This is a genomic window from Pseudomonas sp. P4_B3 (genome assembly GCF_056402295.1).
This window is the reverse complement of record NZ_JBFUHR010000007.1, coordinates 238,639-295,448: the sequence shown is the minus strand read 5'-3', so window position 1 is coordinate 295,448 and position 56,810 is coordinate 238,639. Positions and strand designations below refer to the sequence as shown.

Genomic DNA, 56,810 nt, shown 5'->3' with positions numbered 1-56,810 from the left:
CGACTTACAAGGATCGCCAATGGGTATTCGATGCCCAGGCTGACAAGTCCTTTGCCATCGCCGACACCGATCACTTTGTCACCTATGGCACCACCATCAAACAGGACAAAGTCACCGGCCTGCGTACCGGCACTGGCACTTGCCTGACCGCGGCCGGCGCCTGCCGGGTCATCGGTGCCCCTAGCGCCACCGACACGCTGAAACCCGCCAGTGACTTCCCGGACCCGACCATCAATAGCTACAGCCTGTTCGCCCAGGATCAGATCAGTTGGGGCAACTGGACTTTCCTGCCGGGTGCACGCTACGACTACACCGAACTCAAGCCGCACATCACCGAAGAGTTCCTGGCCACCGCCGACCAGAGCGGCAACGGCGTGGTGAGCGACGAGACCAAGACCTGGCATCGCCTGTCGCCGAAGTTCGGCACCACCTACAGCTTCAACGACCACTACACCTGGTTCGGCCAATACGCCGAAGGCTTCCGCACCCCGACCGCCAAGGCGTTGTATGGTCGCTTCGAAAACATCGCCGGCGGCTATCGGGTCGCGCCTAATCCGGACCTCGAACCGGAAAAGAGCAAAAGCTACGAGACGGGTTTGCGCGGCAACTTCGAGCAGGGCTCGTTTGACGTGGCGGTGTTCTACAACAAGTACCGCGACTTCATCAACGAGAACGCCATCACGCCCGGCTATAGCGAAACCATTTTCAAGAGCAACAACATCAAGCACGCCACCATCAAGGGTGCCGAGATCAAGGGCCGCCTGAACCTGGACGCCTTTGGCGCGTCGCATGGCCTCTACACCCAAGGCTCGGTTGCCTATGCCTACGGGCGCAACGACGACAACGGCGAGCCGCTCAACAGCGTCAACCCGCTGACCGGCGTATTCGGCCTGGGCTACGACCGGGACACCTACGGCGGCGTGCTCAACTGGACGCTGGTGAAGAAGAAGGACCGCGTCGACAGCAGCAGTTTCAAAACTCCGGACGGCACCAGCACCCAGTTCAAGACCCCGGGCTTCGGCATTCTGGACCTGAGCGCGTTCTACAAGGTGACCGACGACGTGACCGTCAGCGGCGGCGTCTACAACCTCACCGACAAGAAGTACTGGCTGTGGGATGACGTGCGCGGCTACGACAGCGTCGGCGAAGCCTCGGTGACCCAACCGGCCAACCTCGATCGCCTGACCCAGCCGGGTCGCAACTTTGCGGTCAACCTGATCTGGGATATCTGATCCGCTCATCTCGCCGGGCGGTTTCATCACGCCGCCCGGCGAGGATTTTTTACTGTCAGGCGCTTTCCTGTTCGTCTCGTTACCAAGCGCCTCTTCTTTCTCCAAGGAATTGCCATGACTACCCAGGCCACCGAACAACGCCCCAACCTGCGTTCGCAGCGTTTGAACCAGATCACCAACGAGCCACACACCAAGCTCGATGCCCTGGTCAAGGCCCACGCCCCGTTTGAAACCCAGGCCAGTTTCGCCCGCTTCGTGGTAGCGCAGTACCTGTTCCAGTCGGAACTGGCGTCGCTGTACAACGATGCCGAACTGACCGCCATCGTCCCGGACCTGCCAGCCCGCTGCCGCGCCGATGCGGCCAAAGCCGACCTGGCGGACCTGGACACCGACGTGCCGGCACCTGTCGCCGGTGCCCTGAAGAACCCGACCAAGACCGAAGCCCTGGGCTGGATCTTCGTCTCCGAAGGTTCAAAGCTCGGCGCGGCGTTCCTGATCAAGCGTGCCGTAGGCCTTGGCCTGAGCGAAACCTTCGGCGCCCGCCACCTCGGCGAACCGGCAGGTGGTCGCGCCGAAGGCTGGAAGAGCTTCGTCAAAACCCTGGACGGCCTGGCATTCAGCGCCCAGGAAGAGGCCGAAGTGGAAAAAGGCGCCATCGACGCGTTCAACCGTTTTACCGTGTTGCTGGAGCAGGCTTACGCCAGCGCACTGGAAGTCGCCTGACACACCAGCGCCCCTGTGGGAGCGAGCAGGCTCGCTCCCACATTGGACGAAGCAAGTCTTCAGGATTTCGATTCGCCTCACGTGTTGCCTTGAGCCCATGCCCACCTCTTCAAAACTCTCCCGCCTCCTCTTCGGCCTGCTCGCCTATGTCAGCCTGGGCATCGGCCTGATCGCCATCGTCATACCCGGCCTGCCAACCACCGAGTTCATCCTGCTGGCCGCCTGGGCCGCGACCCGCAGTTCACCGCGCCTGAGTGCCTGGCTGGAAAACCATCGGCTGTTCGGCCCCATCCTCCATAACTGGCGCAACGGCAAGATCATCGCGCGCCGGGCAAAAATCAGCGCCACGGTCAGCATGTTGTTATGTGCCGGTCTGATGTTGGTGATGCTCGAGCACGGCTGGCCGATTTACCTGGCGATTGCCGGGATGGGGCTGGGCAACCTGTGGATCTGGTCGCGACCGGAACCACTGCCGCAAGTCACCTGAAACCTCTTCAAAACGCCCTGTATCAGCCGGCAACGGCACACTTGAAAGTACCTACTTCCTGTTCGGATTTCTCCTACGCGCTTATCAGGTCATCCATGACCGGGTTTGGCCGTTAAGCACCATGAACCCCCACAACGAGAAGCTGACATGAATGTAAGTGCCGCTGCATCTTTTCAAGTTCCGTATCCGCAAACAGTGAAGGCGAACACGGAAAAAGCCCAGCCTGAGAAAGTCGACATTCCGGTAATGAATGACAGGTTAAGGTTGACCATCGAGAAACTCCGAGCTCCTCAAAGTGAAGCTAGAAATCTCAGCAGCGAAAAACTGAATGAGGTGGATGAGTTTTTGAATGCGCTCGAACCACATAACGAGTTCACTGACCTACCCCCTCGGATAAAAAGCTACAGACATTCAATGATTAGGCATCATGAATTCTACGCAAATTTGACGCTCAAAAAAATGGAAGGGGTTTACTCCGACTTCAAAAAAGACCTGCAAAGCAAATGGTCTGGCTTGGCCAATAACGTAATGGGCTTCACCGTGGCCGAAGACGGTCAGTTGAAAGTCACTTCGCCCCCCGACACACTGACTGCCAGGGATGAGGAGATATTGAATACCCTGTTGAACGAGACCAAAGGTTTGCAAACCCTGACACTCAAGCATGCCAAGTTCGTGATCGAACTGGTCCAGATGGATAAACCACAGTTCGAAGGCAAGGTGAATCTTGACCTGCGAAACTTCCATAAGATGATTGACTATGGATTATTGCTGAACGAAGGCGCGCTGGACCTGAGAAATTCAAACTCCTGGCTGGATCAATTGCATAAAAACGCTGAAAAGTATCCGTTTGAAAAAAGGCAGGGGCTACACATCGAAGCCTGATCGTTTGATAAAACCCGGTAACGCGGGTGTGCACTACCGCGTTGCCGGGAATATAACAGGCCTAGTTACGCAACATATTTTGATAGCATATCTGAGCAAATGAAACGTTCCGCACGTTGTAACCTCCCACCCCCGAATCCTCTTTGCGTTGAACCTGGATCAACCAATACCCCAGGTTGTATTCAACTTCCCACTTATAGCGATACTTGCCACTGCTGGTCCAGAAAGGATCAGACTTCAACTGGCCATAACACCTGCCCAACTCAAGGGCTTGCGCAGCGCTACCAGTGCTGTCCGTTATAAGGTCGAACCTTTCATCATCCGCCCCCGCCCCCTTGTTCAATATCAAGGTAGCGGTAGCACCTTCGAGCGGTTGCCCGGTCGAATCCCTCAATCGGACCGACCAATTCAAGACTCGGTAGGCTTGCGTAGTCGCCCAGTAGTGCCGCAGATCACCGGTATCGCCCTGGACACGACTGTCGGCGTAGTAAGGTGCTGAACCAAACTCAAGGTCGTAGATATCACCCGCCACGAACGGGGCAGACGGCATCTTTGAAATGCGTACCTGAACTACCTGATTCGGCTCCAGGCCAGACACCGTAAAGGATGCCCCCCAAGGGATAACCATCCAGCTGCCATTGCGATTGTATTCCAGCGTCAATGGCCCGCCTTTCGTTACACCCGCGTGGATCAACACGTCCTGTCCCCGCACTGCCATGAAGCTGTATTGCTTCACATCCGTTTCGTCAGCCAGACTTTCCTCGAGGGTGTTCAGTTTGTCCGGCAGTACCGTGGCCGCAGAGGGTATTTGAGAGGCGATACCCGAAACAGCTGCCGAGCTCAGAAAAGACATCGCAGGTGCCGCACCTGCCGCCAATAACATCCCCCAAAACAACAACACCGAGCGCAACCCGGCCCTTTTAATGTAAGCAATACACATGATGGCTTTCTCATTATTTATTGTCAGTTGCCAGAAGCCAAAACTTCCGCAAGCGTTCCACCGAGGTGGCATCTGCATTTAAGCGGCCTGCCCTTAATGAGAAGCGGTACATATGTATTTCGTGAATTTCATTTAAAGCGCAAAAAGCACCCTGGACGTCGATGCCAGATTGATCACCGTCCATCCGTGATTTTTCCTCTTTTTACCCTCATTTTCGGCACATTTTTCTGCGCAAACGTTCAACCACTACCGTTCGTCGAGTTGCCCCTCATGTAACCTCAGCGCCACGCCGATGTGCATTGATCGGCGCTAAATGGATTTAGCGAGTGAGCCGCAACGGCCCACAGCCAACACTTCATCCATTCGCGAGTTCGCCTCATGTTCGACTCACTGTCCATTCGCCTGAAAATCGTCCTGCTGTCCGGTCTGTGCCTGCTGGGTGTAGTCGCCTTGATAGTGGGCATGAACATTTACCAGACCAATCAGAACGATGACCTGGTCAACGATTCCAGCAGCAGAATGCTTACCGCCAGTGTGCAGGACCTGCTTCAGGCCAAAGCCGCCGAGCAAGCGGTGCGGGTGCAGAAGACATTCGGTGAAACCCTGACGGTGGTGACCGCCCTCGCGGACCAGATCAAGGACATGCGCACCCTGGCCGCCAAGCGCGAGCTTGCGCCCGGCGCCCTGCGTGAAGAGTTGAACCAGAGCCTGAAAACCGCCTTTGAGCGCAACGGCAAAGTGCTGGGCATCTGGCTGGCGTTCGAACCCAACGGCCTGGACGGCAAGGACAGCGAGTTCGCCAACGACGCCGCCCGCCAATCTAACGAGATCGGCCGTTTCGCCACCTACTGGAGCCGTGCCGGTGGTGAGTCGCTGAACACCATCATGGTCGAAGAGGACATGACCAAGACCACCCTGAACCTCAGCAGCACGCCGTACAACGTCTGGTACACCTGCCCGCGGGACAGCCAGCGCACCTGCCTGCTCGACCCCTACGCCGATACTGTCGGCGGCAAGGAAGTGTTGATGACCACCATCTCCGTACCGCTGCTGGTGGATGGCAAGTCCATCGGCGTGGTCGGTATCGACATCGCCCTCGATGCCCTGCAAGCGGCGGCGGTCGATTCCCAGCGCGTCCTGTTCAACAGCGCCGGACACATGCTGATCGTTTCCGGCACTGGCGTGCTGGCTGCCTACAGTGTCGATGCCGGTAAAGTCGGCAAGAACATCGGCGACACCCTGGGCGCGGATGGCAAGGACATCCTGCAATTGCTCGGCAGCGGTGCACCGAAGATTCTCCAGCAAGGCGACCTGATCCGCGCGGTATACCCGGTCAGCCCGATTGCCGATGCCAAGGCCTGGGCCGTGGTTATCGACCTGCCCAGGCAAGTGCTGCTGGCCGATTCGGTGAAGCTGCAGGCCGTGCTCGACGATGCCCAGCAAAGCGGCACGATCAAGGCACTATCGGTGGCGGTGATCGCCGGCCTGCTCGGGCTGTTGCTGATGTGGCTCACCGCGTCGGGCGTGACCCGGCCGATCAATAGCGTGGCACAAATGCTCAAGGCGATTGCCAGTGGCGACGGCGACCTGACCCAGCGCCTGCACTACAGCAAGCACGACGAACTGGGCGAACTGGTGAGCTGGTTCAACCGCTTCCTCGACAAGCTGCAACCGACCATCGCGCAGATCAAGCAAAGCATCACCGATGCCCGTGGCACCGCCGACCAGTCTTCAGAAATCGCCCGCCAGACCAGCGAAGGCATGCAGGTGCAATTCCGCGAAATCGACCAGGTCGCCACCGCGTCCAACGAGATGAGCGCCACCGCCCACGATGTCGCCAACAGCGCCTCGAACGCGGCCAACGCCGCCAAGGGTGCCGACCAGTCGGCCCGCGACGGCATGTCGATCATCGAGCGCAGCACCCGCGACATCAATCAACTGGCCAACGAAGTCAGCAAGGCCGTGACCGAAGTCGAAGCCCTCGCGGTCAACAGCGAGCAGATCGGCTCGGTGCTAGAGGTGATTCGCAGCATCGCCGAACAAACCAACCTGCTGGCCCTCAACGCGGCGATTGAAGCCGCCCGTGCCGGCGAGAGCGGTCGCGGCTTTGCGGTGGTCGCCGATGAAGTGCGTAACCTGGCCAAGCGCACCCAGGATTCGGTGGAAGAAATTCGCCTGGTGATCGAATGCATCCAGTCCGGCACCCGCGGCGTGGTCGCGACCATGCATTCAAGCCAGACCCAGGCCCACAACAACGCCGGGCAGATTCAGCAGGCGGTCCAGGCCTTGAGCAAGATCAGTGACGCGGTCACCGTGATCAGCGACATGAACCTGCAAATCGCCAGCGCCGCCGAGCAGCAAAGCGCCGTGGCCGAAGAGGTCAACCGCAACGTCTCGGCGATCCGCACCGTCACCGAAACCCTGACCGGCCAGGCCACCGAATCGGCACAGATCAGCAGCCAGCTCAACGCCCTGACCACCCAGCAGATGAAGTTGATGGATCAGTTCCGCGCTTAAACAATCGCCACAGGGATTTCATCTGATCTGGATTTTTTCAACTAAGATCGGGCTCTCGTTCCGGAGGGCCCTTCGATGACTGATCTGCTGACGTCCATTCAAGCCGCACTCGGTTTGCCTCACACCCCGATTCCATTCACGTCCAGCGGCGCCCTGCCCTCGGCGTTTGCCGTCACGGATCTGGCCTGCGCCAGCATGGCCACCGCCGGCCAGGCCGTCAGTGAACTGCTGCACCAACAAACCGGACGCCTGCCCGATCTTGAAGTTGACCGGCGTTTGGCATCCTTCTGGTTCTCAACCTCGATTCGCCCGATCGGCTGGAGCGTTCCGCCGCTGTGGGATGCGGTGGCCGGTGACTACGCCACCCGCGATGGCTGGATTCGCCTGCACACCAACGCGCCCCACCACCGCGCCGCCGCCGAAAGCGTGCTCGGTGCCTGTACCGACCGTGCAGCGATGGCTTGCCAAGTGGCGCAATGGGCGAAAAGCGAGCTGGAGCAGGCGGTAGTCGATGCCGGTGGCTGTGCCGCCGAAATGCGCACCTGGGATCAATGGCAGACCCATCCTCAAGGCCAGGCGGTAAATGCCGAACCCTTGATTCATTTCACCAACCACCCTGGCCAGAGCGACAAACCGTGGGCGGGTTCAGTGGCCCGGCCACTGTCGGGCATCAAGGTGCTGGACTTGACCCGGGTACTGGCAGGCCCCATCGCCAGCCGCTTTCTGGCAGGCCTGGGCGCTGATGTCTTGCGCATCGATCCGCCGACCTGGAACGAGCCGGGGGTGGTGCCGGAAGTCACGTTGGGAAAACGCTGCGCGCGTCTTGATCTGAATGACAGGTCCGACCGCGGCATATTCGAATGCCTGCTCAAGGATGCCGACATTCTGCTCCACGGTTATCGCGCCGATGCACTGGAGCGACTTGGCCTGGGCATGAATGAGCGCCGGCAACTGAACCCAGGCCTGATCGATGTTTGCCTCAACGCCTATGGCTGGAGCGGCCCCTGGCAAAACCGCCGGGGCTTCGACAGCCTGGTGCAGATGAGCAGCGGCATTGCCGAAGCGGGCATGCGCTGGAAACAGGCGGACAAGCCGACACCGTTGCCGGTGCAGGGCCTCGATCACGCCACCGGGTATTTGATGGCGGCCAGTGCGATCAGGTTGTTGGCAGGACATTTGAGCAGCGGGATGGGGGGATCGGCCCGGTTGTCGTTGGCGCGTACGGCGAAGTTGTTGATCGAACAGGGTGCCGGCCCGAGTGAACCGTTGCGTGGCGAAGATCAAAACGATCAGGGGATACAAGTTGAGCAAACACCGTGGGGACCGGCGCATCGGTTGCACGCTCCGCTGAGGATCATGGGAACGCCTTTGCAATGGGCCTTGCCTGCTACTGAATTGGGTTCCCATCGCGCGCAGTGGTGGTGACGGTGAGATAGCCTTCGCTGGCAAGTCGGATCGCCGCAACGCAGCTCCTACAGGTATTCGCGGAGCACGGACGAATACGATCTACTGTAGGAGCTGGCTTGCCAGCGAAGGCGCCAGACCATTCAGCACAGAATCCGGATCAGCTCAGTCCGCCCGACTCAACGAAGTCCACAGCACCTGCGCCGCATACCCTCGATAAGGCCGCCAGCTTTCGGCTCGCGCCAAAAGCTGCCGCGCCGTCACCGGCCCACCCTCCAGCGCCGCCAATGCATTGATCAACCCCACGTCGCCATTGGGAAATCCATCCATCTCCCGCAACTGTCGCAACGCAATGTATTGCGCCGTCCAGTCGCCAATCCCGTGCAAGGCCAATAACCGCGCTACGCCTCCCTCCCGACCGGGCTCGAACAACCGTGGATCATCGAGTAATGCCTGGGCCACCCCCGACAACGTCCGGCCTCGGCTTTTCGGCATGCCCAGCGCGGCCAGATCTGCGCCTGCCAAAACGCTGGCCTCGGGAAACACATGGGTCAACCCCGGCAACTGTGAATGGAATGGCGTGCCGTACTGCGCCACCAGTTTCCCCGCCAATTTGATCGCCGCCACCACTGTGATCTGCTGCCCCAGTACCGCGCGGATCGCCAACTCCAGGCCATCCCACGCCCCCGGCACACGCAGCCCGGGGTGCTCGGCAATCAGCCGCGCCAGCAGCGGATCAACTGCCAGGTGCCGGTGAATCGTGGACAGGTCGGCGTCCAGATCAAACATCCGCCGCACGCTTGCGACGATTGCAGGGGCGGCGCCCGGATCAGGAAAATCCAGGGTCAACTCAAGGGCATCCAAGGTGCCAGGCTGGATCGAGAACATACCGCAAGCACCGTTCAAACCGATGCTGCGCGAATACACACCGTCGACCACCGTTTCCAACCCGACAATCGCCCGCGCCGACAAAAACCCGAGCAGCGCCGGCCAGTCATAGGGTGGCTGGTACGCCAGCAACAGCTTCACAGACTCAACAAGCCGCTGTACACGCCATAGGCCGCCAGCCCCGCATAACCCAGAGCGATGCCAGCAATCATCGAACCCACCACCAACGCGATCAACGCGCTCAGGCGAAGCTTGTTCGGTGATTGCGACATCGTTGCATCTCCATTTTTGGGGGCGGCAACTGCCGCGAAGTCGTCACATAACGGGCGGCAACTAAACTGATGAAGAGTAATAACGTTTATTGGATAACGCCAACAAGCTTCTTTTTTACTTGCACAAAATGGCTATTTTTACACCGATATAATCATTTGTTTTATACGTCTTTTTAATACATCAATTCAGTACAAAAAATGCATGAATAAAATTTGCAGATTTTGAAAAACCAACTAGCGTCATAATTCGAAACAAATGCTAAAAAGTTCTTGAATAATCTGCAGAAGCCTCTAGAACAGGCATTACAGGCAGCAACATTGTAAATGATGGCACTCCGCCAACAAACTGGGAACGCTCTCATTTAGTGATCTAAGTCAGCTGATTGAGCAGTCAACGGAATTAGTCTGTTGCCTCTCTTCTCCTGCATTGGAGTCATGCAATGTCTGAAGCTCCCGGAAAACTGAAACTCGGCGCGCTGGTTGCGTTAGTCGTGGGTTCGATGATTGGTGGCGGGATCTTTTCCTTGCCACAAAACATGGCCGCCAGTGCCGATGTCGGCGCCATTCTGATTGGTTGGGCGATCACCGCCGTCGGCATGCTCACCCTGGCGTTTGTGTTCCAGACCCTGGCCAACCGCAAACCCGACCTTGATGGCGGGGTTTACGCCTACGCCAAGGCCGGTTTCGGCGACTACATGGGCTTCTCGTCCGCTTGGGGGTACTGGATCAGTGCCTGGCTGGGCAACGTTGGCTACTTCGTCTTGCTGTTCAGCACGCTCGGCTACTTCTTTCCGCTATTTGGGGAGGGGAATACCCCTGCCGCCGTGATCGGCGCCTCGGTGCTGCTCTGGGCCGTACATTTCCTCGTACTGCGAGGAATAAAGGAAGCAGCGTTCATCAACCTGGTGACCACCGTCGCCAAGATCGTGCCGCTGCTGCTGTTCATGTTGATTGCATTGTTCGCCTTCAAACTGGACATCTTCACCGCCGACATCTGGGGCCTGAAGAACCCGGACCTGGGCAGCGTGATGGACCAGGTACGCAAAATGATGCTGGTCACCGTGTGGGTGTTCATCGGCATCGAAGGCGCGAGCATCTTTTCGGCCCGGGCGGAAAAGCGCAGCGATGTGGGTAAGGCCACTGTGATCGGCTTCGTCACCGTGCTGCTGTTTTTAGTGCTGGTCAACGTGCTGTCGCTGGGGATCATGACCCAGCCGGAACTGGCCAAACTGCAGAACCCCTCAATGGCCGCCGTGCTGGAACACGTGGTCGGTCACTGGGGTGCGGTGCTGATCAGCGTCGGTTTGATCATCTCGTTGCTGGGGGCGTTGCTGTCGTGGGTGCTGCTGTGCGCGGAGATCATGTTCGCCGCCGCCAGGGACCACACCATGCCGGCGTTTTTGCGCAAGGAAAACGCCAACCATGTACCGGTCAACGCCCTGTGGCTGACCAACGCCATGGTGCAGATTTTCCTGATCATCACGCTGTTCTCCGCCAGCACTTACCTGTCGCTGATCTACCTCGCCACCTCGATGATCCTGGTGCCGTACCTGTGGTCGGCGGCCTACGCGTTGCTGTTGGCGGTGCGTGGCGAAAGCTACGAAGGCGCGGCGGGCGAACGGCAGAAGGATCTCATCATCGGCGCCGTGGCCCTGGTCTACGCGATCTGGCTGCTGTACGCCGGCGGCATCAAGTACCTGCTGCTGTCCGCCCTGCTCTACGCCCCCGGCGTGATCCTGTTCGCCAAGGCCAAGCTGGAAATCAACAAACCGGTTTTCACCAACGTCGAGAAGCTRGTTTTCGCTGCGGTGGTCGTCGGCGCCGTGGTGGCGGCCTACGGTCTCTATGACGGCTTCCTGACTCTGTAACTCCCTTGTTTTGTCATCTGGAGGATCACTGTAATGACCACGGAAAAAGTTAAGTACGGCGTCCATTCCGAAGCCGGCAAACTGCGCAAAGTCATGGTTTGCTCCCCAGGCCTGGCCCATCAGCGGCTGACCCCGAACAACTGCGATGAACTGCTGTTCGATGATGTGCTGTGGGTGGCCCAGGCCAAGCGCGACCACTTCGACTTCGTCACCAAGATGCGCGAACGCAACATCGATGTGCTGGAAATGCACAACCTGCTGACCGACATCGTCGCCATCCCCGAAGCCCTGGACTGGATTCTGGAACGCAAGATCACCGCCAACTCGGTGGGTCTGGGCCTGATCAACGAAACCGCCTCGTGGCTGCGCAGCCTGGAGCCGCGCAAGATCGCCGAGTTCCTGATCGGCGGCGTATCGGGCGATGATCTGCCGACCAGTTTCGGTGGCAAGGCCATCGAGATGTTCCGCGACTTCCTCGGCAACTCCAGCTTCATCCTGCCGCCGCTGCCCAACACCCAGTTCACCCGCGATACCACCTGCTGGATCTACGGTGGCGTCACCCTCAACCCGATGTACTGGCCGGCGCGCCGTCAGGAAACCCTGCTGACCACCGCCATCTACAAATTCCACCCCGCGTTCACCAACGCCGACTTCCAGATCTGGTACGGCGACCCGGACAAAGACCATGGCAACGCCACCCTTGAGGGCGGTGATGTGATGCCGATCGGCAACGGCGTGGTGTTGATCGGTATGGGCGAACGCTCGTCGCGCCAGGCCATTGCGCAACTGGCGGTGAACCTGTTCAAAAACAAGGCCGTCGAGAAAGTGATCGTCGCCGGCCTGCCGAAATCCCGCGCGGCGATGCACCTGGACACCGTGTTCAGCTTCTGCGATCGCGACCTCGTCACGATCTTCCCGGAAGTGGTGAACCAGATTGTCGCCTTCACCCTGCGCCCCGATGAAAGCAAGGCCGGTGGCATCGACATCCGTCGCGAAGAAACCAACTTCCTCGATACCGTGGCCCAGGCCCTGAACCTCAAAGCTTTGCGCGTGGTGGAAACCGGCGGCAACAGCTTCGCCGCCGAACGCGAGCAATGGGACGACGGCAACAACGTAGTGGCCGTGGAACCGGGCGTGGTCATCGGCTATGACCGCAACACCTACACCAACACCCTGCTGCGCAAGGCCGGTGTGGAGGTCATCACCATCAGCGCCGGCGAACTCGGCCGGGGACGGGGCGGCGGCCATTGCATGACCTGCCCGATCATCCGCGACCCGATTGACTACTAACCTGTTCACCTTAGGAGATCCAAAATGGCGTTCAATATCCATAACCGCAATCTGCTGAGCCTGGAACACCACACCCCTCGCGAATTGCGCTACCTGCTCGACCTGTCCCGCGACCTCAAGCGTGCCAAGTACACCGGCACCGAACAGCAGCATCTCAAGGGCAACAACATCGCGCTGATCTTCGAAAAGACCTCGACCCGCACCCGCTGTGCGTTCGAAGTTGCAGCCTATGACCAGGGCGCCAACGTCACCTACATCGACCCGAACTCTTCGCAGATCGGCCACAAGGAAAGCATGAAGGACACCGCCCGTGTGCTCGGGCGCATGTACGATGCCATCGAGTACCGTGGCTTCAAGCAGGAAATCGTTGAGGAACTGGCCAAGTTCGCCGGTGTGCCGGTGTTCAACGGCCTGACCGACGAATACCACCCAACGCAAATGATCGCCGACGTGCTGACCATGCGCGAACACGCCGACAAGCCGATCCACGAGATCAGCTACGCCTATCTCGGCGATGCGCGTAACAACATGGGCAACTCGCTGCTGCTGATCGGCGCCAAGCTCGGCATGGACGTGCGCATCTGCGCGCCGAAGGCCCTGTGGCCGGCGGACGACCTGGTGGCTCGCTGCAAGCAATACGCAGAAGAAAGCGGCGCGCGCATCACCCTCTCCGAAGACCCGAAAGCCGCCGTCAAGGGCGTGGACTTCATCCATACCGATGTGTGGGTGTCGATGGGCGAGCCGGTCGAAGCCTGGGCCGAGCGCATCCAGCAACTGCTGCCGTATCAGGTCAACGCCGAACTGATGAAAGCCACCGGCAACCCACGCACCAAGTTCATGCACTGCCTGCCGGCGTTCCACAACAGTGATACCAAGATCGGCAAGCAGATTGCCGAACAGTACCCGCACCTGAAGAACGGCATCGAAGTGACCGATGACGTATTCGAGTCGCCAGCCTGCATCGCCTTCGAGCAAGCGGAAAACCGCATGCATACCATCAAGGCGATTCTGGTGTCGACGCTGGCGGATCTCTAACGGCTGATCATGTCCTCTTGATCGCTCACTGACCCGTAGGAGCTGTCGAAGGCTCCTACTCTAGAAGGACTAGCACCATGCGTATCGTCGTTGCTCTGGGCGGTAATGCCCTGCTCCGCCGCGGCGAACCGATGACCGCTGACAACCAGCGCGTCAACATCCGGATCGCCACCGAACAGATCGCCAAGATCCATCCCGGCAACCAACTGGTCATCGCCCACGGCAATGGCCCGCAAGTCGGCCTGCTGTCATTGCAAGCGGCGGCCTACACCTCCGTCACCCCTTACCCGCTGGACGTGCTCGGTGCCGAAACCGAAGGCATGATCGGCTACATCATCGAACAGGAACTGGGCAACCTGCTGGACTTCGAAGTGCCCTTTGCGACCTTGCTGACCCAGGTCGAAGTCGATGCCAATGACCCGGCCTTCAAGAACCCCACCAAGCCCATCGGCCCGGTCTACAGCAAGGCCGATGCGGAAAAACTCGCCGCCGAAAAAGGCTGGACAATTGCCCCGGACGGCGACAAATACCGTCGCGTGGTCGCCAGCCCGAAACCCAAGCGCATCTTCGAAATCCGTCCGATCAAATGGCTGCTGGAAAAAAGCAGCATCGTGATCTGCGCCGGTGGCGGCGGCATTCCGACCATGTATACCTCACCCGGCAAACTCGAAGGCGTCGAAGCGGTCATCGACAAAGACCTGTGCTCGGCGCTGCTGGCCGAACAGCTGGAAGCCGATCTGCTGGTGATCGCCACCGACGTCAACGCCGCCTTCATCGATTTTGGCAAACCCACGCAGAAAGCCATTGCCCAGGCACACCCCGACGAAATGGAAAAACTCGGCTTCGCCGCCGGCTCCATGGGACCGAAGGTGCAGGCAGCCTGCGAATTCGCGCGCCATACTGGAAAAGTGGCGGTGATCGGCTCGCTCGCGGACATCGAAGCGATCGTCCAGGGCAAGGCCGGCACACGCATCAGTACGGCGACAGCGGGCATCAGCTATCAGTAAACAAAACTGCGGGGCCGGCCTGAGGCCTGCCCTGATTCAAGACCTTTTGAAGGAGAGTCAACAATGGCAACGTTCGAGCCGGGTCACCTGCACATCGAGCGACACGCGCTGAACAAGGACGACGTCAGCTACAACATCTACCTCGACTATGAAGTCAGTCAGGACCCCAAGGAAGGCAAAGGGATGCTGTTCAAAATGCACGGCAGCATTCAGAACAAAGACATGAGCGAGTCGTTCTTCCTGCCCAAGGACATGGCCTACAACTTCGCCAGCAACGTCACCAAGATTGCCGAGAAGTACGGTGTCCCGAAAACCCATAGCAACATCGGTTCGGTGCACAAACATTACGACGCCATGTTCGAAGACGTGCGGGTGCAGCTGAACATGAAATCGGGCGACCCGGTCAAACCCGAGCACCTGGAATAACGTTTGGAAGATCAAAAGATCGCAGCCTTCGGCAGCTCCTACAGGGGAATGCGTTCAGCGTAGGAGCTGCCGAAGGCTGCGATCTTTTCAAGCCATCCCCCATCGCCGATTTCACCTCCCCCCTCCTCCAAGGCATACTTGCCTCCCTCCGCACTGCAGAACCCAAGACCGCCCCATGCGTATCCACGTCAGCTTCATCGACCGCGTCGGTATCACCCAGGAAGTCCTGGCCCTGCTCGGCGGGCGCAATCTGAACCTGGATGCGGTGGAAATGGTCCCGCCCAATGTTTATATCGACGCCCCGACCCTGAGCGCGCAAGTGCTCGAGGAACTGCGCGATGCCCTGTTCAGCGTGCGTGGCGTACAAGCGGTGACGGTGGTCGACATCCTGCCCGGCCAGCGTCGTCACTTACAGCTCGACGCGTTGCTCGCAGCCATGACCGACCCGGTGCTGGCACTGGACAGCGACGGCAAGGTGCTGCTGGCCAACCCGGCCCTGATCGCCCTGTACGGCCGCGAACCGGACGGTGAAAGCGTGGCCGAGCTGTTTGCCGACCCGGCCTTGCTCGACGCCCTGCTCGAACACGGCTTTCGCCTGCCGCTGCGGGAAATCACCGTCAACGGCCAGACCTTATTGCTCGACGCCACACCGATCACCGACGCCGGCGCCCTGCTGACCCTGTATCAACCGAACCGCATCGGCGAACGCCTTTCCGCGCTGCACCATGACCACGCCGAAGGTTTCGACGCACTGCTCGGCGAGTCCCCGGTGATCCGCACCCTCAAGGCGCGCGCCCAGCGGGTGGCGGCCCTCGATGCACCGCTGCTGATCCAGGGCGAAACCGGCACCGGCAAGGAACTGGTGGCCCGGGCCTGCCACGCCATCAGCGCCCGGCACAGTTCACCGTTTCTGGCGTTGAATTGCGCGGCATTGCCAGAGAACCTCGCCGAAAGCGAACTGTTCGGCTACGCCCCCGGCGCTTTCACCGGCGCGCAGCGAGGCGGTAAGCCAGGACTGATGGAACTGGCCAACCAGGGCACGGTGTTTCTCGATGAAATCGGCGAGATGTCGCCGTACTTGCAGGCCAAATTGCTGCGTTTCCTCAACGACGGCAGTTTTCGCCGGGTCGGCGGTGACCGTGAGGTCAAGGTCAACGTACGGATCCTCAGCGCGACCCACCGCGACCTGGAAAAAATGGTCAGCGAAGGCCTGTTCCGCGAAGACCTGTTCTATCGCCTCAACGTCCTCAACGTTGAAGTGCCACCCCTGCGCGAGCGCGGCCAGGACATCCTGCTGCTGGCCCGCTATTTCATGCAGCAGGCCTGCGCGCAGATCCAGCGCCCGATCTGTCGCCTGGCGCCGGGCACTTACCCGGCGCTACTGGGCAACCGCTGGCCGGGCAACGTGCGGCAATTGCAGAACGTGATCTTCCGCGCCGCGGCGATTTGCGAAAGCAGCCTGGTGGACATTGGCGACCTCGACATCGCCGGCACCTCGGTAGCGCGCCAGAGCGACAATGACGTCGACAGCCTGGAACAGGCCATGGACGAGTTCGAGAAAACCCTGCTGGAAAAGCTCTACATCAGCTATCCCTCGACCCGGCAACTGGCGACCCGCCTGCAAACCTCCCACACCGCGATTGCCCATCGGTTGCGCAAGTACGGCATTCCCAACAAGGCCTGAGGCCTTGAGTCCACAGATGGCGGGCTATGTACACCAACCCGTGTAGGAGCTGCCGCAGGCTGCGATCTTTTGACTTTGATCTTATGGTGCCTGCGACAAGATCGCAGCCTGCGGCAGCTCCTACGGAACGGATTGTCACTTCGAAAACTTCTTCACCTGTTTAAAAACGACCTCCATCTGTACTGAAAGCGCTACAGCGGAACGATATCGCTACACCCCTCTCCGGTCACGGCTGTGCAAGGCTTTGATCCACCTCGGCTTTCATCCTAGACATATGCCGTATCGATTTCGCTACAACGATTGAATTTCAACCTTTGTCTAAACAACCTAAGTTATTGATAAATAACAGTAAAAACAACGTTGGCCGTGTTCTTGCTATGTACTCCCCCATAACCCGGGCATCGCCCAAGCATTCAATCGCGTCCACCAGACGAGTCTGGCCCCTTAGGAGTTTCCATGAGCGAGTTGCGTTTTACTGAAGATCACGAATGGCTGCGCACCGAAGCTGACGGCAGCGTCACGGTCGGCATCACCGCTTTCGCACAGAACGCCCTGGGCGACGTGGTTTTCGTTCAACTGCCTGAGCTGCAGTCCTACGACAAAGGCGCCGAAGCCGCCACCGTGGAATCGGTAAAGGCTGCCAGCGGCGTGTACATGCCGCTGGACGGCGAAGTGCTGGAAGTGAACCCGGCGCTCGACAGCAGCCCTGAACTGGTCAACGAAGATCCGCTGGGCGAAGGCTGGTTCTTCCGCTTTAAACCTGCCGATGCCACCGCTGTCGGCCAACTGCTGGATCAGGACGCCTACGACCGCCTGATCAAAGCCCAAGCCGAAGCCTGAGGAGCACCGACATGACTCAAATAAATTTGACCACCGCCAACGAATTCATCGCCCGTCACATCGGCCCGCGCGCCGGTGACGAGCAAGCCATGCTCAACAGCCTCGGCTTCGACTCCCTGGAAGCCCTGAGCGCCAGCGTGATTCCCGACAGCATCAAGGGCACCAGCGTCCTCGGCCTGGAAGACGGTTTGAGCGAAGCCGATGCCCTGGCCTTGATCAAGTCCATCGCGACTAAAAACCAGCTGTTCAAGACCTTCATCGGCCAGGGCTACTACGGCACCCACACGCCGTCGCCGATCCTGCGCAACCTGCTCGAAAACCCGGCCTGGTACACCGCCTACACCCCGTACCAGCCAGAAATCTCCCAAGGCCGTCTCGAAGCGCTGCTGAACTTCCAGACCCTGATCAGCGACCTCACCGGCCTGCCGATCGCCAATGCCTCGCTGCTGGACGAAGCCACCGCCGCTGCCGAAGCCATGACCTTCTGCAAACGCCTGAGCAAGAACAAGGGCAGCCACGCCTTCTTCGCCTCCGTGCATTGCCACCCGCAGACCCTCGACGTACTGCGCACCCGTGCCGAGCCCCTGGGCATCGACGTGGTGGTTGGCGACGAGCGCGAACTGACTGACGTGACGCCGTTCTTCGGCGCACTGCTGCAATACCCGGCGAGCAACGGTGACGTGTTCGATTACCGCGAGCTGACCGAACGCTTCCACGCCGCCAATGCCCTCGTTGCCGTGGCTGCCGACCTGCTGGCCCTGACCGTGCTGACCGCGCCGGGCGAATTCGGCGCCGACGTGGCCATCGGCAGCGCACAGCGCTTCGGCGTGCCGTTGGGCTTCGGTGGCCCGCACGCGGCGTACTTCTCCACCAAGGACGCGTTCAAGCGTGACATGCCGGGCCGCCTGGTCGGTGTTTCCGTAGACCGTTTCGGCAACCCGGCCCTGCGCCTGGCCATGCAGACCCGCGAGCAACACATCCGTCGCGAGAAAGCCACCAGCAACATCTGCACCGCGCAAGTGCTGCTGGCCAACATCGCCAGCATGTACGCCGTGTACCACGGTCCAAAAGGCCTGACGCAAATCGCCAATCGCGTGCATCACCTGACTGCGATCCTGGCCAAAGGCTTGAGCACATTGGGCCTGAGCGTCGAGCAAGCGAGCTTCTTCGACACCCTGACCGTGAAGACCGGCGCGCAAACCGCCGCCCTGCACGACAAGGCGCACGCCCAGCGCATCAACCTGCGCGTGGTCGATGGTGAGCGCCTGGGCCTGTCCCTGGACGAAACCACCACTCAGGCCGACGTTGAAACCCTGTGGAGCCTTCTGTCCGACGGCAAGGCCCTGCCGGACTTCGCCGCCCTCGCCGCCTCGGTGCAGAGCGCCATCCCGGCCACGCTGGTACGTCAGTCGCCGATCCTCAGCCACCCGGTGTTCAACCGCTATCACTCGGAAACCGAGCTGATGCGTTACCTGCGCAAACTGGCGGACAAGGACCTGGCGCTGGACCGCACCATGATCCCGCTGGGTTCGTGCACCATGAAACTCAACGCCGCCAGCGAAATGATCCCGGTGACCTGGGCCGAGTTCGGTGCCCTGCACCCGTTCGCCCCGGCCGAGCAAAGCGCCGGCTACCAGCAATTGACCGACGAGCTGGAAGCGATGCTCTGCGCCGCCACCGGTTATGACTCGGTTTCGCTGCAACCGAACGCCGGCTCCCAGGGTGAATACGCAGGTCTGCTGGCGATCCGTGCCTACCACCAGAGTCGTGGCGAAGACCGTCGCGACATCTGCCTGATCCCGTCGTCGGCCCACGGTACCAACCCGGCCACCGCACAAATGGCCGGCATGCGCGTGGTCGTCACCGCCTGCGATGCCCGCGGCAACGTCGACATCGAAGACCTGCGCGCCAAGGCCATCGAGCACCGCGAACACCTCGCTGCGCTGATGATCACCTACCCGTCGACCCACGGTGTGTTCGAAGAAGGCATCCGCGAAATCTGCGGCATCATTCATGACAACGGCGGCCAGGTGTACATCGACGGCGCCAACATGAACGCCATGGTCGGCCTCTGCGCCCCGGGCAAGTTCGGCGGCGACGTTTCGCACCTGAACCTGCACAAAACCTTCTGCATCCCCCACGGCGGTGGCGGCCCGGGCGTCGGCCCGATCGGTGTGAAATCGCACTTGGCGCCATTCCTGCCGGGCCACGCACAGATGGAGCGCAAGGAAGGCGCCGTTTGCGCGGCACCGTTCGGCAGCGCGAGCATTCTGCCGATCACCTGGATGTACATTCGTATGATGGGTGGCGCGGGCCTCAAGCGTGCTTCGCAGCTGGCGATCCTCAATGCCAACTACATCTCCCGTCGCCTCGAAGAGCACTACCCGGTGCTGTACACCGGCAGCAACGGCCTGGTGGCGCATGAGTGCATCCTCGACCTGCGCCCACTGAAAGACAGCAGCGGCATCAGCGTCGATGACGTCGCCAAGCGCCTGATCGACTTCGGTTTCCACGCGCCGACCATGTCGTTCCCGGTGGCCGGCACGCTGATGATCGAGCCGACCGAAAGCGAATCCAAGGAAGAACTGGACCGCTTCTGCGACGCCATGATCCGCATCCGCGAAGAAATCCGCGCAGTGGAAAACGGCACCCTGGACAAGGACGACAACCCGCTGAAAAACGCGCCGCACACCGCCAAGGAACTGGTCGGCGAGTGGTCGCACCCGTACAGCCGTGAGCAGGCGGTGTACCCGGTTGCGTTGTTGATCGAAGGCAAGTACTGGCCGCCGGTCGGTCGCGTCGACAACGTGTTCGGCGACCGCAACCTGGTCTGCGCCTGCCCGTCGATCGAAAGCTACGCTTAAACCAATGAGTGGGGCGGAATCATCCGCCCCACTCAAGAACACCGCAAATCTCCTGTAGCACAGCATCTCCCGTGATACGCCTATAACAAGAAACCGGAGAACCACCATGTCGTTAAGCGTGTTCGACCTGTTCAAGATTGGCATCGGCCCCTCCAGCTCCCACACCGTCGGTCCGATGCGCGCCGCTGCGCGTTTCGTCGAAGGCCTGCGCCGTGAAGGGCTGCTGACGGCCACCACCTGCGTCAAGGTCGAGCTGTACGGCTCGCTCGGCGCCACCGGCAAAGGCCACGGCAGTGACAAGGCTGTGTTGCTGGGCCTGGAAGGTGAACACCCGGACACCGTGGATACGGAAACCGTCGCCGCGCGCCTGCAAGAAATCCGCAGCAACGGACGCTTGAACCTGCTCGGCGAACACAGCATTGCGTTCAACGAGAAAGAACACCTGGCGATGATTCGCAAACCGTTGGCGTATCACCCCAACGGCATGATTTTCCGCGCCTTCGACGCAGCGGGCCTGCAAGTCCGTAGCCGCGAGTACTACTCGGTCGGCGGCGGTTTTGTGGTCGATGAGGACGCCGCCGGCGCCGATCGCATCGTCGAAGACGCCACCCCCCTGACCTTTCCGTTCAAAAGTGCCAAGGATCTTCTCGGTCATTGCGTCAAATACGGGCTGTCGATCAGCCAGGTGATGCTGACCAACGAAAGCGCCTGGCGCCCGGAAGCGGAAACCCGCACCGGCCTGCTGAACATCTGGCAAGTGATGCAGGACTGTGTCGCCGCCGGATGCCGTAATGAAGGCATCCTGCCCGGCGGGCTGAAGGTCAAGCGCCGGGCCGCCGCGCTGCATCGGCAGTTGTGCAAGAACCCGGAATCGTCGTTGCGCGACCCGCTGTCAGTGCTCGACTGGGTCAACCTGTACGCCCTGGCGGTCAATGAAGAAAACGCCAATGGGGGGCGCGTGGTCACCGCCCCCACCAACGGCGCGGCCGGGATCATTCCAGCGGTGCTGCATTACTACATGCGCTTTATCCCGGGTTCCAATGACGACGGCGTGGTGCGTTTTCTGCTCACTGCCGCGGCCATCGGCATTCTGTACAAGGAAAACGCTTCGATCTCCGGCGCCGAAGTCGGCTGCCAGGGCGAAGTCGGCGTTGCCTGCTCGATGGCCGCCGGTGCCTTGTGCGAAGTGCTTGGCGGCACTGTGCAACAAGTGGAGAACGCCGCGGAAATCGGCATGGAACACAACCTCGGACTGACCTGCGACCCGATTGGCGGGCTGGTGCAAGTGCCTTGCATCGAGCGCAACGCCATGGGCTCGGTCAAGGCCATCAATGCCGTGCGCATGGCCCTGCGCGGCGACGGGCAACACTTCGTTTCCCTCGACAAGGTCATTCGCACCATGCGCCAGACCGGCGCCGACATGAAAAGCAAATACAAGGAAACCGCCCGTGGCGGTTTGGCGGTCAACATTATCGAGTGCTGATGTGCGCTCATCTGCACCCTTCTTCAGGAGCTGAATATGTCCACCGAACAACTGTTGAAAACCCCGTTGCACGCACTGCACATCGAACTCGGCGCGCGCATGGTGCCGTTCGCCGGCTACGACATGCCCGTCCAGTACCCGCTGGGCGTGATGAAGGAACACCAGCACACCCGCGACCAGGCCGGGCTGTTCGATGTCTCGCACATGGGCCAGATTCGCCTGACCGGCGCCAATGCCGCCAAAGCCCTGGAAACCCTGGTGCCGGTGGACATCATCGACCTGCCGGTGGGCATGCAGCGCTACGCCATGTTCACCAATGCGACGGGCGGCATCCTTGACGACCTGATGGTCGCCAACCTGGGCAACGACGAACTGTTCCTGGTGGTCAACGCCGCCTGCAAGGATCAGGACCTGGCACATCTGCGCAAGCACATTGGCGACCAGTGCACGATCGAGCCGCTGTTCGAAGAGCGCGCCCTGCTCGCCCTGCAAGGCCCGGCAGCCGTGACCGTGCTGGCACGCCTGGCCCCTACAGTTGCAAAGATGACCTTCATGCAGTTCGCCCGCGTGAAGCTGCTGGGCGTGGACTGCTTTGTCAGCCGTTCGGGTTACACCGGTGAAGACGGCTACGAAATTTCCGTACCCGCCGCCAACGCCGAAGCACTGGCTCGCGCACTGCTCGCTGAAGCCGAAGTGGCCGCCATCGGCCTTGGCGCTCGCGACTCCCTGCGCCTGGAAGCCGGCCTGTGCCTGTACGGCCACGACATGAACACCGACACCACCCCGATCGAAGCAAGCCTGCTGTGGGCGATCTCCAAGCCACGTCGCGCTGATGGCGCACGGGCCGGCGGCTTCCCTGGCGCCGAAAGCGTATTCGCCCAGCAACAGGCAGGCGTGAACCGCAAACGTGTAGGTTTGTTACCGCAGGAACGTACACCCGTGCGTGAAGGCGCCGAGATCGTCAACGAAGCCGGCGACATCATCGGTAGCGTCTGCAGCGGCGGTTTCGGGCCAACCCTGGGCGGGCCGCTGGCCATGGGTTATGTCGACAGCGCTTATATCGCACTGGACACACCGGTTTGGGCGATCGTTCGTGGGAAAAAGGTGCCTTTGCTTGTAAGCAAAATGCCATTTGTTCCACAACGCTACTATCGCGGCTGATTGACTGTTCCTATAAGTAACGCGGTTGCGTTAACGGTGTACTAATGTGTAACGCAACCGCCATATAACAGTGCATCGTTTGGCTATAAGCTTCGATTATGAACTTTGCTTATAACGATCGAAAACATTTGAACAGGGTTAGCGAATAAGGCCGCACTAGTGGACTTACTTTGCCATCAACCTGAGGAAATACGGGGCCCTCACAGGGCTTGTTTTTTCTCCCGTAGTTGGCGTAGAGTTTGTTCACTGTGTTTGCATGGGTCGCTTGGAATCGTGACCTGGGCAGTAGCCTACAAGTTAGCTACATCCCGTTCGACGTCTTCTTACTCTCCTGCAACCAGCCCCAGTACTCTTTCATGAGAAGGAGACTGTCATTAATTTTTTGCGTCAAAGGAAATAAGAAATGTCCCAACGTCAGAGCGGTACCGTCAAGTGGTTTAACGACGAGAAAGGTTTTGGTTTTATCACTCCTGAAAGCGGTCCGGATCTGTTCGTGCATTTCCGCGCTATCCAGGGCAACGGCTTCAAGAGCCTGAAAGAAGGCCAGAAAGTGACTTTCATCGCCGTGCAGGGCCAGAAAGGCATGCAGGCTGACGAAGTACAAGCGGAAGGTTAATCTTCTGTAACGAAAAAGCCCCTGATGCTGACATCAGGGGCTTTTTTGTGCGCGTAAATCCGTAAAATGGCTTCTTTTTTCGCCGAGAGCCTGCCATGTCGAAACACCTGCTTACTCCCCAGGGCGACTTTCCTGCCGCTGGCCTGGGTCGTCGCCTGGCAGCCATGTTCTATGATTTCCTGCTGTGTACCGCCCTGCTGATCGTCACCAGCGGCATCTACAAGATGATCCAGATGGCGATCATCGGCGAAGAAAGGATGCGCACCCTGACCGAAGCGGGTGCGCTGGACGGCGATCCCCTGCTCTCGACGGTGCTGTTGTTCGTACTGTTCGGCTTCTTCGCCAAATTCTGGACCTGGTCCGGTCAGACGCTGGGCATGCAGGTCTGGTGCATCCGCGTGCAGAACGCCGATGGCTCATCCATCAGCCTGTGGCAGGCGTTGCTGCGCTTTGTCGTGTCGCTTGCTTCGGTGCTGTGTGTTGGTCTGGGATTCTTCTGGTCGTTGTTCGACAAACAGAAACGCAGCTGGCATGACATGTATTCCAATACCGAACTGGTGCGGATTCCGAAGAAGACCAAGTAACGCCCACAAAAAAGATCGCAGCCTTCGGCAGCTCCTACAGGGTTTCATTTACACCTGTAGGAGCTGCCGAAGGCTGCGATCTTTTGCTTTCTGGCTTTTAAGCGTTACCGGCCAGCTTCATCCGCGCCGCCTGGGTGAAATCGAGCATGCGCTTGAGCGGGCGGATCGCCTGAGGGATCAGCGCCGGGTCGACAAAGATTTCGTTCGCCCCTTCCTTCAACGCCTTGAGCGTGCGCTCAAGGGTGTTCATGGCCATCCACGGGCAATGCGCACAACTGCGGCACGCCGCGCCGTTACCTGCCGTCGGGGCTTCGATAAAGACCTTGTCCGGGCACAGCTGCTGCATCTTGTAGAAGATGCCGCGGTCGGTCGCCACGATCAGCGTCTTGTTCGGCAGGCTCTGTGCCGCCGCGATCAACTGACTGGTGGAACCCACGGCATCGGCCAGTTCAATCACCGATGTCGGCGACTCCGGGTGCACCAGGATCGCAGCATCCGGGTACAGCGCCTTCATGTCTTCAAGCTGCTTGGACTTGAACTCTTCGTGAACGATGCAGGCACCGTCCCACAGCAGCATGTCAGCACCGGTCTGGCGCTGGATGTAGGTCCCCAGGTGCTTGTCCGGGCCCCAGATGATGGTCTCGCCGTTGTCCATCAGGCTTTCGACGATTTCCAGCGCACAGCTTGAGGTCACCACCCAATCCGCTCGGGCCTTTACCGCAGCCGAAGTGTTGGCGTACACCACCACCGTGCGTTCCGGGTGTTGATCGCAGAACGCGGAAAATTCGTCCACCGGGCAACCCAGGTCGAGCGAACAGGTCGCTTCGAGCGTCGGCATCAGCACGCGTTTTTCGGGGTTGAGGATCTTGGCGGTCTCACCCATGAACTTCACGCCGGCGACGACCACGGTCTTGGCCGGATGGGCGTTGCCGAAACGGGCCATCTCCAGCGAGTCGGAGACACAGCCGCCCGTCTCTTCGGCCAGCGCCTGAATGACAGGGTCACAATAGAAGTGGGCCACCAGCACCGCGTCCTGAGCCTTGAGCTCGGCAGCGATGGCGGCACGGTAATAAGCCTCTTCATCGGCGGTCAGCGGCTTGGGCTGCTTGGCGTCGAGGTGGGCTTGAACCAGAAGGCGTTCGGAAATTTGCGTCATGTTCGCAAGACCTGCAGGCGCATTCGCGCGAAAGTCGAGTATACACCCGGCTCCGGACCCTACAGGGTACCGCCGGGAAAGTGAGTATTCATCAGGCACGGACAGCGTTGAAGCTGCGCAAGGCTACAGAATATCCGACGGATGCAAAAGATGATTCTGACCTGCGCAGCCTGGCGCATCGCTGAATTAAATCGCAGGCAGAAAAAAATCCGGAAATCCTCACATACGTGGGCCCTCCAGATCTTTAAAACTGCTTGAAAATGGTGGGTCATGTGGAATTCGGGATCACTTTGCACCTGTACTGATCGGACATCGACATGACAGTCGATGCACACATGATCGAAAAACCGGAAGAATCCTACAAAACCAATGACCCATCTCCTACAAAAATAGGAATGACACACTGTTTGGGGCTGGATAGCCTCTGTCGAGCAGAAAGAAACTTATTTGCACTAAAACCCTGCAATGGTTTGTCCCGCTATGCCTTCATCAATATCGATACCGAACCCAAACCGCTGTTCCTCGACGTCGATAACCCGTTGTCCTTAGACGGCATCAGCAACGCCCTGAGGAACGCTGTCCACGTAAAGTTCTCAGAAATGAGACCGTGCCCTGATGGGCTTTGGCTTGAAGAAGAGCGGGGGCGTTTCTGCTGTGAAATACGCACGACATTTTCCACATGCGAGGCTCTTGCGACATGAGTAACGAGAATTCAGGCTCTTGCGCAAAAGCCGACCAGGAAACCAGACACTCGTTTTTGTACTTGTTTTTGACCATATTCATCCCCTTTGGCCTCGGGCATTTTGTGTCCTACCTGTTTCGCACGGTCAACGCCTTGATCTATGTGGATCTGGAGCGGGAACTGCACCTGCCCGCCAGCAGCCTGGGCCTGCTTACCGGTGTGTACTTTCTGACTTTCGCCGCAGCGCAGATTCCGCTGGGGGTCATGCTCGACCGCTACGGTCCGCGTAGCGTGCAGGCACCCATGCTGCTGTTCGCTGTGTTGGGCTCGCTGATTTTCAGCTTCTCCCATACGGAACTGGGCTTGATCATTGGTCGCGGCCTGATCGGCCTAGGTGTTGCTGGCTCGCTGATGAGTGCGATCAAAGCGTGTGCCATCTGGCTGCCTGCCGAACGCCTGCCGCTGAGTACAGCATGCCTGTTATCTGTGGGCGGCTTGGGCGCAATGGCGTCCACCACGCCGTTGCATGAACTGCTCAAGTGGATCTCATGGCGTGAAGCATTCTTGATTCTGGCGCTGCTGACTTTGTTCGTCTGCGTAGTCATTCATCGGAGCGTGCCGCGCACCTACAACCCCAAACACACCACTCTTGCCGAAATGTCCAAGGCAGTGGGAAGGCTTTACTCCTCCAGGGTATTTTGGCGACTGGCGTTGTACTCGGTGTTTGCCCATGCGATCTACATGTCGGTGCTGTCGCTATGGATGGGGCCGTGGCTACGCGATGTCGCACATTTGAACGAGTCCAGTATGGCCAACACCTTGCTCTGGGGCACCGTGGCGATGGTGGCAGGCTCGCTGGCCTTCGGCTCGTTCACCGACTACCTGCGGCGCTTTGGTGTGCAGCCGATCATGGTGTGCGGCGCCGGGGTTTCAATCTTCATCGTATTTCAATCACTGATGATCAGCGGACTACCCGTATCGCCGCTACTGATTGCTATGGGGTTCAGCTTCTTCGGCACTTCCACCACCATGAACTACGCGATCGTGGCTCAGTCGGTATCCCCTGAACTTGCCGGGCGGGTCAGTTCGTCGTTCAACCTGGTGGTGTTCGTATTGGCGTTCGTCTTGCAATGGTTGATGGGGGAAATCCTGAACCTGTGGCCAAGATCTGGACAAGGGCATCCAGTGGAGGCTTATCAGTGGTCGCTGGGAGTGATGATCGCGTTGCAGGTACCAGGGGTGTTGTTGTGGCTGAGTTTTAAACCGTGGGAACTGAAAATCGCGGCGACGCGGTAAAACCGGGCAACCATTAATACCTTAGCGAAAGCCCCACCCTCCAGACCTGCCAGCACTGAATTTCAGGCAAAAAAAAACCCGGAAATCCTCACTTGCGTGGGCCTTCCGGATTTTCTAAACCGCCAAAAATGGTGGGTCGTGTGGGATTCGAACCTACGACCAATTGGTTAAAAGCCAACTGCTCTACCAACTGAGCTAACGACCCGCTGTGTGGTGGCGCGTATAATACTGATTTTTAAGGACTATTCAACACCTATTTTGAAATAAATCAAAAATAAGGGGTTGGATCGCTGATTCCGGCCGCCGCAAAGCCTTCTGCACGCAGTCGGCAGCTGTCGCACTTGCCGCAGGCGCGACCGTTATCGTCGGCCTGATAGCAGGAAACGGTCAGACCATAATCCACGCCAAGCTTAACGCCGGCCTGGACGATCTGCGCCTTGCTGAGGTTTTGCAGCGGTGCCTGGATGCGGAAGCCATTGCCTTCCACGCCGGCCTTGGTTGCCAGGTTGGCCATGCGCTCGAACGACTCGATGAACTCGGGACGGCAGTCCGGGTAACCGGAGTAATCCACCGCATTGACACCGATGAAGATGTCACGTGCGCCGAGTACTTCAGCCCAGCCCAGGGCCAGGGACAGGAACACCGTGTTACGCGCAGGCACGTAAGTCACCGGAATGCCCTCACCCAACTCTTCCGGAATATCGATGCTGCTGTCGGTCAGCGCCGAGCCGCCCATGCCGTTCAGGTTCAGACCGATCACCTTGTGCTCGACCACACCCAGGTCCCGCGCCACACGCTCGGCGGCGTGCAGTTCGGCGTGAGAGCGCTGACCGTAGTCGAAGCTCATGGTGTAGCAGCTGTAGCCTTCGGCGCGCGCCATGGCCACGACGGTCGCCGAGTCCAGGCCACCGGACAGCAGGATGACCGCACGTTTTTCAGCAGTATTGAGTTGTTCAGTCATTTCAGCGCCCCGGCTCGTCATTCCATAGATATTTATGCAGTTGCAACTGCAAACGCACTGGCAGATTGTCCGCCACCACCCAGTCCGCCAGGTCCCTGGCATTGAGATCATGGTGACTTGGCGAGAACAGGACTTCGCCGGCACGCTGTTCCAGACCGTACTGGATCAGCTTGGAAACGGACCAGTCATAGTCCTCCCGCGAGCAGATGACAAACTTCACCTGATCGTTGGGCGTGAGCAGCTCAATATTTTCGTAGCGATTGCGGTGTGCTTCCTTCGAACCCGGGGTTTTCAGGTCGACAACGCGACTGACCCGGGAATCTACTGCCGAGATATCGATAGAGCCACTGGTTTCCAGTGACACTTCGTAACCGGCGTCACACAGGCGCTTGAGCAAGGGAATGGCGTTGGGTTGCGCCAGGGGCTCGCCGCCCGTGACACAGACGTATCGCGGACGAAAACCGGCGACCTGCTCGAGGATATCGTCGAGGGTGCGGATGGTCCCGCCGGTGAACGCGTAGGCGCTGTCGCAGTATTGGCAACGCAACGGACAACCGGTCAGGCGCACAAAAACAGTGGGCAGCCCGGCAGTCCGAGTTTCACCCTGCAACGAGTAGAAAACTTCGGTGATTCTCAATGTGTCTTGCATAGTCGCCACGGGCGTAACAGCTAAACAGGCTGTCCGCCTCCGTCAGGCACTTCAAGGAACCCCGGCAATGCGCAGATCCCAAAAAGCGTGTTTCAGAAAAAGGGTGTGAATTCTAACGAAAAAACCCGCGACAAGCGCGGGTTTCTTCAAAACAGGTCAAGCAGGCTTACATTTTCTGCAGATCGCGCTGGGCCAGTTGAGCGGCGGAAGTGCCCGGATATTGGGACACAACCTGCTGCAGAATACCTTTGACCCGGTCGGTATGACCCAAGCGGCGCTCCACATCAGCGAGCTTGTACAGCGAATCAGGCACTTTGGCGTGCTTGGGATACAGCTGCGAAACCTTGGCAAATGCCTGACCTGCACCTTGCAGATCGCCCTTGGCCAGGTTCACTTCGCCCAACCAGTACTGGGCATTGCCCGCATACTGGCTGTTCGGGTATTTGCGCAGGAATGCGGCGAAAGCCTGACTGGCCTTGTCGAAATCCTTGGCCTTGATCAGGTCGAAGGCAGCATCGTAATAGAGCTTTTCCTTCGCCGGATCTGCCGGCTCGCCACCTGCGGCAGGTGCTTGAGCGGCGGCTGCGCCAGCTGCCGCACCTGCGGCTGCACCGGGGGCATTCAAATCACCACCGGTGGAAGAATTCTGAGGATTCGCGGCTGGTGCAACGCCGGTTCCTATGCGCCGATCAAGATCCTGGTATCGCTCCAGGTTTTCCTGCTTCATGCGCGCTACATCATTTTGCAGAACTTCAATCGCACCTTGCTGGCGCTCGATCTGTTGCTGCATTGATTGCAGTTGGTTGAACAGTTCGCCCTGTGCCGAGACAGGGGCCGAAACCCCTCCCCCGGCATAGGCGCCGTTCGTACCGTAACCCGCAGGCGGATAACTGCTCCCGCTATTGTTATAGCCGGAGTTGTCCTCGACCACAGGAACCGCAGCCCACACCGCAAACGGTGCGAGGCTGAGAGCCAAAACAGTTACAGCACGACGGCACGTTCGCATGACGAATTACTTACGCAGTTCGACGCGACGGTTTTGAGCCCAGGACTGCTCGTCGTTGCCGGTAGCAACTGGACGCTCTTCGCCGTAGGAAACCAGTTCCAGCTGAGCTGGGGAAACGCCTTGCAGTACCAGGTAGCGCTGAACGGCTTTCGCACGACGCTCGCCCAGTGCCATGTTGTACTCACGAGTACCACGTTCGTCGGTGTTGCCTTCCAGAACAACGCGAGCGCCGTTTGCTTTCAGGTCTTTGGCGTGAACGTCCAGAGCGCGCATGGCTTCTGGCTTCAGGTCCGAACTGTCGTATTCGAAGTAGAAAGTGGTGATAGCGCGCAGTGCAGCTTCTTCGCTCAGGGAGCCGTCAACTGCACCAGTGTTTGCGCCGTAACCAGCGTTTGGATCTACCGCGCCTTCACCGGCATTGTCGCCGCCTTTGGACGAGCAACCTACAGCTACAGCCATGGCCAGTGCCAGCGCAGCAAATTTACCAAACTTCAGCATTTCCATCGTGAAACTCCTAATGAACCCCAGTGTGTTAAGTACAACGTATAGCGCCGCGTCAGTTCAGGTAAGGGGACCAGGAAGGTTCTCTGACTTCGCCTTGTGCGGTAGGAAGCGGGAGCCTTACGCGTCCGTTGATGGACACGAGCATCAAGACTCCCCGGCCCTGCTGGCGGGTGGCGTAGATTACCATGGTGCCGTTGGGCGCGACAGTAGGCGACTCGTCCAGAGTGCTATCAGTGAGGATTTTTACACTACCGCGCTGCAAATCCTGGGCCGCCACCTTGAAATTGGTGAAGCCATCCTGACGGTGAATCATGACAAGCGTCTTTTCATCAGCCGACAGTTTAGGGTTGGCGTTGTAGTTACCGACGAACGTCACACGTTCGGCACCGCCACCACCCGCGCTGGTCTTGTAGATCTGCGGTTTGCCGCCACGGTCCGACGTGAAGTAGATGGTCGAGCCATCCTTGCCCCAGAACGGTTCGGTGTTGATGCCAGGACCGTTGGTGACACGGCTGATCTGACGCGAACCCAGGTTCATCACATAGATGTCCGGGTTGCCGTCTTTGGACAGCACGAACGCCAGACGATTGCCATCCGGCGACCAGGCTGGCGCACCGTTCAGGCCTTCGAAGTTGGTGATCTGCTCACGGCGACCGGTGTCGATGTTCTGCATGAAGATGCGTGGACGCTTCTGCTCGAAGGAGACATAAGCGATGCGCTTGCCATCCGGTGCGAAACGCGGCGACAGGATCGGCTCGCGCGACTGCAGCAGGGTCACGGCGCGAGCACCGTCATAGTCCGAACGTTGCAAGGTGTAGCGAGTGTTGTTCTCGGAGAAACGCTCGGCCGTTACATACAGCAGGCGAGTCGAGAAGGCACCCTTGATACCTGTGAGCTTTTCGAACGACTGGTCAGAGATGTAGTGCGCCATGTCGCGCAACTGATCGACGCCGCCCGACACGCTGCCGGTCAGCACTTGCTGTTCGGTGGCGACATTGAACAGTGCGTATTGCACCTGCAGGCGACCGCCCGCCGGCACAATGCTGCCGACCATGACGTACTGGGCACCCAGCGCCTTGAAGTCACGGAAGATGATTTCGCTGGCCTGGCTCGGCTGGCTGATCATGTTCTGCTTTGGAAGCGGCGAGTAGTAACCCGAGTTGCGCAGGTCGTTACCGATAATTTCCGCCATGTCGTCCGGCAGCACGCTACCGCCCTGGAAGCCAAACGGTACTACGGCGATCGGGGTCGCCCGATCGCTGCCACTGGTAACCAGAATGTTTTTCTCATCTGCCATCGCCATCCCTGCCATGCAGCAGATAACGACCAGCATTCCTCGAAGAAGGTTTCTCACAAGGCTAGATCCTCAGGTGTGAATGTCATCTTGAATGAACGATACGGAGCGAAATCACTCGGCTTCATTCCCTGCATTTCTGTCAAACGTCCAATATTCTTCACCGCTGCAACAGCCGAGGCGTCAAACGGACCGTCGCCACTGGACCTGGACACGCTGACCGAAGTCACCGTACCGTCCGGCAACATGCCGATTTGCAATACGACCGTCATGCCTTTGCGTGCCGAAGGTGGACGAGCCCAGCCTTCTGCTGCACGCGCACGAATCAGGTCATCGAAACTGCCGGCGACTTCGTCGCCCTGCTCATCGGCCAACGCCTGCTGACGCTGCGGCGTGTCGGAAAGCAAATCTGCCAGGGCCTGGGCCTTTTTGTCTTCGGCGGATTTACGTGCCGCGTCCTGCGATTTCTTCTTCGCAGCATCGGCAGTAGCTTTCTTCTTCGCTTCCTCGGCGACTTTCTTCTTCGCCTCTTCAGCTTCAGCTTTCTTCTTGGCGTCTTCCGCGGCTTTCTTCTTCGCGTCTTCGACGATCTTTTTCTTGGCTTCTTCAGCGGCCGCTTTCTTGGCCTCTTCTTCTGCAGCTTTCTTGGCTTCTTCTTCAGCTTTCTTCTTGGCTATATCAGCCAATTGTTTCTCTTCTGCCTTCTTGGCTTCCGCGGTTTTCTTCGCATCGTCGGCTTTTTTGGCTTCATCAGCCTTTTTCGCCTCGTCCGCTTTCTTCGCCTCGTCGGCCTTCTTGGCTTCTTCGGCCTTTTGAGCCGCCTCTTCTTTCTTTTGTTCCGCAGCCTTCACCGCTTCCTGCTCGACCTTTTTCTGTTCCATCTGCTCGACTTCGGTCTGACGCGCAGCAGATTTCTGCGCCTCACCGGCAATCTTCTGATTGGTCTGGGTGGTCGCCCGACTTTTCGATTTCAGCTGGTACAAGGTCGCCTGGACAATCGGCTTGGCCGGCGGCAGTTCCGGGGTAAAGGCAAAGCTGACGAACAGCATGCCGAACACCAGCACGTGCAAGCCAATCGCCCAGACACTAGGCCAGAAGTAGCTTTCCGAGGCGGACGGCTCTCGCTGTTGCTGCATCAGGGCGCCTCGGTAATCAAGCCAACATTACCGACCCCGGCCTTCTGCAACCCGCCCATGGCCCCCATGACGGAGCCGTAATCGACACTCTTGTCGCCGCGGATGAAGACCTGGGTACGCTTGCCGCCTTCGTTGCCGACGCGAATGATCTTGGTCACCGCGTCAGTCATCTGCGGCAGGGTCATGGCCCGATCCTGCTGCTTTTCGGTGTCGACTTCGCTGCCAAGGTTCCAGTAGTAGGTCTTGTCGGATTTGATGGAAATGGTCAGGACCTGGGTGTTGTTGTCCTGCGGCAAGGCTTCGCTGGAAACCTTGGGCAGATCAACTTTCACGCCCTGATTGAGCATCGGCGCGGTCACCATGAAGATGACCAGCAGCACCAACATCACGTCGATGTAAGGCACCACGTTCATCTCGGCGACCGGCTTGCGCTTTTTGCGAGCTCGAGCGATTAAAGCCATTGGAAATTACCTGCTTATTCTTCGCTGGTGTGCACTTTGCGGTGCAGGATCGCCTGGAACTCGTCGGCGAAGGTGTAGTAGCGGCCCAGCAGGGTTTCACTGCGAGCAGCAAAACGGTTGTAAGCGATAACGGCTGGAATGGCGGCGAACAGACCGATCGCGGTGGCGATCAGTGCTTCGGCGATACCCGGGGCCACAGTGGCCAGGGTCGCTTGTTGGGCGGTCGCCAGACCGCGGAAGGAGTTCATGATGCCCCAGACCGTACCGAACAGACCGATGTACGGGCTGACGGAACCAACGGTGGCCAGGAAGGGCAGGCTCTGCTCGAGCTTTTCTTCTTCGCGGGAAATGGCAACGCGCATGGCACGCGCCACGCCTTCCATGACCGCTTCCGGGTCAACGCCTGGCTGCTGGCGCAGACGGGAGAATTCCTTGAAACCGGCACGGAAGATTTGCTCGACGCCCGAATCAGGGTCCGGATTGCTGCCGGCCTGACGGTACAGCTTGGACAGGTCGATACCTGACCAGAAGCGCTCTTCGAAGCTCTCCAGGGCACGTCGACCGGCGCGCAGCAGGTTGCTGCGCTGAAAGATCATGATCCATGAGGTCACCGATGCGGCTACCAGGATCAGCATTACCAGTTGCACCACGATACTGGCATTGCTGACCAGGCTCCACATGGAGGAATGGTCGACGACGTTAGCTTCCACGCTTTATCTCCTGCTTTGAGTGTGTACCCGCGCCGCTCACGTCGGCAAAGGCCGCTCGTAGAGCTTCGGGAATGGCCCGGGGTTTCAAACTTTCAGTGCGCACACAGGCCACCAGAAACTGCCCTTCGCAGAGCAGTGCATTATCCGTTGCCCGCCTGACCTGCTGCTTGAAGCGCAGGCTGGCACGGTTCAATTCGATTACTTCAGCGCTTACCAGCAGTTCGTCATCCAGTCGCGCCGGCGCGTGGTAGCGCGCTTCGCTGGAATGCACGACGAACAACAGGTCCTCCCCGGCAAGCTGCGATTGGGCAAAGCCCAGATCTCGTAGCCGCTCGGTTCGAGCCCGTTCCATAAACTTGAGGTAATTAACGTAATACACGATGCCCCCCGCATCGGTGTCCTCGTAATAAACGCGACAACGATGTGCGAAAGGCTCAAGCCCGTTTTGCGCGCGCATACTCTAGTGCTTACTCCTCAGGTTGCCAATCCGGCATGGCAACTGTTTTTCATTGTTCTGCGGCTTTCACGTGAAAGTACGGTCCTGGGACCCTACATTGCCCGAAAAAATCAGCACGCAATGTTAATTAATCGTCAGCGGCATCGAGAAACTCGTCTACCACGGGCATTTCGCCCAATCGTGACGGAATGTTTAAACCGAAATGCAGGTAGGCATGCCGCGTCACCACTCGCCCCCGTGGCGTGCGCATGATGTAGCCCTGCTGGATCAGATAGGGCTCCAGCACATCTTCAATGGTGTGACGTTCTTCGCTGATGGCGGCAGCCAGGCTGTCGACCCCGACTGGCCCGCCGTCGAACTTCTCGATCATGGTCAACAACAGACGCCGGTCCTGGTGGTCGAAGCCACGCTCGTCGACATCCAGCAGGTTCAGCGCCAGGTCGGCAATCGGCTTGGTGATGTGGCCTTTGGCGCGAACCTCGGCGAAATCGCGCACCCGGCGCAACAAACGGTTAGCGATTCGTGGAGTGCCACGGGCACGGCGGGCGATTTCGAAAGCACCTTCCGGGTCCAGCGGCAAACCAAGGATGCTTGCCGAGCGACTGACAATTGTCGACAGGTCGGCGGTGTTGTAGAACTCCAGGCGCTGGACGATCCCGAAACGGTCTCGCAACGGGTTGGTCAGCATCCCCGCCCGCGTCGTTGCGCCGACCAGGGTGAACGGCGGCAGATCCAGCTTGATCGAACGCGCGGCCGGGCCTTCGCCGATCATGATGTCGAGCTGGAAATCCTCCATGGCCGGGTACAGCACCTCTTCAACGATAGGCGACAGGCGATGGATTTCGTCGATAAACAGCACATCGTGAGGCTCAAGGTTGGTCAACAGCGCCGCCAGGTCACCAGGTCGCTCCAGCACCGGCCCCGAGGTGCTCTTGATCGACACGCCCATTTCCTGGGCGATGATGTTGGCGAGGGTGGTCTTGCCCAGGCCGGGCGGCCCGAAGATCAGCGTGTGATCCAGGGATTCGTTACGACCGCGAGCAGCCTGAATGAACAACTCCATCTGCTCGCGAACGGTCGGCTGGCCAATGTATTCGGCCAGGCTGACCGGGCGAATGGCACGGTCCTGGACTTCTTCGCGCTCACGCGGGCTGTGCGTGGCAGCGATCAGACGATCAGCTTCAATCACTTAGATCATTCCCTTCAAGGCGCGGCGGATCATGTCTTCACTGCTCAAATCTTTCTCCTTGATCGCAGACACCGCCTTGCTCGCTTCCTGGGGCTTGTAGCCCAGGGAAATCAAGGCGCTGACGGCGTCAGTCTCGGCAGTGTTCACCGGGGCCGGTCCATCCGGCTGGTTCGGCACCAGGGCGAACATGGCCGGTACGGTTTCCCAGGCCTTGAAGCGATCCTTGAGTTCCACCAGCAAGCGTTCGGCGGTTTTCTTGCCGACGCCCGGGACCTTGGTCAGCGCCGACGTGTCCTGGGACTGTACGCAACGAACCAGTTCGTCGACTTCCAGGCTCGACATCAAGGCCAGCGCCAGTTTCGGCCCGACACCATTGAGGCGGATCAACTCGCGAAAAAAGTCGCGCTCACGCTTGCCGACAAAACCATAGAGCAACTGTGCGTCTTCGCGCACGACCAAATGGGTGTGCAAGGTCAGCGGCTCACCGACCGACGGCAAGCGGTAAAGGGTCGTCATGGGCACTTCAAGTTCATAGCCCAGGCCATTTACATCCAGAATCAGATGCGGAGGCTGCTTCTCAGCCAGGGTGCCGCGCAAACGTCCAATCACGTTACAAATCCTTGAGCGTTGGCCAGCTCTGGGCCAGCGACTGATAGAGCGAGGGAATGCCGCCGACAACCCAGGCGAAACACCCCACTCCATAAAAATGATTGCTGATGCTATCAGAGACGCAGGCGCCCGCCACGACTGCGTGCTGCGCCCAGACCATGGGGCAACAGGCTGGAGCGGGTATGAGCATGGCAGATGGCGATGGCCAGGGCGTCCGAAGCATCGATCTGCGGTTTGCTGGTCAGCTTGAGCATGTGCATGACCATCATCTGCACCTGCTCCTTATTGGCCGCGCCGGTGCCTACGACCGCCTGCTTGACCTGGGTTGCGGTGTATTCGGCAATTTCCAGGCTTTCCTCGGCACCTGCCACGATCGCGGCGCCACGGGCCTGCCCCAGTTTCAGGGCGGAATCGGCGTTACGGGCCATGAACACCTTTTCGATCCCCATGGTCACCGGATGGTAAGTCTGAATGATCTCCCGCACCCCGCGATAAACAATCTGCAGTCGCTCATGCAGCTCGCCGGCACCGGTACGAATGCAGCCGGAAGCCACATACTCGCAGCCACGGCCGGTATCGCGAACCACACCATAACCGGTGATGCGCGAACCGGGGTCGATACCAAGAATTAAAGTCATAACGCCTGCAAAAGGAATTCGCGGTTGCCTGAGGATAACCGTGTAGGAGCTGCCGAAGGCTGCGATCTTTATCGATAGATCAACCGAGCTGTGCAGCCACCGACTCCGGGATATCCGCGTTGGAATAGACGTTTTGCACGTCATCCAGGTCCTCGAGCATGTCGATCAGCTTGAGGACTTTCTCGGCGCCTTCCAGATCGAGTTCGGCGCTGGTGGTCGGCAACATGACGATTTCCGCGTCGTCACCTTTGAAACCCGCCGCTTCCAGTGCGTTACGCACGGAATAGAACCCGGCAAACGAGGTGAAAACGTCGATCGAACCGTCTTCGTTGGTCACCACGTCATCAGCGTCAGCTTCCATGGCCGCTTCCATCAGTGCGTCTTCGTCAACGCCAGCCGCGAAGGAGATCTGCCCCTTGCGTTCGAACAGATAGGCCACCGAACCATCAGTCCCCAGGTTACCACCGCACTTACTGAACGCGTGACGAACGGCGGCTGCGGTGCGATTACGGTTGTCGGTCATGCATTCGACCATCACCGCCACGCCGCCTGGACCGTAACCTTCGTAGGTCAGCTCGACCACGTCGTCCGTGTCGGCAGCCCCGGTACCACGGGCGACAGCACGATCGATGATGTCGCGGCTCATGTTCGCACTCAAGGCCTTGTCCAGAGCCAGACGCAGCCGCGGATTGGAGCCCGGGTCGCCGCCGCCCTGACGGGCTGCAACGGTCAGTTCACGAATCCACTTGGTGAAGATCTTGCCCCTCTTGGCATCCTGACGTTCTTTGCGGTGCTTGATATTCGCCCACTTGGAATGACCCGCCATAACTCGCTCCGAATTCTCTTTGAAACATTGCCCGCTGCGCTGCATTGCGCCGGCCGACAAACAATAGTCTTGAACAGCTCTAACTATAAAGAAAGGGCGCATCCGCAGATGCGCCCTTCAGGTCAACCTTACTCGGCTTTAGGCGTTTCACGCAGACGAATGTGCAGTTCGCGCAATGCCTTGGCGTCCACCTGGCCCGGTGCCTGAGTCATGACGTCTGCCGCGCTCTGGGTTTTCGGGAAGGCGATCACTTCACGGATCGACTGGGCGCCGGTCATCAGCATCACCAGACGGTCCAGGCCGAAGGCCAGACCACCGTGCGGCGGTGCACCGTATTTCAGGGCATCGAGCAGGAAGCCGAATTTCTCTTCCTGTTCCGCTTCGTTGATGCCCAGCAGACGGAACACCGACTGCTGCATCTCTTTACGGTGGATACGGATCGAACCGCCACCCAGCTCGGTACCATTCAATACCATGTCGTAGGCACGGGACAGAGCGCCAGCCGGGTTGGCTTCCAGCTCTTGCGGGGTGCACTTCGGTGCGGTGAACGGGTGGTGCAAGGCGGTGAAGCTGCCGTCGTCGTTTTCTTCGAACATCGGGAAGTCGACGACCCACATTGGCGCCCACTTGCAGGTCAGCAGGTCCAGGTCGTGGCCCAGCTTGATCCGCAGTGCGCCCAGGGCTTCGCTGACGATCTTCGCCTTGTCGGCGCCGAAGAACACGATATCGCCGTCGACCGCACCGACGCGATCGAGGATCACGTTGAGGTTGGCCTCAGGGATGTTTTTCACGATCGGCGATTGCAGACCGTCAACACCGGCAGCGCGCTCGTTGACCTTGATGTACGCCAGGCCCTTGGCACCGTAGATACCGACAAACTTGGTGTAATCGTCGATCTGCTTGCGCGGCATGCTCGCCCCGCCAGGTACGCGCAAGGCGGCGATGCGGCATTTCGGGTCGTTGGCCGGGCCGCTGAACACCTTGAAGTCGACTTCCTTGAGCTGATCGGCCACGTCCACCAGTTCCAGCGGGTTACGCAGGTCTGGCTTGTCGGAACCGTAGCGGCGCATGGCTTCTTCGAAGGTCATGTGCGGGAAATCGCCGAATTCCAGATCCAGCACTTCCTTGAACAGGTTGCGGATCATTTGCTCGGTCAGGCCCATGATCTCTTTTTCATCGAGGAAGCTGGTCTCGATGTCGATCTGGGTGAATTCCGGCTGACGGTCGGCCCGCAGGTCTTCGTCACGGAAGCACTTGGCGATCTGGTAGTAACGATCGAAGCCGGCCACCATCAGCAGTTGCTTGAACAGCTGCGGTGATTGCGGCAAGGCGAAGAACGAACCGGCGTGCGTGCGGCTCGGTACCAGGTAGTCACGCGCACCTTCAGGGGTGGCGCGGGTCAGGATCGGCGTTTCCACGTCAAGGAAGCCGTTCTCGTCCAGGAAGCGACGGATGCTGGTGGTCATGCGCGAACGCAGGCGCAGCTTCTCGGCCATTTCCGGGCGACGCAGGTCGAGGAAGCGATAGCGCAGGCGGGTTTCTTCGCCGACGTCGGAGAACTCGTTCAACGGGAACGGCGGGGTCTCCGATTCGTTCAGCACTTCCAGCTCGTAGCCCAGCACTTCGATCATGCCTGACGCCATGTTGGCGTTGGTCGCACCGGCCGGACGCAGGCGAACCTTGCCGGTGATCTTCACGACGTACTCGCTGCGCACGCGATCGGCTGCGGCGAAGGTTTCAGCGCGGTCCGGATCGAACACGACCTGGGCCAGACCATCACGATCACGGATATCGAGGAAAATCACCCCACCGTGGTCACGGCGACGATGGACCCATCCGCAAAGGGTAATTTCCTGGCCGTCCAGGCTTTCGTTCAGTTGGCCGCAATAATGGCTGCGCATCATGGTCGTGGTTTCACTTCTCGTAATTCGAAATTCGGTGGAGATCCTACAGCAGCCCCGCCTTTAAAAAAGTCGCCGGGTGATGCAAGAGCACGCATGTCGTTCAACTCAGGTTCCAGACCTTAGTCAGCTTTGTCGCCGCCGGCCAGGTTCTTCTTGGAACCGGTCTTGAAATCGGTTTCGTACCAACCCGTGCCGCTGAGGCGGAAGCCCGGCATGGACAGCAACTTTTTAAGCTCTGGCGCCTGACAGGCAGGGCAGTCGACCAGCGGTGCATCGCTGATCTTTTGAATGGCTTCCAACTGATGACCACAGGAAGCACATTGATAATCGTACATCGGCATGGAGTTGTCTCGGCGATCAGATTGCTACCGCACACGCAGGGTTTTGCGGAAAAGAGCGGGATTATATCCATTAAATGCGGCCTGTGCAGCCGTAAGACTGCACAGACCGACACTCTGCTGCTTTCGCCGCCCAGGCTAGGCCGTGACGATGCCCCCCCCTTCCTTGAGGCTGTGCACGACGCAGACAACCCGCACCAATCCACTGAAGTTCCTTACCCCGCCGTGACGCAAGTGAACTTCGCGATCCACATGAGATAACAGGCTACTGACCGAGCAACCATTGGCCCGGGCCATCGCCCCCAAAATATCCCAATAAACCTGTTCAAGCCGCAAACAGGTTGCGAAGCCATTCAATCGTACGGAGCGGGACAAGGGCTGGGCCAACCCCATATCGAACTCGCGAACAAACGGATCGACTCTTACATCCCTGTGCGAACCGTATCGCCCCTCTTCTTGCCGTTCATAAACCATAACGCTGACACTCCTTTGCCATCCTGGTTTCGTTAAGAACAACTGTCTGTCGACATATAAAAACGCAGGTGCAGAGGTATAGCCAGACGACTTCCTGACCTTCGACGTAGGACAAGCCAACAACTCTTGGCAGATCCTGGAGAACGTCCTACTCCGGACAATTTCCCACACAGTGAAGTGACGCGCCCTTCAGAAGTGCCGTATTGAATAGCGTAGGAAAGTAGACCGCGAACAACGCCTCAAGGCGTCATCCGCGCACGCGGGTGTTACTGATCAGCCGTAAGTACCGCAACCCCGCAACCCGGGGCAACCTGCGGAAAATCATCCCCAAAGAGCCGCCGGACGCCCTGATTTGAGTAGCCTGCAGCTTTGCTGTTAAATAGACAGCGTGTCGCCAGTGCCTATTTTTCCGGGTATGGCGCATAGGCTGATACCGGGCACGTGTCCAACGCCTCTTTATTATCTTGAAGCGAACCGTGCGCCATCAGCTCTTCCTTGTGAGCTGTCTTAACGTGAGTTAATTAAAATGTTGAAAATCGTCCATCTGTTGATAGGCGCAGCGGCCTTGCTGCTGTCCTTCATCCCTAGCCTGCAATCCGAAGCCTTACCTTACCTGCAACAACCTGACGCGCTGTACCTGGCCCTTTTCGGCCTGCTCAACCTCACGCTTGCACCTGTCATCCCTTACTGGAACAAAGGTCCGCGCCACCAACTGCAAAACCTGGTCAGCGTCCTGCTGGCCCTGAGTGTGGTCCTGCAAACCCTGACGCTGATCGCACCGATGCCTGTCATCGCGGGTCAACCTGCCGTTCTGTTCAGCCTGGTCGCAGCCCTGATCGCTGTTGCCCTGCATCTGGGTATCAGCTTCTACAAATCGTCACCGGCCGCCGCCTCGCCAAGCTACGACATGAGCAACCGCGATACCGGCACCGTCAAATGGTTCAACACGTCCAAAGGCTTCGGTTTCATTTCCCGCGACTCCGGCGACGATATCTTCGTCCACTTTCGGGCCATTCGCGGTGAAGGTCACCGCGTCCTCGTAGAAGGCCAGCGCGTGGAGTTCTCTGTCATGAATCGTGACAAGGGCCTGCAAGCCGAAGATGTGATCGCCGCACTGCCACGTCGCTGATTCAAGGCGAAAAAAACCGCGCACAGCCGAGCTGTCCGCGGTTTTTTTATGCCTGCGTGTTGCTTAATAGTGCGGCGGCGGCGCTTCCTCCTCGAACGACTCGAACTGGCCGACCATTTCCTCCTGCCGCTTGAGCAGCGCAGCCATCTGCAGTTGCAGACGCTCGACCACCCGCTGCTGCGCGACCAGCACATCATTCAATGCCTGGATGGTGTCATCCTGAAAGGCCAGACGGCTTTCGAGATCGGTAACGCGTTCTTCCAGGATCATGGTTCAGCCCTCCAGAAACGTAAAATCATCGGTCAATATCAGGCGCAAACGTTCGCGAATGGCGGCGATTTGCTCCGAACTGTAGGATTTTGCCGGATGTTTACCCCAAACCGGCGCTGGCCAGGCGGCATCTTCGCGCTTGCGCACAATCACATGCATGTGCAACTGACTGACGACATTACCCAGCGCCGCAACATTCAATTTGTCCGCATTGAACGAGTCCTTGAGCGCTTGCGACAGCGCCGTCGTCTCCTGCCAAAGCTGCTGCTGGTCTGCGACATCCAACTGAAATATCTCACTGATAGCCTCACGACGAGGCACCAGGATGAACCAGGGATAGTTCGAATCATTGGACAGCAGCAACCGGCAGAGTGGAAAGTCCCCAATCGGTAACGTGTCTTGTTGAAGTCGTGGATCTAAAGCGAACACTGCGCGTACTCCCGCCGGGCCATCATTTTTCAGCTTAGCGCCCATCCTGACGGGACGGCGCGCCAAACGACCGGACGGCAGCATACCTGCGAACGGCGCATGCTTCACGACGAACCTGGCACAGAGGTCACGAGCGCCTGCGAAAAGCTGACACCCCGCCCCCGAATGAGACATTTTTCGCTGCTGCGCACCACTACAGAACCGATCAGCCGGCAAAAAACGCCGAAATGACTGATTAGCAACGAAGAGTTCGCGCCAGACAAGCGGTCAACAGGAATGAATTCATTACAAGGTTAAAAAATTTTTTGCACCAAAACCGCACAGTGGGTCTACGCTGAGTGCTTCGACATCCGCCTTCTACTCACTGGCGGGGTGAACCGGTAACATTTTTGTTTGTAAGGCAGTCGACCAGAAGGGTGCAACATGATGCCAGGCAAGGCGTCAAGCCCAAACTAAACGCGCTTGCCCCCCCGGTTTCATGAGGTTTTTACAGCGCCAGACAATCATTTGGAAAAAAGCTGCAACAAAATTCGAATTTGTGCACGCTTGTTGCATTCATACCCAACATCGCCTGATGTGACACCCGCTGGAAGCGGAGGCCCTCAGGCAAAAAAAACAGTGGCAAGGTAGCCCGATGGAGATTCAAACGTTTCACCAGGACTCTTTTTACCGGCGCCAAGACTCAGAAAACAGCATAAAAGCTGTCAGCCCTGTTGCGTCGGAGCGGAAAATTTGCGACATCTACCACGCTGTTTGCGACAGGGTCGTAAAGAAGGCGAAAGGTTAGATACGCAAGTATCGCCAACATTGTCGGCGTGATATAAGTTTGCGCCGACACAAAAAGAAAGAGCCGCCCAGATAATAAATCAGGTGGGACGGCAGTACTCTTCTAAAACCAAAGGAGCAAATCACGATGCGCGTGATGAAGTGGAGCATGATCGCACTGGCAGTTGCAGCAGCAGCCAGTACTCAGTTGGCAGTAGCCGCACCTTTCGTAAGCGACCAGGCCGAAGCCAAAGGTTTCGTTGAAGACAGCAAACTCGACTTGCTGGTTCGCAACTACTACTACAACCGTAACAAGAAAGACGGCGCAGTCGATGACAAAGACTGGACCCAGGGCATTCAGGGCATGTACAGCTCGGGCTACACCCAAGGTCTGATCGGTGTTGGCGTTGAAGCTTGGGGCCAACTGGCCATTAAGCTGGACGGTTCCGACAAATATGCAGGTTCCGGCAACATGTCCGTGGACTCTGATGGCGAAGTCAACAACAGCCAGGGCAAAGCCGGCGCTGCCGCCAAGTTCCGCATCTCCAAGACCGAGCTGAAAATCGGCGACATGCAGCCAAGCACCTCTCCGGTGTTCGCTGTAGGCGGTTCCCGTATCCTTCACCAGACTGCCAGCGGTATCCAGCTGCAGAGCAGCGAAGTTAAAGACCTCGACCTCGAAGCCGGTCACTTCTACTCGGCAACCAGCCAGGACCGCAACGCTCGTGACGGCGAACTGTTCGCTACTTACGCTGGCGTGACAGCCAACTCCATCGACTACTTCGGTGGCAAGTACGGCATTACCCCGGACCTGAGCGTATCGCTCTACGGTGCCAAGCTCGAAGACGTCTGGAACCAGTACTACGCCAACGCGAACTACACCCTCGCACTGGGCGGCGATAACTCGATCAACTTCGACGGTAACATCTACAACACCAAGGATACCGGTAACGCTAAAGCAGGCGACATCAGCAACACCGCCTACTCCCTGGCCGCTGCTTACTCGTTCCTGAAAGCACACACCCTGACCCTGGCGTTCCAGAAGGTCAACGGCGATACCCCGTTCGACTACATCGGTGTGGGTGACAACAACCGTGGTGGCGACTCGATTTTCCTCGCCAACTCCATTCAGTACTCTGACTTCAACGCCCCTGGCGAGAAGTCGGTACAAGCCCGTTACGACCTGAAAATGGCCGAGTACGGCGTACCTGGCCTGAGCTTCATGGTCCGTTACGTGAATGGTTGGAACATCGATGGTACCAACACTCCATCGAACAGCACCTACACCGGTCTGTACGGTGCAGACGGCAAACACCACGAAACCAACGTGGAAGCCAAGTACGTCGTTCAATCCGGCCCAGCCAAAGATCTGTCGTTCCGCATCCGTCAAGCATGGCACACCGCCAATGCTGACGAAGGCGAAGGCGATATCTCTGAGTTCCGCCTGATCACCGACTACCCGCTCAACATTCTGTAATCGCAGAAAGTTAGTTCGCGGTAATCAAAAAAAGGCCCATCTTCGGATGGGCCTTTTTCGTTGTCTGCTGTACAACATTTAACCAAACAGACTCCGCAGTACATGCCTGACCAAGAAGTCAGGCACTAACCGCACACCTCTTACTGCACCGCCGACTCCTGAACCACGCGAATAACCCGCTGTGGAAATGGAATATCGATGCCGGCCTCTCTCAGACGATCACGGGACAGTTCGTTGAACATGAACATCACATCCCAATAATCCGCCGTCTTCACCCAGACACGCAGGGAAACAGTGATAGAACTGTCACCCAATGTCGAAATGACTGCCTGAGGTGCCGGGTCAATCAATACACGCGGATCCTTGGCCAGTTCCAGCAACACTTCTCGGGCTTTCTGCAAGTCCGCTTCGTAATCGACGCCTACATCAAACACCACTTTGCGGGTCGGCTGACGATTGGTGTTGGTGATAATGCCGTTCGACAGATTACCGTTGGGCACGATGATAGTTTTGTTGTCACCGGTGCGCAGTACGGTATGGAAAATCTGGATGCTGTCGACAGTACCGGCGACACCCTGAGCCTCGATCCAGTCACCGATACGAAACGGGCGGAACAACAGAATCAGCACGCCGCCGGCGAAGTTCGCCAAGCTGCCCTGCAAGGCCAAGCCAATGGCCAGGCCTGCCGCACCAATCGCCGCGACAAACGAAGTGGTTTCCACGCCGATCATCGAGGCCACGCTGACGATCAGCAGGATCTTGAGGATGATGTTTGCCAAGCTGCTGATAAAGCCTTGCAGCGCCAGGTCGGCATTACGCAATGCAATCAGGCCGCCGAGCTTTTTCGTGACCTTGTTGATCAGCCACCAGCCGATGGCCAGGGTGATGACCGCCAGCAGTACACGGCTGCCGTATTCCATGATCATCGGGATCCAGGTTTGGGATACCTTGACCAGATTGTCTACCTCGGCATTTAAGTCCATCTACTCTCTCCTGTTTCCGGCTACCCGGCATGCGTAAAAAAAGCGGCAGAAAGATCGAGCCGCGACGGGCTCAATCGTTTCTGCCGTTGCTTGGGCCTCCGACGTCGCAAACGCCAAGAGGTTCCCGCTTTCAAAGGTCAGTCGCGGAAGTTGTTGAACTGCAGTGGCATACCGAATTCCTTGGCCCGTAGCACCGCAATGGCTTCTTGCAGGTCGTCACGCTTCTTGCCGGTAATACGAACCTGCTCGCCCTGAATGGCAGCCTGGACCTTGAGCTTGGCATCTTTGACGTGAGCGACGATTTTCTTCGCCAGTTCCTTGTCGATACCTTCCTTGAGGACGGCTTCCTGTTTCATCAGCTTGCCCGACGCGAACGCGTCCTTGACTTCAAGGCACTGCACGTCGATTTTGCGCTTGACCAGCGCCAGCTTGAGGATCTCAATCATCGCTTCGAGCTGGAAATCCGCTTCCGCGGTCAGGTTGACGGTCAGGTCTTTTTCCTTGAACTCGAAGCTGCCTTTGCCTTTCAGGTCATAACGACGATCGAGTTCCTTGACGGCGTTCTCGACCGCGTTGGTGACTTCGTGTTTGTCCAGTTCGGATACCACGTCGAACGACGGCATGTAATCTCTCCAAATTTAAAGGCGCACTGATGGAGCACGCCTGGCTTGCGGTTAAAATCCGCGCTGATTATAACGGGTCTTTCCCATCATTCACTGTGAGCTGCCGATGCACGCCTTAAACAGAGCAAAAAGCTGATGTCTACCACCTGGCATGTTCTGGGCGCCGGCAGCCTCGGCACTTTATGGGCGACACGTCTGGCACGGACTGGAGTGCCGGTGAGGCTGATCCTGCGGGACACCGCGAGGCTGCAGGCCTATGAGGCGGTCGGTGGATTGACACTGGTGGAACACGGCGAGGCGCAACACTATGCCGTGCCCGCCGAGACAGCCGACAGCACCCAACCGATCAACCGCCTGCTGGTGGCGTGCAAGGCCTACGATACCGAAAGCGCGGTGGCCCGACTGGCGCCACGTCTGGCCCCAGGTGCCGAACTGATCCTGCTGCAAAATGGCCTGGGCAGTCAGGACGCGGTGGCGGCACAGGTGCCTCAGGCACGCTGCATCTATGCATCGAGCACCGAAGGCGCCTTCCGCGATGGCGATTGGCGCGTGGTGTTTGCCGGGCATGGCTTCACCTGGCTGGGGGATGCGAGCCATCCGGTGGCGCCGATCTGGCTCGATGACCTGAGCGCTGCCGGCATCCCCCACGAGTGGAGCACCGAAATCCTGACCAGGTTATGGCGCAAACTCGCACTTAACTGTGCGATCAATCCGCTGACGGTGCTGCACGATTGCCGCAACGGTGGTTTGCAGCAACATCACTGCGAAGTCGCTACTCTGTGCGGCGAACTGGTGGAGTTGCTTGAGCGTTGTGGTCAGCCGGCAGCGGCCGAAAACCTGCAGCAGGAAGTCGAACGGGTGATTCACGCCACCGCAGCCAACTACTCCTCGATGCATCAGGACGTCACAAACCAGCGCCGCACAGAAATCAGCTACCTGTTGGGCTACGCCTGCAAAGTGGCCGGGCGTCATCAATTGAACCTGCCTCACCTCAATCAGCTTGAGTCAAGGTTGATCGCTCGCCTGCAAAGCCTTGGATTGCCCAGTGACTGAGCAGCGGCTACGCTGGCCACTTGTTCCTTTTCAGCGATGAATCCGATGCCATTGCGCCAGCGCCTTGAAAACCTGCCCGTCGGCCAGAAACTGCTAGCCGCCCTGCTGGTACTGATGGTCACCGTCCTGCTGGTTGCCAACCTGACCTTTATCAGCGCCGCGTACTACATCTCCCAGGAAAGCATGGCACCCCAGGCCCTGCAGACCATCGGCCGGCTGATATCCAACCCGAGCCTGGCCTCCGAAGCCCTGGAGTCACCACAAAGCGCCGAGCGCCTGCTAAACGAACTCAACAGCTATTCGCCGTTGCGCGCGGCAGTCCTGTATGACGCAAAGGGCGAGCAATTGGCGCAATTGCAGCATGGCGACAACCTGGAACTGCCGAAGCGTTTCCGGCATATCGAAGACTGGCAGGCCACCGAGTTTCGCACCAATCAAGTCATCACCCTGCCCCGCCCCGGCACTGCACCAGGGCACCTGCTGTTGGTGGCCACGAGCGAACTGCCCGTGGCGTTCTACACCGGGACCCTGACGGCCAGCCTGGGCATTCTGATCTTCAGCGTGCTGCTGTGGCTGATCATTGCCCGCCAGATCAAGCGCCTGATTACCCGGCCGATCCACCAACTCGAAGAGTTATCCCGGCAGGTAACCCGTGAAGAAAACTACGCACTGCGTGCTTCGCGAGGAAACCACGATGAAATCGGCAGCCTCGCCGAGGCGTTCAACACCATGCTTTCGCGAATCGAGGCCCGGGAGCAGCAACTCAAGCGGGCCCGGGACGACTCCCAGGCAGCCTACGACCAGGCCCAGGGTCTGGCGGAAGAAACCCGGCACACCAACCGCAAACTGGAGCTTGAAGTCCAGGTGCGCAGCAAGATCGAGAAAAAGCTCACCGGCTTCCAGAACTACCTCAACAGCATCATCGACTCCATGCCGTCGGCACTGATCGCCCTCGACGAACAGCTTTACGTGACGCAGTGGAACCAGGAAGCCAGCGCACTTTCCGGTACGCGCCTCGACGAAGCCCTGAACCAGCCCATCTTCCTCGCCTTCGAACCGCTCAAGCCGTTCTTGCCACAACTCAAGCAAACGGTCGAGCAGCATACGGTGGCCAAAATCGAACGCGTCACCTGGCTCAAGGATGACGAGCCCCGCCACTATGCCCTGACCTTTTATCCATTGATGGGCGGCGCCGGGCGTGGCGTAGTGATCCGGATCGACGACATCACCCAGCGCCTGTCCCTGGAAGAGATGATGGTACAGTCGGAGAAAATGCTTTCTGTTGGTGGCCTTGCCGCCGGCATGGCCCACGAAATCAACAACCCGCTGGGTGCGATCCTGCACAACGTGCAAAACATTCGCCGACGCCTGTCCCCCGATCTGCCGAAGAACCTTGAAGTGGCCGAACAGGCCGGCATCGAACTGACGACGGTCAATCAGTATCTGCAAAACCGCGAAGTGCCGCAGTTGCTCGACGGCATCCAGCAGGCCGGTGCCCGGGCCGCCAAAATCGTCACCCACATGCTCAGCTTCAGCCGTCGCAGCACCCGCCAGATGGCTCCGTGCGATCTGCCCGCCCTGATCGACCAAGCGGTGGAGATCGCCAGTAACGACTTCGACCTGGCGATCGGCTTCGATTTCAAGGGCCAGGCCATCATTCGCCAGTTCGATCCGGCGCTGGGCCCGGTCCCCGGCACCGCCAACGAACTGGAGCAGGTACTGCTCAACCTGTTGAAAAACGCCGCGCAAGCCATTCACCAGCGTGAAGACGGCAGCGAGCCGGGACGGATCATTCTGCGCACCAGGCTGAATCCGCCGTGGGCGGAAATTCAGGTCGAGGACAATGGCATCGGCATGAGCGAAAGCGTGCGCAAACGGACCTTCGAACCGTTCTTCACCACAAAGGAGATCGGCCAGGGCACCGGACTTGGGCTGTCGGTGTCGTACTTCATCATCACCAACAACCACAAGGGGCAGATGGAAGTGCAATCGACCCCGGGCCAAGGCACATGCTTCACCTTGCGCCTGCCCCTGGCGAGCACGCCACCTGTCTCGCAACAACTCAATCTGCTATCGAGGTAACCATGGGCTTTCGTTTGTCGAAGATTTACACCCGCACTGGCGACAAAGGCGAAACCGGGCTGGGCGATGGCCGTCGCGTACCCAAGGATCACCCGCGGATCGAGGCCATTGGCGAAGTCGATACGCTGAACAGTCAGGTGGGCGTATTGCTGGCCGGATTGGCGGCGCAAACGCACACCTTTGCAGGCTTTCAGGAAGTGATCGATGTTTTGGCGCCTTGCCAGCACCGATTGTTCGACCTCGGTGGCGAACTGGCGATGCCGGTGTATCAGGCGTTGAATGCAGCGGAAATCGAACGCCTGGAAGCCGCGATCGATGTGTGGAATGAAGAGTTGGGACCGCTGGAAAATTTCATCTTGCCCGGCGGTTCGGCGCTGATTGCCCAGGCTCATGTCTGCCGCAGCCTTGCCCGCAGTGCCGAGCGGCGGTGTCAGCAATTGAATGCGATTGAGCCATTGGCCGGGGTTGGCCTGGCGTACATCAATCGGTTGTCGGATCTGTTGTTTGTGGCGGCGCGGCTGATTGCCAAGCGTCAGGGAATTGCCGAGATTCTTTGGCAGCCTGCGGCGAAACCTGAAATTTAGTCGGCGGCTGTCAGGCCGCCTTCGCGGGCAAGCCCGCTCCCACAGGGATTGTTGGTGTTCGCACAATCTATGTTTCACCTTGACCACTGTGGGAGCGGGCTTGCCCGCGAAGGGGCCGGCAGGGTCGCTAGAGAATTAACTCTCAGGCCAAAACGCCCGAATCCCCGCCACCCCCTGCGCACCCGCAGCCCAGGCTTTCTCGACCTCAGCCGGGCCAACACCTCCGAGCATGAACACCGGCTTGCTGAATCCGTCGATCAGGCTCGATGCCTGCTCCCAACCCAACGGTTCGGCGCCAGGATGAGTCAGGGTAGGTTGAACCGGCGACAGGGTCACAAAGTCCACCCCCATCTGTTCGGCCAGCGCCAGCTCTTCAGCGTTATGGCACGAGGCCGCCAGCCAGCGCGACGCCGGTAGCGGTCGGCCAGCCGCTGCGTATTTGCGCAGCTGCGCCGAGGTAATGTGCCAACCCGCGGACGGGAAGTCGCCCAGCCATTCGAACGGCCCTTTGATCATCAACTGCGCCTTGCCGGCACACAGGCCTGCCGCATCCACGGCCAGGTCGCGGTATTTCGGGTCGTAACCGTTCGGTGCGCGCAACTGGATCAGCTTGATGCCGCCGGCAATGGCCTTTTGGATGCCGCGCAGCAATGCGGGGGTCTCCAGGTCTTCCGGGGTGATCAAGTACTGCTCGGGTAACCGTGCGGCCGCGACGATCGGCCGGTTCGCTTCAGGAAACTCGTAACCCGACAGGTCGCGGGGTGACACCCAGGCCAGCGGCTGGCCTTCAGCACCGTGGGGCTCGCCGGTAAACGCCGAGACTTCCCAGACATCCAGCAACACCTGTTTGTCCGGGTAATCGTGCCGAATCTTGATCAGCGGGCGCGCCGCGCCGATCACGATGCCCAGCTCTTCATGGAGTTCGCGGGCCAGTGCGGTTTCGACCGACTCGTCGGCCTCGACCTTGCCGCCTGGAAACTCCCACAGGCCGCCCTGGTGCTGTGAGTCGGCACGACGGGCGATGAGGATTTGGCCACTGCCATCGCGGATGACGGCGGCGGCGACATGGACTCGTTTCACTTTTGCAGCTCCTCCAGTCCGGTCTTCTGCCACGCCTTGAACGCCGGCCATTGGTAGAGAGTTTCGACGTAGGCCTCGTCAATGGCAGACAGCTTCACCTGATAGGTGCGCAGGCGCACGGCGATCGGTGCAAAGAACACGTCAGCCAGACTGATATGACCAAACAGGTACGGCCCGGTTTCGGTCGCGGCGGCACGGCATTCGGCCCACAGCGCCGACATGCGTTCGATGTCGACCTGAACGTCAGCCGGAACCGGCGACAAAGGGGCGTCATGACTCAGGTCAAACGGCATATTGCCGCGCATGGCGAAGAACCCGCTGTGCATCTGCGCACACGCCGAGCGCGCCTGGGCGCGGGCGGCAACGTCTTTCGGCCAGAGGCCTGCGGACGGGAACTGTTCTGCCAGGTATTCGGCAATCGCCAGGGAGTCGGCGATGGTGCCGTGTTCGGTTTTCAGCAGCGGGACCTTGCCAGTCGGCGAATGCTTGAGCAGACGCTCGCGGGTGTCCGGCTGGTTCAGCTTGATCAGTTCTTCGGTGTAGGTAGCGCCGGTCAGGTCGAGGGCCAAGGCGCCTCGCAGGGACCAGGAAGAAAGCAGTTTGTCGCCGATGATCAGGTGCAGGCTCATGTTCAAGTATCCTCAAGCAAGAAAGATCACAACTCTGTAGGAGCTGGCTTGCCAGCGAAGGCGATATCAGCCTCGATAAATCCATCGCGACGGATGACGCCTTCGCCAGCAAGCTGGCTCCTACAGGACATGCGCTATTACGTGCGGTACTCGGCGTTGATCTTCACGTATTCGTGGGACAGGTCGGTGGTCCAGATGGTTTCGCTGCAATCGCCGCGACCCAGCTCGATGCGGATGGTGATTTCTTCCTGCTGCATCACCGCCGCGCCCTGGGCTTCGGTGTAGGTCGCCGCGCGCGCGCCACGGCTGGCAATGCACACGTCGCCAAGGAATACATCGATCTTGCTCACGTCCAGGTTTGGCACACCGGCACGGCCGACAGCGGCCAGGATACGGCCCCAGTTCGGGTCGGACGCAAACAATGCAGTCTTGATCAGTGGCGAGTGGGCCACGGTGTAGCCAACGTCCAGGCACTCCTGGTGATTGCCGCCGCCATTGACTTCAACGGTCACGAACTTGGTCGCGCCTTCACCATCGCGAACGATGGCCTGGGCCACGTCCATGCACACTTCGAACACCGCCTGCTTCAACTTGATGAACAACTCGCCTTCGGCGCGGGTGATTTCCGGCAGCGCGGCCTGACCGGTGGCAATCAGCATGCAGCAGTCGTTGGTCGAGGTATCACCATCGATGGTGATGCGGTTGAACGACTTGTTGGCGCCATCGAGCATCAGGTTTTGCAACACATCGCGGGAAACCTTGGCGTCAGTGGCGATGTAGCCGAGCATGGTCGCCATGTTCGGGCGAATCATGCCGGCGCCTTTACTGATGCCGGTAACGGTGATGGTCACACCGTCATGCTGGAACTGACGGCTGGCACCTTTGGGCAGGGTGTCGGTGGTCATGATGCCGGTGGCGGCAGCTTCCCAGTTGTGGATCGACAGATCATCGAGGGCAGCTTGCAGCGCACCTTCGATTTTCTCCACTGGCAACGGCTCGCCGATCACACCGGTGGAGTACGGCAGCACCTGGCTGGCTTCGACACCGGTCAGTTCCGCCAACTTGGCGCAAGTGCGCTCGGCGGCCGCCAGGCCAGGTTCACCCGTGCCGGCGTTGGCATTGCCGGTATTGGTCAGCAGGTAGCGCACAGGGCCTTGTACGCGTTGCTTGGCCAGGATCACCGGTGCGGCGCAAAAAGCGTTCAAGGTGAACACGCCCGCAACCGTGGAGCCTTCAACACAGCGCATGACCACAACATCCTTGCGCCCCGGGCGCTTGATGCCGGCCGAGGCGATACCGAGTTCAAAACCGGCAACCGGGTGCAACGTTGGCAAAGGACCAAGACCAACAGCCATGAATGCGCTCCTTTATAGATGATGTCAGCACCGCTTCAGCAGAACGGTGGTTCGAATGGTAAAACGCCGCGACGGCAGAAGCCGGTCGCGGCGCGGGTATTTCAGCGTTTGAAACGGGTTTACTGAATCTGCCCGTGGCAATGCTTGAACTTCTTGCCCGAACCGCAGTAGCACAGCTCGTTGCGACCCAGCTTCTGCTCGTTGCGAACCGGCGCGGCAGCGAGGGCAACATCGACTTCTTCGCCCAACACTTCCGGTTGCTCAAGGCCTGGAGCCTCTTCATGCAGGAACTGCATACGAGCGGCCAATGCCTCGGCTTCCTGGCGCAGGCGCTGCTCTTCCTCGATCGGATCTTCGCGACGAACCTGAACGTGGGACAACACACGGATCGAATCGCGCTTGATCGAATCCAGCAACTCGGAGAACAGGGTGAACGACTCGCGCTTGTATTCCTGCTTCGGGTTCTTCTGGGCATAACCACGCAAGTGGATGCCGTGACGCAGGTGATCCATGGTCGACAGGTGGTCTTTCCACAGGTCGTCCAGTACGCGCAGAACGATTTGCTTCTCGAAGGTGCGCAGCGCTTCGGCGCCCGCCTGGTCTTCTTTCTCGTTGTACGCGGCAATGAGTTCCTGCATCAGCTTCTCGCGCAGGGTTTCTTCGTACAGGTGATCGTCTTCGTCGAGCCATTGCTGGATCGGCAGCGTCACACCGAAATCACTCTGCAGCGCCGCTTCCAGGCCCGCCACGTCCCACTGCTCAGGCAGCGATTGAGGAGGAATGTGTGCGCTGACGGTGGCGTCGAGCACGTCCTGACGGAAGTCAGCGATGGTCTCACCGATGTTGTCGGCAGCCAGCAACGTGTTACGCATGTGATAGATCACTTTACGCTGTTCGTTGTTGACGTCGTCGAACTCGAGCAGTTGTTTACGAATGTCGAAGTTACGACCTTCAACCTTGCGCTGAGCCTTTTCGATAGCGTTGGTCACCATGCGGTGCTCGATCGCTTCGCCAGGCTGCATGCCCAGGGCCTTCATGAAGTTCTTCACCCGGTCAGAGGCGAAGATGCGCATCAGGCTGTCTTCCAGCGACAGGTAGAAACGGCTGGAACCGGCGTCGCCCTGACGACCGGCACGACCACGCAGCTGGTTGTCGATACGGCGCGATTCGTGACGCTCGGACGCAATCACCTGCAAACCGCCCGATTCGAGCACTTGCTGGTGACGCTTCTGCCAGTCGGCCTTGATCTGGGCAATCTGCTCAGGGGTCGGGTTTTCCAGGGAAGCCACTTCCACTTCCCAGTTACCGCCCAAGAGGATGTCGGTACCACGACCGGCCATGTTGGTGGCGATGGTCAGTGCGCCCGGGCGACCGGCCTGGGCAATGATCTCAGCTTCCTTTTCGTGGAACTTGGCGTTCAGGACCTTGTGTTCGATGCCTTCCTTCACGAGCAGGCTGGACATGTGCTCGGAGGTTTCGATGGTGGCGGTACCGACCAGAACCGGACGGCCCGCGGCCATGCTTTCCTTGATGTCGGCCACGATTGCCGCGTATTTCTCGTCGGCGGTCAGGAACACCAGGTCGTTGTAGTCTTTTCGGGCCAGCGGCTTGTTCGGTGGAATCACCATGACCTGCAGGCCATAGATCTGGTGGAACTCGAATGCTTCGGTGTCGGCCGTACCGGTCATGCCGGACAGCTTGTTGTACAGACGGAAGTAGTTCTGGAAGGTGGTCGACGCCAGCGTCTGGCTTTCGGCCTGGATGTTCAGGTTTTCCTTGGCTTCGATGGCCTGGTGCAGGCCTTCGGACAAGCGGCGGCCCGGCATGGTACGGCCGGTGTGCTCGTCGACCAGTACGACCTGACCGTCCTGCACGATGTATTCGACGTTGCGATGGAACAGCTTGTGCGCGCGCAGGCCGGCGTAAACGTGAGTCAGCAGGCTCAGGTTATGCGCCGAGTACAGGCTCTCGCCTTCAGCCAGCAGGCCGATGCGGGTCAGCGTTTCTTCGACGAACTGGTGACCGGCTTCGTTGAGTTCGACCTGGCGGGTCTTCTCGTCAACGGTGTAGTGGCCGGCCTTGGTGACTTCGCCTTCCACTTCTTCGATGTGCAACTCAAGCGTCGGGATCAGCTTGTTGACCTCGATGTACAGCTTGGAGCTGTCCTCGGCCTGACCGGAGATGATCAGCGGCGTACGGGCTTCGTCGATGAGGATGGAGTCGACTTCGTCGATCACGGCAAAATTGAGTTCACGCTGGAATTTTTCTTCCATGCTGAACGCCATGTTGTCGCGCAGGTAATCGAAACCGAATTCGTTGTTGGTGCCGTAGGTGATGTCGGCGGCGTAGGCAGCACGCTTCTCTTCCGGCGGCTGGAACGGCGTGACCACGCCGACCGTCAGGCCGAGGAATTCATACAGCGGGCGCATCCAGTTGGCGTCACGGCGGGCCAGGTAGTCGTTCACCGTCACAACGTGCACGCCGTTGCCGGACAGCGCGTTGAGGTAAACGCCCAGTGTTGCCACCAGGGTCTTGCCTTCACCGGTACGCATTTCCGCGATCATGCCTTCATGCAAGGTCATGCCGCCGATCAGCTGGACATCGAAGTGGCGCATGCCCATGACACGCTTGCCGGCTTCCCGGGCGACCGCAAAGGCTTCTGGCAGCAGTTTGTCGAGGGACTCCCCTTTGGCGATGCGGGCCTTGAACTCGCTGGTCTTGGCACGCAATTGATCGTCCGAAAGGGCCACCATTTGCTCTTCGAAGGCATTGACGAGTTGCACCGTCTTGAGCATGCGTTTGACTTCACGCTCGTTCTTGCTTCCAAAAAGTTTCTTTAACAAAGGCGCAAACATATCGGCAGGATCTTCCACACTAAAGGGATGGAGGGCGGCCCCGTGAGTCGCCCGTGCAGCCCTCATGGCCGCATGCGAACGAGCATTCTACCCGGAAACGATGGAGAGGAAAGTGGCGATATTCCACGATGCTGGCACAGCGCTTTGACGGGGCTCACTTAAAATAAGGGCGTTTTGCTCAACTTCAAGCCGTTCAAGGCAGAAGTTAGTTGTTGATTTAATGGGCAAAGCACCCACAAAAGCAATGGGCGGGTGCATCCGGTGCTTTCTGCTACCATGGCGCCTCTGTTACTTCAGGTGTCTGATCATGGCGTTTCGCCCACTTACGGCCAAAGTACCTGCCGTTCTACTACGCGAAGCCAAGCCGCTGAAAGCCATTCTCGGCCACGCTCAACGCCTGGGTCATCTGCAGCGTTTACTCGAAAGCCAATTGCAACCCGCCGCTCGCGAGCATTGCCACGTGGCCTCCTGGCGCGAAGGCAGTTTGTTGCTGATTGTCACCGACGGTCATTGGGCAACCCGCCTGCGCTACCAGCAGAAGCGCCTGCAACGGCAACTGCAACTGTTCGACGAGTTTGCCAATCTGACCCGGATCCTGTTCAAAGTTCAACCGCCGACCGTTCAGCAAGGTGCGGCCGGGCATACCATGGATTTGTCCAACGACGCGGCAGCGACCATTCAGGCCACGGCCGATGGCATCAGCGACCCGAATTTGCGGGCGGCGCTGGAGCGGTTGGCAGCGCACGCCAAAGTAAAGGGCTAGAAGAAGGATCAAAGGATCGTCCGAACGCGGCCCGAGCCTTCGGCAGCTCCTACGGGTTGCTCGCAAATTTAAATGTAGGAGCTGCCGAAGGCTGCGATCTTTTGCTTTCAGCGGCGTTTTTTGCTGCCCAGCAACGAGCCCATCAAGCCGCGCACCAACTGTCGCCCAAGCTGATTCGCCGCCTGTCGCATCGCTGATTTCAAGGCCTGACCCGCTGCGGTTCCAAGAAACTCTCCGGCC

The 56,810-nt window shown here is 59.0% G+C and carries 55 protein-coding genes, 1 tRNA gene and 1 pseudogene (2 of these 57 only partly in view); 27 read left to right on the top strand and 30 right to left on the bottom strand.

Annotated elements, in window-relative coordinates; all coding sequences use genetic code 11:
- The 4 genes from AC1DWG_RS10130 to AC1DWG_RS10115 form a co-directional block, all read left to right on the top strand.
- On the top strand, positions 1–1,232 hold the final stretch of the coding sequence (locus AC1DWG_RS10130) for a TonB-dependent receptor (protein ID WP_477787720.1). Its footprint begins 1,336 nt before the window's first position; only the last 1,232 of its 2,568 coding nucleotides appear in the window; its start codon lies off the left edge, out of view; the stop codon is at positions 1,230–1,232.
- 114 nt (positions 1,233–1,346) lie between these two features.
- Positions 1,347–1,955 (top strand): biliverdin-producing heme oxygenase, encoded by a 609-nt coding sequence (locus tag AC1DWG_RS10125; protein ID WP_477787719.1) that lies wholly within the window; start codon positions 1,347–1,349, stop codon positions 1,953–1,955.
- Positions 1,956–2,052: 97 nt separating this feature from the next.
- Complete coding sequence (locus AC1DWG_RS10120) at positions 2,053–2,442, top strand: YbaN family protein (protein WP_477787718.1); 390 nt, start codon at positions 2,053–2,055, stop codon at positions 2,440–2,442.
- A 147-nt stretch (positions 2,443–2,589) separates the two neighbouring features.
- Positions 2,590–3,324, top strand: coding sequence for a hypothetical protein (locus AC1DWG_RS10115; protein ID WP_477787717.1), 735 nt, complete (start codon positions 2,590–2,592; stop codon positions 3,322–3,324).
- 61 nt (positions 3,325–3,385) lie between these two features.
- Here the strand turns inward: AC1DWG_RS10115 and AC1DWG_RS10110 are convergent, their stop codons facing one another.
- A complete protein-coding gene (locus AC1DWG_RS10110; protein WP_477787716.1) occupies positions 3,386–4,342 on the bottom strand; it encodes a hypothetical protein in 957 nt (318 codons plus the stop codon).
- Between the two features lie 300 nt (positions 4,343–4,642).
- On the opposite strand from AC1DWG_RS10110, the pseudogene AC1DWG_RS10105 reads away from it, so the two are divergent.
- From AC1DWG_RS10105 to AC1DWG_RS10095, 3 genes and pseudogenes are all read left to right on the top strand, one after another.
- Positions 4,643–5,923: pseudogene (locus tag AC1DWG_RS10105) on the top strand (methyl-accepting chemotaxis protein); the annotation flags it as partial.
- A 102-nt stretch (positions 5,924–6,025) separates the two neighbouring features.
- Positions 6,026–6,781: a methyl-accepting chemotaxis protein gene (locus AC1DWG_RS10100; protein WP_477787802.1), complete on the top strand. Its 756-nt coding sequence runs from the start codon at positions 6,026–6,028 to the stop codon at positions 6,779–6,781.
- Positions 6,782–6,856: 75 nt separating this feature from the next.
- A complete protein-coding gene (locus AC1DWG_RS10095; protein ID WP_477787715.1) occupies positions 6,857–8,206 on the top strand; it encodes a CoA transferase in 1,350 nt (449 codons plus the stop codon).
- Positions 8,207–8,350: 144 nt separating this feature from the next.
- Here AC1DWG_RS10095 and AC1DWG_RS10090 read toward each other — a convergent pair whose 3' ends face one another.
- Together AC1DWG_RS10090 and AC1DWG_RS10085 are read right to left on the bottom strand one after the other, a co-directional pair.
- Complete coding sequence (locus tag AC1DWG_RS10090; RefSeq protein ID WP_477787714.1) at positions 8,351–9,214, bottom strand: DNA-3-methyladenine glycosylase family protein; 864 nt, start codon at positions 9,212–9,214, stop codon at positions 8,351–8,353.
- Complete coding sequence (locus AC1DWG_RS10085) at positions 9,211–9,345, bottom strand: hypothetical protein (RefSeq protein WP_477752567.1); 135 nt, start codon at positions 9,343–9,345, stop codon at positions 9,211–9,213. Before AC1DWG_RS10085 ends, AC1DWG_RS10090 begins: the two co-directional genes overlap by 4 nt.
- Before the next feature lie 440 nt (positions 9,346–9,785).
- Between AC1DWG_RS10085 and arcD the strand changes: the two genes are divergently transcribed.
- The 12 genes from arcD (at position 9,786) to AC1DWG_RS10025 (ending at position 24,203) form a co-directional block, all read left to right on the top strand.
- Positions 9,786–11,213 carry an arginine-ornithine antiporter gene (gene arcD, locus AC1DWG_RS10080; RefSeq protein WP_477752515.1) on the top strand — a complete coding sequence of 476 codons (1,428 nt, stop codon included), beginning with the start codon at positions 9,786–9,788 and terminating at the stop codon, positions 11,211–11,213.
- A 33-nt stretch (positions 11,214–11,246) separates the two neighbouring features.
- Complete coding sequence (gene arcA / locus AC1DWG_RS10075; RefSeq protein ID WP_477752516.1) at positions 11,247–12,503, top strand: arginine deiminase; 1,257 nt, start codon at positions 11,247–11,249, stop codon at positions 12,501–12,503.
- A 24-nt stretch (positions 12,504–12,527) separates the two neighbouring features.
- Complete coding sequence (locus tag AC1DWG_RS10070) at positions 12,528–13,538, top strand: ornithine carbamoyltransferase (RefSeq protein WP_477762790.1); 1,011 nt, start codon at positions 12,528–12,530, stop codon at positions 13,536–13,538.
- Between the two features lie 77 nt (positions 13,539–13,615).
- Entirely contained in the window at positions 13,616–14,545 is a 930-nt protein-coding gene (gene arcC, locus AC1DWG_RS10065; RefSeq protein ID WP_477787713.1) for a carbamate kinase, read from the top strand.
- A 63-nt stretch (positions 14,546–14,608) separates the two neighbouring features.
- A complete protein-coding gene (locus AC1DWG_RS10060) occupies positions 14,609–14,971 on the top strand; it encodes a DUF5064 family protein (RefSeq protein WP_477752518.1) in 363 nt (120 codons plus the stop codon).
- Between the two features lie 175 nt (positions 14,972–15,146).
- Positions 15,147–16,655: a sigma-54-dependent transcriptional regulator gene (locus AC1DWG_RS10055; protein WP_477762788.1), complete on the top strand. Its 1,509-nt coding sequence runs from the start codon at positions 15,147–15,149 to the stop codon at positions 16,653–16,655.
- A 456-nt stretch (positions 16,656–17,111) separates the two neighbouring features.
- A complete protein-coding gene (gcvH, locus tag AC1DWG_RS10050; RefSeq protein WP_477762787.1) occupies positions 17,112–17,495 on the top strand; it encodes a glycine cleavage system protein GcvH in 384 nt (127 codons plus the stop codon).
- Positions 17,496–17,506: 11 nt separating this feature from the next.
- On the top strand, positions 17,507–20,359 hold the full coding sequence (gcvP, locus tag AC1DWG_RS10045; RefSeq protein ID WP_477787712.1) for an aminomethyl-transferring glycine dehydrogenase: 2,853 nt from the start codon (positions 17,507–17,509) through the stop codon (positions 20,357–20,359).
- A gap of 106 nt (positions 20,360–20,465) precedes the next feature.
- Positions 20,466–21,842 carry an L-serine ammonia-lyase gene (locus tag AC1DWG_RS10040; protein ID WP_477762785.1) on the top strand — a complete coding sequence of 459 codons (1,377 nt, stop codon included), beginning with the start codon at positions 20,466–20,468 and terminating at the stop codon, positions 21,840–21,842.
- Between the two features lie 36 nt (positions 21,843–21,878).
- Positions 21,879–23,003: a glycine cleavage system aminomethyltransferase GcvT gene (gene gcvT / locus AC1DWG_RS10035; RefSeq protein ID WP_477762784.1), complete on the top strand. Its 1,125-nt coding sequence runs from the start codon at positions 21,879–21,881 to the stop codon at positions 23,001–23,003.
- A gap of 403 nt (positions 23,004–23,406) precedes the next feature.
- On the top strand, positions 23,407–23,619 hold the full coding sequence (locus AC1DWG_RS10030; protein ID WP_007931076.1) for a cold-shock protein: 213 nt from the start codon (positions 23,407–23,409) through the stop codon (positions 23,617–23,619).
- A gap of 95 nt (positions 23,620–23,714) precedes the next feature.
- A complete protein-coding gene (locus AC1DWG_RS10025; protein WP_477752523.1) occupies positions 23,715–24,203 on the top strand; it encodes an RDD family protein in 489 nt (162 codons plus the stop codon).
- Between the two features lie 97 nt (positions 24,204–24,300).
- On the opposite strand, the gene nadA is transcribed toward AC1DWG_RS10025, so the two are convergent.
- Positions 24,301–25,359, bottom strand: a complete 1,059-nt coding sequence (gene nadA, locus AC1DWG_RS10020; protein ID WP_007995624.1) for a quinolinate synthase NadA — start codon at positions 25,357–25,359, stop codon at positions 24,301–24,303.
- Positions 25,360–25,676: 317 nt separating this feature from the next.
- Between nadA and AC1DWG_RS10015 the strand changes: the two genes are divergently transcribed.
- Entirely contained in the window at positions 25,677–26,060 is a 384-nt protein-coding gene (locus tag AC1DWG_RS10015) for a hypothetical protein (protein WP_477762783.1), read from the top strand.
- Positions 26,057–27,337, top strand: coding sequence for an MFS transporter (locus AC1DWG_RS10010; protein ID WP_477787711.1), 1,281 nt, complete (start codon positions 26,057–26,059; stop codon positions 27,335–27,337). Before AC1DWG_RS10015 ends, AC1DWG_RS10010 begins: the two co-directional genes overlap by 4 nt.
- A 129-nt stretch (positions 27,338–27,466) precedes the next feature.
- Here the strand turns inward: AC1DWG_RS10010 and AC1DWG_RS10005 are convergent.
- The 17 genes from AC1DWG_RS10005 to AC1DWG_RS09925 all read right to left on the bottom strand — a co-directional run bounded on the left by AC1DWG_RS10005 (position 27,467) and on the right by AC1DWG_RS09925 (position 40,493).
- Positions 27,467–27,542 (bottom strand) — tRNA-Lys (locus tag AC1DWG_RS10005).
- A gap of 63 nt (positions 27,543–27,605) precedes the next feature.
- Positions 27,606–28,298 (bottom strand): 7-cyano-7-deazaguanine synthase QueC, encoded by a 693-nt coding sequence (gene queC, locus AC1DWG_RS10000; protein ID WP_007982287.1) that lies wholly within the window; start codon positions 28,296–28,298, stop codon positions 27,606–27,608.
- Between the two features lies 1 nt (position 28,299).
- Positions 28,300–28,947: a 7-carboxy-7-deazaguanine synthase QueE gene (queE, locus tag AC1DWG_RS09995; protein ID WP_477762781.1), complete on the bottom strand. Its 648-nt coding sequence runs from the start codon at positions 28,945–28,947 to the stop codon at positions 28,300–28,302.
- A 166-nt stretch (positions 28,948–29,113) separates the two neighbouring features.
- Positions 29,114–29,953: a tol-pal system protein YbgF gene (gene ybgF / locus AC1DWG_RS09990; RefSeq protein WP_477762780.1), complete on the bottom strand. Its 840-nt coding sequence runs from the start codon at positions 29,951–29,953 to the stop codon at positions 29,114–29,116.
- Positions 29,954–29,959: 6 nt separating this feature from the next.
- Positions 29,960–30,457 carry a peptidoglycan-associated lipoprotein Pal gene (pal, locus tag AC1DWG_RS09985; RefSeq protein ID WP_003178634.1) on the bottom strand — a complete coding sequence of 166 codons (498 nt, stop codon included), beginning with the start codon at positions 30,455–30,457 and terminating at the stop codon, positions 29,960–29,962.
- Between the two features lie 52 nt (positions 30,458–30,509).
- Positions 30,510–31,790 (bottom strand): Tol-Pal system beta propeller repeat protein TolB, encoded by a 1,281-nt coding sequence (tolB, locus tag AC1DWG_RS09980; RefSeq protein ID WP_167362903.1) that lies wholly within the window; start codon positions 31,788–31,790, stop codon positions 30,510–30,512.
- Between the two features lie 17 nt (positions 31,791–31,807).
- On the bottom strand, positions 31,808–32,887 hold the full coding sequence (tolA, locus tag AC1DWG_RS09975; protein ID WP_477787710.1) for a cell envelope integrity protein TolA: 1,080 nt from the start codon (positions 32,885–32,887) through the stop codon (positions 31,808–31,810).
- Positions 32,887–33,339 (bottom strand): protein TolR, encoded by a 453-nt coding sequence (gene tolR / locus AC1DWG_RS09970; protein WP_162135951.1) that lies wholly within the window; start codon positions 33,337–33,339, stop codon positions 32,887–32,889. Before tolR ends, tolA begins: the two co-directional genes overlap by 1 nt.
- Before the next feature lie 23 nt (positions 33,340–33,362).
- Positions 33,363–34,058 (bottom strand): protein TolQ, encoded by a 696-nt coding sequence (gene tolQ / locus AC1DWG_RS09965; RefSeq protein ID WP_008147369.1) that lies wholly within the window; start codon positions 34,056–34,058, stop codon positions 33,363–33,365.
- Positions 34,048–34,515, bottom strand: coding sequence for a tol-pal system-associated acyl-CoA thioesterase (gene ybgC, locus AC1DWG_RS09960; protein WP_057713518.1), 468 nt, complete (start codon positions 34,513–34,515; stop codon positions 34,048–34,050). The genes tolQ and ybgC overlap by 11 nt, the downstream gene beginning before the upstream one ends.
- A gap of 127 nt (positions 34,516–34,642) precedes the next feature.
- Positions 34,643–35,704, bottom strand: a complete 1,062-nt coding sequence (gene ruvB, locus AC1DWG_RS09955; RefSeq protein WP_046042209.1) for a Holliday junction branch migration DNA helicase RuvB — start codon at positions 35,702–35,704, stop codon at positions 34,643–34,645.
- On the bottom strand, positions 35,705–36,313 hold the full coding sequence (gene ruvA, locus AC1DWG_RS09950; RefSeq protein ID WP_008052450.1) for a Holliday junction branch migration protein RuvA: 609 nt from the start codon (positions 36,311–36,313) through the stop codon (positions 35,705–35,707).
- 113 nt (positions 36,314–36,426) lie between these two features.
- Positions 36,427–36,951, bottom strand: a complete 525-nt coding sequence (ruvC, locus tag AC1DWG_RS09945; RefSeq protein WP_008015799.1) for a crossover junction endodeoxyribonuclease RuvC — start codon at positions 36,949–36,951, stop codon at positions 36,427–36,429.
- 79 nt (positions 36,952–37,030) lie between these two features.
- Positions 37,031–37,777, bottom strand: a complete 747-nt coding sequence (locus AC1DWG_RS09940) for a YebC/PmpR family DNA-binding transcriptional regulator (protein ID WP_477787709.1) — start codon at positions 37,775–37,777, stop codon at positions 37,031–37,033.
- A gap of 128 nt (positions 37,778–37,905) precedes the next feature.
- Positions 37,906–39,681 carry an aspartate--tRNA ligase gene (aspS, locus tag AC1DWG_RS09935; protein WP_477787708.1) on the bottom strand — a complete coding sequence of 592 codons (1,776 nt, stop codon included), beginning with the start codon at positions 39,679–39,681 and terminating at the stop codon, positions 37,906–37,908.
- A gap of 119 nt (positions 39,682–39,800) precedes the next feature.
- Positions 39,801–40,022, bottom strand: coding sequence for an FmdB family zinc ribbon protein (locus AC1DWG_RS09930; protein WP_032829812.1), 222 nt, complete (start codon positions 40,020–40,022; stop codon positions 39,801–39,803).
- A gap of 135 nt (positions 40,023–40,157) precedes the next feature.
- Complete coding sequence (locus AC1DWG_RS09925) at positions 40,158–40,493, bottom strand: ribbon-helix-helix domain-containing protein (RefSeq protein WP_477762776.1); 336 nt, start codon at positions 40,491–40,493, stop codon at positions 40,158–40,160.
- Between the two features lie 526 nt (positions 40,494–41,019).
- Between AC1DWG_RS09925 and AC1DWG_RS09920 the strand changes: the two genes are divergently transcribed.
- Positions 41,020–41,622 carry a cold-shock protein gene (locus tag AC1DWG_RS09920; RefSeq protein WP_477762775.1) on the top strand — a complete coding sequence of 201 codons (603 nt, stop codon included), beginning with the start codon at positions 41,020–41,022 and terminating at the stop codon, positions 41,620–41,622.
- A 63-nt stretch (positions 41,623–41,685) separates the two neighbouring features.
- Here AC1DWG_RS09920 and AC1DWG_RS09915 read toward each other — a convergent pair whose 3' ends face one another.
- Both AC1DWG_RS09915 and AC1DWG_RS09910 read right to left on the bottom strand, forming a co-directional pair.
- Positions 41,686–41,892, bottom strand: a complete 207-nt coding sequence (locus tag AC1DWG_RS09915; RefSeq protein ID WP_477752528.1) for a SlyX family protein — start codon at positions 41,890–41,892, stop codon at positions 41,686–41,688.
- 3 nt (positions 41,893–41,895) lie between these two features.
- Entirely contained in the window at positions 41,896–42,321 is a 426-nt protein-coding gene (locus tag AC1DWG_RS09910) for an HIT family protein (protein WP_477752529.1), read from the bottom strand.
- Between the two features lie 913 nt (positions 42,322–43,234).
- Here AC1DWG_RS09910 and AC1DWG_RS09905 point away from each other — a divergent pair.
- A complete protein-coding gene (locus AC1DWG_RS09905) occupies positions 43,235–44,563 on the top strand; it encodes an OprD family porin (protein WP_477762774.1) in 1,329 nt (442 codons plus the stop codon).
- A gap of 140 nt (positions 44,564–44,703) precedes the next feature.
- Here the strand turns inward: AC1DWG_RS09905 and AC1DWG_RS09900 are convergent, their stop codons facing one another.
- Entirely contained in the window at positions 44,704–45,546 is an 843-nt protein-coding gene (locus AC1DWG_RS09900) for a mechanosensitive ion channel family protein (protein WP_108215091.1), read from the bottom strand.
- Positions 45,547–45,683: 137 nt separating this feature from the next.
- The gene (locus AC1DWG_RS09895) at positions 45,684–46,169 is read right to left on the bottom strand and encodes a YajQ family cyclic di-GMP-binding protein (RefSeq protein ID WP_007977344.1); all 486 of its coding nucleotides are present in this window, start codon (positions 46,167–46,169) and stop codon (positions 45,684–45,686) included.
- 135 nt (positions 46,170–46,304) lie between these two features.
- Here AC1DWG_RS09895 and AC1DWG_RS09890 point away from each other — a divergent pair, with 135 nt between their 5' ends.
- From AC1DWG_RS09890 to AC1DWG_RS09880, 3 genes are read left to right on the top strand one after another with little or no spacing between them, the layout of a single operon-like run.
- Positions 46,305–47,222 (top strand): putative 2-dehydropantoate 2-reductase, encoded by a 918-nt coding sequence (locus AC1DWG_RS09890; RefSeq protein ID WP_477762773.1) that lies wholly within the window; start codon positions 46,305–46,307, stop codon positions 47,220–47,222.
- A gap of 45 nt (positions 47,223–47,267) precedes the next feature.
- The gene (locus AC1DWG_RS09885; protein ID WP_477762772.1) at positions 47,268–49,304 is read left to right on the top strand and encodes a sensor histidine kinase; all 2,037 of its coding nucleotides are present in this window, start codon (positions 47,268–47,270) and stop codon (positions 49,302–49,304) included.
- A gap of 2 nt (positions 49,305–49,306) precedes the next feature.
- Positions 49,307–49,888 carry a cob(I)yrinic acid a,c-diamide adenosyltransferase gene (locus AC1DWG_RS09880; RefSeq protein ID WP_477762771.1) on the top strand — a complete coding sequence of 194 codons (582 nt, stop codon included), beginning with the start codon at positions 49,307–49,309 and terminating at the stop codon, positions 49,886–49,888.
- A gap of 135 nt (positions 49,889–50,023) precedes the next feature.
- Here AC1DWG_RS09880 and AC1DWG_RS09875 read toward each other — a convergent pair whose 3' ends face one another.
- The 4 genes from AC1DWG_RS09875 to secA form a co-directional block, all read right to left on the bottom strand.
- Positions 50,024–50,968 carry a Nudix family hydrolase gene (locus tag AC1DWG_RS09875; RefSeq protein WP_477787707.1) on the bottom strand — a complete coding sequence of 315 codons (945 nt, stop codon included), beginning with the start codon at positions 50,966–50,968 and terminating at the stop codon, positions 50,024–50,026.
- Complete coding sequence (locus tag AC1DWG_RS09870) at positions 50,965–51,597, bottom strand: glutathione S-transferase family protein (protein ID WP_477752536.1); 633 nt, start codon at positions 51,595–51,597, stop codon at positions 50,965–50,967. Before AC1DWG_RS09870 ends, AC1DWG_RS09875 begins: the two co-directional genes overlap by 4 nt.
- 137 nt (positions 51,598–51,734) lie before the next feature.
- Positions 51,735–52,952 (bottom strand): bifunctional glutamate N-acetyltransferase/amino-acid acetyltransferase ArgJ, encoded by a 1,218-nt coding sequence (gene argJ, locus AC1DWG_RS09865; RefSeq protein ID WP_477787706.1) that lies wholly within the window; start codon positions 52,950–52,952, stop codon positions 51,735–51,737.
- 119 nt (positions 52,953–53,071) lie between these two features.
- Positions 53,072–55,807: a preprotein translocase subunit SecA gene (gene secA, locus AC1DWG_RS09860; RefSeq protein WP_477762768.1), complete on the bottom strand. Its 2,736-nt coding sequence runs from the start codon at positions 55,805–55,807 to the stop codon at positions 53,072–53,074.
- Positions 55,808–56,114: 307 nt separating this feature from the next.
- On the opposite strand from secA, the gene AC1DWG_RS09855 reads away from it, so the two are divergent.
- Positions 56,115–56,570, top strand: coding sequence for a DUF721 domain-containing protein (locus AC1DWG_RS09855; protein ID WP_477752539.1), 456 nt, complete (start codon positions 56,115–56,117; stop codon positions 56,568–56,570).
- Between the two features lie 107 nt (positions 56,571–56,677).
- Here the strand turns inward: AC1DWG_RS09855 and AC1DWG_RS09850 are convergent, their stop codons facing one another.
- On the bottom strand, positions 56,678–56,810 hold the end of the coding sequence (locus AC1DWG_RS09850; RefSeq protein WP_477762767.1) for a helicase HerA-like domain-containing protein. 1,346 nt of this gene lie beyond the right edge of the window; the window shows 133 of its 1,479 coding nt (coding positions 1,347–1,479); its start codon lies off the right edge, out of view — the gene reads right to left on this strand; its stop codon occupies positions 56,678–56,680.

What these genes read in the sequence shown, in the direction of transcription:
- AC1DWG_RS10125 (WP_477787719.1), top strand. Translation starts at nt 1,347, where the DNA reads ATGACTACCCAGGCCACCGAACAACGCCCCAACCTGCGTTCGCAGCGT.
- AC1DWG_RS10120 (WP_477787718.1), top strand. Translation starts at nt 2,053, where the DNA reads ATGCCCACCTCTTCAAAACTCTCCCGCCTCCTCTTCGGCCTGCTCGCC.
- AC1DWG_RS10115 (WP_477787717.1), top strand. Translation starts at nt 2,590, where the DNA reads ATGAATGTAAGTGCCGCTGCATCTTTTCAAGTTCCGTATCCGCAAACA.
- AC1DWG_RS10110 (WP_477787716.1), bottom strand. Translation starts at nt 4,342, where the DNA reads ATGCAGATGCCACCTCGGTGGAACGCTTGCGGAAGTTTTGGCTTCTGG.
- AC1DWG_RS10100 (WP_477787802.1), top strand. Translation starts at nt 6,026, where the DNA reads ATGCAGGTGCAATTCCGCGAAATCGACCAGGTCGCCACCGCGTCCAAC.
- AC1DWG_RS10095 (WP_477787715.1), top strand. Translation starts at nt 6,857, where the DNA reads ATGACTGATCTGCTGACGTCCATTCAAGCCGCACTCGGTTTGCCTCAC.
- AC1DWG_RS10085 (WP_477752567.1), bottom strand. Translation starts at nt 9,345, where the DNA reads ATGTCGCAATCACCGAACAAGCTTCGCCTGAGCGCGTTGATCGCGTTG.
- arcA (WP_477752516.1), top strand. Translation starts at nt 11,247, where the DNA reads ATGACCACGGAAAAAGTTAAGTACGGCGTCCATTCCGAAGCCGGCAAA.
- AC1DWG_RS10070 (WP_477762790.1), top strand. Translation starts at nt 12,528, where the DNA reads ATGGCGTTCAATATCCATAACCGCAATCTGCTGAGCCTGGAACACCAC.
- arcC (WP_477787713.1), top strand. Translation starts at nt 13,616, where the DNA reads ATGCGTATCGTCGTTGCTCTGGGCGGTAATGCCCTGCTCCGCCGCGGC.
- AC1DWG_RS10060 (WP_477752518.1), top strand. Translation starts at nt 14,609, where the DNA reads ATGGCAACGTTCGAGCCGGGTCACCTGCACATCGAGCGACACGCGCTG.
- AC1DWG_RS10055 (WP_477762788.1), top strand. Translation starts at nt 15,147, where the DNA reads ATGCGTATCCACGTCAGCTTCATCGACCGCGTCGGTATCACCCAGGAA.
- gcvH (WP_477762787.1), top strand. Translation starts at nt 17,112, where the DNA reads ATGAGCGAGTTGCGTTTTACTGAAGATCACGAATGGCTGCGCACCGAA.
- gcvP (WP_477787712.1), top strand. Translation starts at nt 17,507, where the DNA reads ATGACTCAAATAAATTTGACCACCGCCAACGAATTCATCGCCCGTCAC.
- AC1DWG_RS10040 (WP_477762785.1), top strand. Translation starts at nt 20,466, where the DNA reads ATGTCGTTAAGCGTGTTCGACCTGTTCAAGATTGGCATCGGCCCCTCC.
- gcvT (WP_477762784.1), top strand. Translation starts at nt 21,879, where the DNA reads ATGTCCACCGAACAACTGTTGAAAACCCCGTTGCACGCACTGCACATC.
- AC1DWG_RS10030 (WP_007931076.1), top strand. Translation starts at nt 23,407, where the DNA reads ATGTCCCAACGTCAGAGCGGTACCGTCAAGTGGTTTAACGACGAGAAA.
- AC1DWG_RS10025 (WP_477752523.1), top strand. Translation starts at nt 23,715, where the DNA reads ATGTCGAAACACCTGCTTACTCCCCAGGGCGACTTTCCTGCCGCTGGC.
- nadA (WP_007995624.1), bottom strand. Translation starts at nt 25,359, where the DNA reads ATGACGCAAATTTCCGAACGCCTTCTGGTTCAAGCCCACCTCGACGCC.
- AC1DWG_RS10015 (WP_477762783.1), top strand. Translation starts at nt 25,677, where the DNA reads ATGACAGTCGATGCACACATGATCGAAAAACCGGAAGAATCCTACAAA.
- AC1DWG_RS10010 (WP_477787711.1), top strand. Translation starts at nt 26,057, where the DNA reads ATGAGTAACGAGAATTCAGGCTCTTGCGCAAAAGCCGACCAGGAAACC.
- queC (WP_007982287.1), bottom strand. Translation starts at nt 28,298, where the DNA reads ATGACTGAACAACTCAATACTGCTGAAAAACGTGCGGTCATCCTGCTG.
- queE (WP_477762781.1), bottom strand. Translation starts at nt 28,947, where the DNA reads ATGCAAGACACATTGAGAATCACCGAAGTTTTCTACTCGTTGCAGGGT.
- ybgF (WP_477762780.1), bottom strand. Translation starts at nt 29,953, where the DNA reads ATGCGAACGTGCCGTCGTGCTGTAACTGTTTTGGCTCTCAGCCTCGCA.
- pal (WP_003178634.1), bottom strand. Translation starts at nt 30,457, where the DNA reads ATGGAAATGCTGAAGTTTGGTAAATTTGCTGCGCTGGCACTGGCCATG.
- tolB (WP_167362903.1), bottom strand. Translation starts at nt 31,790, where the DNA reads ATGCTGGTCGTTATCTGCTGCATGGCAGGGATGGCGATGGCAGATGAG.
- tolA (WP_477787710.1), bottom strand. Translation starts at nt 32,887, where the DNA reads ATGCAGCAACAGCGAGAGCCGTCCGCCTCGGAAAGCTACTTCTGGCCT.
- ybgC (WP_057713518.1), bottom strand. Translation starts at nt 34,515, where the DNA reads ATGCGCGCGCAAAACGGGCTTGAGCCTTTCGCACATCGTTGTCGCGTT.
- ruvC (WP_008015799.1), bottom strand. Translation starts at nt 36,951, where the DNA reads ATGACTTTAATTCTTGGTATCGACCCCGGTTCGCGCATCACCGGTTAT.
- AC1DWG_RS09940 (WP_477787709.1), bottom strand. Translation starts at nt 37,777, where the DNA reads ATGGCGGGTCATTCCAAGTGGGCGAATATCAAGCACCGCAAAGAACGT.
- aspS (WP_477787708.1), bottom strand. Translation starts at nt 39,681, where the DNA reads ATGATGCGCAGCCATTATTGCGGCCAACTGAACGAAAGCCTGGACGGC.
- AC1DWG_RS09930 (WP_032829812.1), bottom strand. Translation starts at nt 40,022, where the DNA reads ATGCCGATGTACGATTATCAATGTGCTTCCTGTGGTCATCAGTTGGAA.
- AC1DWG_RS09925 (WP_477762776.1), bottom strand. Translation starts at nt 40,493, where the DNA reads ATGGTTTATGAACGGCAAGAAGAGGGGCGATACGGTTCGCACAGGGAT.
- AC1DWG_RS09920 (WP_477762775.1), top strand. Translation starts at nt 41,020, where the DNA reads ATGTTGAAAATCGTCCATCTGTTGATAGGCGCAGCGGCCTTGCTGCTG.
- AC1DWG_RS09915 (WP_477752528.1), bottom strand. Translation starts at nt 41,892, where the DNA reads ATGATCCTGGAAGAACGCGTTACCGATCTCGAAAGCCGTCTGGCCTTT.
- AC1DWG_RS09905 (WP_477762774.1), top strand. Translation starts at nt 43,235, where the DNA reads ATGCGCGTGATGAAGTGGAGCATGATCGCACTGGCAGTTGCAGCAGCA.
- AC1DWG_RS09900 (WP_108215091.1), bottom strand. Translation starts at nt 45,546, where the DNA reads ATGGACTTAAATGCCGAGGTAGACAATCTGGTCAAGGTATCCCAAACC.
- AC1DWG_RS09895 (WP_007977344.1), bottom strand. Translation starts at nt 46,169, where the DNA reads ATGCCGTCGTTCGACGTGGTATCCGAACTGGACAAACACGAAGTCACC.
- AC1DWG_RS09890 (WP_477762773.1), top strand. Translation starts at nt 46,305, where the DNA reads ATGTCTACCACCTGGCATGTTCTGGGCGCCGGCAGCCTCGGCACTTTA.
- AC1DWG_RS09885 (WP_477762772.1), top strand. Translation starts at nt 47,268, where the DNA reads ATGCCATTGCGCCAGCGCCTTGAAAACCTGCCCGTCGGCCAGAAACTG.
- AC1DWG_RS09880 (WP_477762771.1), top strand. Translation starts at nt 49,307, where the DNA reads ATGGGCTTTCGTTTGTCGAAGATTTACACCCGCACTGGCGACAAAGGC.
- AC1DWG_RS09870 (WP_477752536.1), bottom strand. Translation starts at nt 51,597, where the DNA reads ATGAGCCTGCACCTGATCATCGGCGACAAACTGCTTTCTTCCTGGTCC.
- argJ (WP_477787706.1), bottom strand. Translation starts at nt 52,952, where the DNA reads ATGGCTGTTGGTCTTGGTCCTTTGCCAACGTTGCACCCGGTTGCCGGT.
- secA (WP_477762768.1), bottom strand. Translation starts at nt 55,807, where the DNA reads ATGTTTGCGCCTTTGTTAAAGAAACTTTTTGGAAGCAAGAACGAGCGT.
- AC1DWG_RS09855 (WP_477752539.1), top strand. Translation starts at nt 56,115, where the DNA reads ATGGCGTTTCGCCCACTTACGGCCAAAGTACCTGCCGTTCTACTACGC.